Below are 57,671 nucleotides of genomic sequence, written 5' to 3' on the forward strand. Positions count from 1 at the left end.
TCTAGGTTTTAAAATAATCCTTCTGTTGGTACGTAGGAACTTTTAGTATACATCAATGAGGGCGTAAGCTTCTCATTGTAGTAACTTCTATCTGCAATAAAGTTCACATCTTTATTACGCAGATGTCCGTTATTAGGGTTCATGTATTCATCATTATTCTCTAGTGATTTTAAATCATACATTTAAATCCCTCCTTTTTTTTAGTTTTCTCAAATTTATAATTTTTTATTACTAAATTTTTTATTTTTATGTTATAATTTATATTTGATAAAATACTATTGGAGGAAACAATACATGACTAATTCAATATATATTGATAAGATACAAGGTGAAGAAAATTTATCTACTAACTTAACTCAAACCTTTCATATTTCCACTTATGGATGTCAAATGAATGAAGAAGATTCAGAAAAAATATCAGGAATGCTTAAAAGAATAGGTTATTCAAATACTGAAGTTAAAGAAGATGCCGATATAATTATATTTAACACATGTTGTGTTAGAGAAAATGCAGAAAATAAGGTTTTCGGTAACTTAGGTCAATTAAAGAAACTTAAAGAAGAAAGACCAAATCTAATTATAGCTATTTGCGGATGTATGATGCAGCAAAAAGGAATGGCTGATAAGGTTCTTAAAACTTTCCCTTTTGTAGACATAATTTTTGGTACACACAACTCTTATAAATTCCCTGAATACCTAGATAGAGTTCAAAAAGATGGGGTTCAAGTAAAGGAAATTATAAATAAAGAGGATGGCATAGTAGAGGGTCTCCCTATAGATAGAAAAAGTGATGTTAAAGCATTTGTAACTATAATGTATGGTTGTAATAACTTCTGTACTTACTGCGTAGTTCCTTATGTAAGAGGACGTGAAAGAAGTAGAAAACCAGAAGATATAGTAAAAGAAGTAGAAGAATTAATCTCTCAAGGATATAAAGAGATAACTGTACTAGGCCAAAATGTTAATTCTTACGGTAAGGATTTAAATGATGGAATGTCTTTCGCAAAACTACTTAGAACTTTAAATGAAGTTAAAGGACTTGAAAGAATAAGATTTATGAGTTCTCATCCTAAGGATTTAACTGATGATGTTATTTTAGCTATAAAAGAATGTGATAAGGTATGTGAGCAAGTACATTTACCAGTTCAAAGTGGCTCTTCAGCTATATTAAAGGCTATGAACAGACACTATACTAAAGAACAATATATCGAATTAGCTAAAAAGATAAAAGCAGAGATTCCTGAGGTTTCTATAACTACAGATATCATAGTTGGATTCCCTGGTGAAACTGATGAAGACTTTGAAGATACTTTAGAATTAGTTAAAGAAGTAGAATATGATTCTGCCTTTACATTTATATATTCAAGAAGAAATCATACTCCTGCTGATAGAATGGAAAATCAAATTCCAGAGGAAATCAAGCATGAAAGATTTAATAGATTAGTTAAAACTTTAAATGAAATAGTAGAGAGAAAAAACAAAGTATACGAAAATAAAACAGTTGAAGTTTTTGTAGAAGGTACAAGTAAAAATCAAGAATCAAGACTTACTGGAAGAACTAGAAACGGTAGACTTGTTAACTTTGAAGGTTCAAAAGATTCTATAGGAAAATTAATTAATGTAAATATAACTAAAGCTGGTTCATTCTCATTAACTGGCGAGGAATGTAAATAAAAGCTCTTATTTTAAGAGCTTTTAAACTAATTTAGGAGGGTAATTATGGCTTTAACTCCAATGATGCAACAATACTTTGAAATAAAAGAAAAGTATAAAGATTGTATCTTATTTTTTAGATTAGGCGATTTTTATGAAATGTTTTTTGAAGATGCTGAAATAGCTTCAAAAGAATTAGAACTTGTTCTAACAGGTAGAGACTGTGGTTTAGAGAACAGGGCACCTATGTGTGGTATACCTTACCATGCTGCTAACTCTTATATTGGAAGACTTATTTCTAAAGGCTACAAGGTAGCTATAGGGGAGCAGGTAGAAGATCCAGCTTTAGCTAAAGGAATAGTTAAAAGAGATGTAATAAAGGTAATAACTCCAGGAACATTTACAGATACAGCTTTTATTGATGATAGTAAAAATAACTTTATTATGTCTATATATAAATCTAAAGAAAATTTATGTGCTATATCTTCAACAGATATTTCAACTGGGGACTTCTACTGTACCAGTTTTACATATGATATTTCTTTAATTGGAGATGAAATATCTAAATATAAACCATCTGAAGTGATATTAAATGATGATTTTAGAGATCATACTGCTGAATTTGCTTTAATATATACTGGACTTATCTCTTTTAGAGACAATATGTATTTTGAGAATGACTATAGCTATCTTTATGATCAATTCAAAGATATAGAGTTTAACTTGGTTCAGGATGAAAAAAAATCTTCAATTAATTCATTAATAAAATATATTATAGATACTCAAAAAATGTCTTTGTCTAATATTAACACTATAAACTTCTATAATATACAAGATTTTATGACCATAGATGCCTCTTCAAGAAGAAACCTAGAGTTAACTGAAAATATTAAAGACAAAAATAAAAAAGATTCTCTGCTTTGGGTATTAGATAAAACTAAAACATCTATGGGTTCTAGAACATTAAGAAGATGGATAGATGAGCCTCTTATTTCTTTAGAAAAGATTAATAATAGGCTTGATGCTGTAGATGAACTTCGTAATACCTTAATAGATTTAGAAGAGCTTAGAGAAGCTCTAAAGGCCATATATGATATAGAGAGAATAATAGGTAAGGTATCTAATAAAAATGTATCAGCTAAAGATCTAATCAGCTTAAAATTATCTTTATTTAAGGTGCCAACTATTAAAAACATAATCTCTAAGTTCAATAGTTCTTTATTTAATACATATTACAATGACTTAGATGAATTAGCAGATATCAGAGATCTACTAGAAAATTCTATTTTAGAGGATCCTTCTTTATCTATAAAAGAAGGAAACATAATAAAAGACTCATATAATGAAACTATTGATAAGCTTAGAGAAGCTAAATTTAAAGGAAAAGAGTGGATTGCAGCTTTAGAAAACCAAGAAAGAGAGTTTACAGGGATTAAATCCTTAAAGGTTGGATATAATAAAGTTTTTGGATATTATATTGAAATAAGTAAAGCTAATTATTCAAATATACCTGAAGGTAGATATATAAGAAAGCAAACCCTTGCAAATGCCGAAAGATTCATAACGGATGAGTTAAAGAAAATTGAAGACGATATATTAGGTGCAGAAGAAAAACTTATCGCTTTAGAATACAATGTCTTTTGTGAAATTCGTGATGAAGTTGAAGCTGCTGTGGATAGATTAAAACTTACAGCAAAGATTATATCTGAACTAGATGTAATTTCAACGTTCTCAAAACTAGCTATGGAGAATAACTATGTTAGACCTAAGCTAAATAATTTAGGAAAAACTACTATTACAGAAGGTAGGCATCCTGTAGTTGAAAAGGTGATTGATAGAGGAGAGTTTGTATCTAATAATACCAAACTCGACATTAAAGATAATCAATTATTAATAATCACAGGTCCTAATATGGCTGGTAAATCTACATATATGAGACAGGTAGCTCTTATAACTTTAATGGCTCAAATTGGGTGTTTCATCCCTGCAACATCTGGTGATATAGGAATTTGTGATAAAATATTTACAAGAATAGGTGCTTCAGATGATTTAGCTGGAGGTAAATCTACATTTATGGTTGAGATGTGGGAAGTTTCAAATATATTAAAAAATGCAACTTCTAACTCTCTAGTCCTTCTAGATGAAGTTGGAAGGGGGACCTCAACTTATGATGGTTTAAGTATAGCATGGTCTGTTATAGAATATTTAAGTAAAGGTAAACTAAAACCTAGAACATTATTTGCAACCCACTATCATGAATTAACTCAACTAGAAGCTGAGATTAGTGGGGTTAAAAATTTCTCTGTTTCTGTTAAAGAAATAAACGATACTATTATCTTCCTTCGAAAAATCGTTCCAGGTGGAGCCGATCAATCTTATGGAATAGAGGTTGCAAAATTAGCTGGTTTACCTACTGAAGTTATAGAAAGAGCCAAAGATATACTTGAAGGTTTAGAAAAAAATCAAACCTCAAAAGCTAAAATCGAACCTAAAGAAAAACCTAAAGCTAAATCAAAAAATAATGTAGATACTTCCATGCAGATGGATTTTGAGTCCTTGGCTAAAGATGGGATGTTAAGCAAATTAGCTAACCTTGATATATTAAATATGACTCCAATGGATGCAATGAATAGTCTACACAATATTATTAAAGAAGCTAAAGAACTTTTAAAATAAAGGAGGTGTTTCTCCCTTTGAAAAGAATAAATATATTAGATTCACAAACTTCAAATAAAATAGCTGCTGGTGAAGTAGTAGAAAGACCTTTTTCTGTAGTTAAGGAATTAGTAGAAAATTCTATAGATGCTTCTAGCAAAAATATTATAGTTGAAATAGAAAATGGCGGAGAAACTCTTATAAAAGTTATAGATGATGGTGATGGTATTCACAAAGAAGACATATCAAAAGCCTTCTTACCTCACGCAACCTCTAAAATTAAAGAAGTAGAGGATATATATAATATAATTACCTTGGGCTTTAGAGGAGAGGCATTAGCATCTATTGCCTCTATATCTAAAACCATACTAAAATCTAAAACTTCCTCAGATGATATTGGAGTTGAAATATCTTTAACTGGGGGAAGTATAGATCATATTGTGGAGAGTGGAGTAAATAAAGGAACCTATATAGAGGTTAGAGATTTATTCTTTAATGTACCCGCTAGAAAAAAATTTATGAAATCTCAATCAAGAGAGAGTGCTTTAATTAATGATATATTAACTAGGATTGCTATAGCTAATCCTAGTGTAGCCTTTACTTTGATTATGAACGGGAAAAAGGCTTTTCAAACTTTCGGAAGTGAAAAAGAAGAAGATGTTCTTAGAACCATTTATGGGAAAAATATTTTAGAAAACTTAGTTTCCTTTGAAGCTTCTACAGATATAATAACGGTTCATGGTTTCGTTGGAAAAGAAGAGATTGCAAGAGGAAGCCGAAATAATCAAAGTATTTTTATTAATGGAAGATATATAAAAAATAAAACTATCACAGCTTCGATAGAAAATGCTTTTAAGTCCTTTGCTACAGTTAATAAGTTTCCTTTTTTTGTAGTATATATAGAAACTTATCCTGAATTTATTGATGTAAATATACATCCAACTAAAGCAGAGATTAAATTTAAAGATGAGAGAATTCTATACAAGGTGGTTTTTGATGCAGTTCATAATGCTTTAAAAGAAAATGTAAAAGCTTCTTTTATGAATGATGAAGTTTCAAAAGAAGAAATATATGAAAATGTACACTTTGAAGATACCTCTTCTTTCAGTGAAATTATTCCTAAAATAGTTCCAGAGGTTGCTAAGCCCGTATATCCTGAATATTCTTCGGAAACTTATACAGAGCAAAAATCAGTTGAATTACCTGTAGATCTTAAAAGTGTAAAACCAGAAATAAAAGAGATTAATGAATCCTACGAATCTAGCACTACTGTACCTATACATAAAGAGCCTAACTATATAGATACAGTACCAGAGCCTAAGCTGCCACCTTATAGGGTTATAGGGCAATATAACAAAACCTATATACTATGTGAATATAATGAAAATCTCTATATTGTAGATCAGCATGCAGCTCATGAGAAGTATCTCTTTGAAAAGTATTATGATTCTATAAAGAATAAGGAAGTAGAGATTCAGCCTCTATTAATTCCTTCTGTAATCCAGCTTACTTTAGATGATTATGTTTATTATGAAGATAATTTAAAAGTTTTTGAAGATGCTGGATTCACCTGCGAACCCTTTGGTGTAAATACCATTGCTATAAAAGAGGTTCCGTACTTTTTAGGTAAACTAGATCCTAAGGGCCTATTTTTAAGTATTCTAGATAACCTTAAAGCCTTAGGAAGCGGCACTACCTTAGAAGTAAAATATAACAAAATAGCAACATTATCTTGTAAGTCTGCTGTAAAGGCTAATAATGAGTTAACCTTAGAAGAAATGAAAGAACTTATAAACCTTATGAGATACATGAAAGATCCTTATCATTGTCCTCATGGAAGGCCAACAATAATAAAAATATCAAATTATGAACTTGAAAAAAGATTTAGGAGAGTTACCTAAAATGAATAAAACAAACAAAAAGAAATTATTAGTTATAGGTGGTCCTACAGCAGTTGGGAAGAGTGATATAGCTATTAAACTTGCAAAAGAATTAAACGGAGAGATAATTTCAGCTGACTCCATGCAAATCTATAAATACATGGATATAGGTTCAGCAAAAATATCCAAAGAAGAAATGGATGATATTCCTCACTATTTAATAGACTTTCTTGATCCTAGAGAAGAATTTTCAGTTTCAGATTTTAAAGATATGTGCCTAAAGAGTATGGAAGATATCTATTCTAGAGGGAAGTTACCTATAATAGTTGGTGGTACTGGATTATATATAAATTCTATAATTTGTGATATGACTTTTACTGAAAGTGAAAAAGATGATGAGTATAGAGAACATCTACTTAAGCTATCAGAAGAGCATGGAAATCAGTATCTTCACAATATGCTAAAAGAAGTAGACCCAATATCCTCAGAGCAGATTCACTATAATAATGTAAAGAGGGTAATTCGCGCTTTAGAAGTATATCATTTAACAGGAAAATCTTTTTCATCTTATAATCTAGGAGAAGGTATATATAACTGTGATTATGATTTACATTATTATGTTTTGAATATGGATAGAGCTACTCTTTATGAAAGAATAAATTATAGAGTAGATCTTATGATGTCAAAAGGTCTTCTTGATGAAGTTAAAACTCTAAAAAACATGGGATTAACAAGTGATACGCAGTCAATGAAAGGTATTGGATATAAAGAGCTTCTAGATCACCTTAATAACAAAACCTCTTTAGAATTTGCTATAGAATCAATTAAACAAGGAAGTAGAAACTATGCAAAAAGACAACTTACTTGGTTTCGAAAAGATCCTAGATCTATATTTATAGATAAGGATACTTTTAATGGTGATATAGATATTGTTAACAAAATAACTGGTGACATAATACAATCTTAAGAGTATAATAGAATTAATTTCTTATGGAAATATGGAGGATGAGTTTATATGAATAAGCAAAATAATAACTTGCAAGATATCTTCTTAAATGGCGCAAGAAAAAATAAAATAGCTGTAATTGTATACCTTACAAATGGCTTTCAATTAAAAGGATACGTTAAAGGTTTTGATGCATTTACTGTAATTTTAGATTGTGATGGAAAGCAGATGATGATATATAAGCATGCCATTTCAACTATAAACCCTGCAAAAATAATTTTATTTAATAACGAGAATGTATAATATATACTCTCTATGCAGTGCATAGAGAGCTTTTATTTGATGAAGTATTTAAAAAACGGAGGATATAAATGTTAGATTTAACAATAGAATATATAAAGAGCCAATATAATATAAGTGAAGAAACTATAAATCTATATAATAAAACAATAGTGGATATTCAAGATCAATTTAAAATCTATGATGAGATAAGAGAGTATAACCAAATCAAAGTCTTAAAAGCTCTTCAAGAAGAAAGAATAAGCGACTCTCATTTTACCAATTCTTCTGGTTATGGTTATGGAGACATTGGGAGAGATGCTCTAGATAAGGTATATGCACACATATTTAAGGCAGAAAGTGCTCTAGTAAGACCACACTTTGTAAATGGAACTCACGCGATAGGTACAGCCTTATTCGGTAATCTTCGTCCAAATGACACTATGCTTGCCGTAACAGGAACACCATATGATACCTTACATAATATAATAGGTCTTGATGAAACCAAAAAGATAGGTTCTTTAAAAGAATATGGAGTAAATTATAAACAAATTGACTTAACTGAATCTGGAGATTTTAATTACACTGAGATAGAAAAAATATTAAAAGAAGATTCTTCTATAAAATTAGTACACTTACAAAGAAGTACAGGTTATGGTTGGAGAAATTCTTTTAGTTTAGATGCCTTAGAAAAGGCTATAAAGTTCATTAAGAATGTAAAAAATGAAGTAATTGTTTTTGTTGATAATTGCTATGGAGAATTTATAGATACTAAAGAGCCTACAGAAATAGGTGCAGATTTAATAGCAGGTTCATTAATCAAAAATATAGGTGGCGGAATTGCTCCAACAGGAGGGTATATAGCAGGTAGAGAAGAATACGTTACTCAAGCTTCATACAGACTAACTGTTCCTGGAATAGGAGGGGAGTGCGGTTCTACTTTTGGCGTAATGAGAAGTCTATATCAAGGATTGTTTTTAGCCCCACATATAGCAATTGAAGCACTAAAAGGAGCTATTTTCTGTTCAAGAATATTCGAACTTGCTGGATTTGAAGTACTTCCTAAGTTTAATGACAAAAGAAGTGATATAATTCAAGCTATAAAATTCGGAAACAAAGAAAAGCTTATTGCTTTCTGTAAGGGAATACAAAAAGGATCTCCTATAGATTCATTTTTAGAGTGTGAGCCATGGGATATGCCAGGATATAATGACCAAGTTATAATGGCAGCTGGTGCTTTTATTCAAGGATCAAGTATAGAATTGTCTGCTGATGCACCAATAAGAGAGCCATACATTGCATACCTTCAAGGTGGTTTAACCTTTGATCACGCTAAAATAGGTGTACTTATAGCTTTATCAAAGGTATTATCAATAAATTAGATATATTTTTATAAAAAATAAAAACTGGCTTAATGCCAGTTTTTAATATGCTCTAAATAATCCAACAAGTTTACCTAATATAGCACAATTATCAACTATAATAGGATCCATAGTTTTATTTTCAGGTTGCAATCTTATATGATCTTTTTCCTTAAAAAATCTCTTTATAGTGGCTTCATTTTCTATTAATGCAACTATAATATCTCCGTTTAAAGCAGTAGTACATTGTTCAATTATAGCTAAATCACCATCATTAATTCCAGCTTCAATCATACTTTCACCAGAAACCTTAAGCATAAATAATTCTCTATCATGTTTTATATATTCAATAGGTATAGGAAATGAATCCTCTATATTTTGTGTAGCTAATATAGGAGTTCCAGCAGTAACCTTACCAACTATAGGTATGTTAAGCATTTCTCTCTTAGCTGAATTTAATTCAACAATCTCTAAAGCTCTTGGCTTAGTAGGATCCCTTTTAATAAAACCCTTTTTCTCAAGTCTCTTAAGATGACCATGAACAGTTGAGGTTGACTTTAAATCTACAGCCTCACATATTTCTCTTACAGACGGTGGGTATCCTTTGTTTTCAGTATAGGTTTTAAGAAATTTATATATTTCTGATTGTTTATCCCTTGTCATTATTAACACCTCTCTAACTGATTCCTATTATAACATACGTATTTCAAATATTCAAACCTATGTTCCCATAAGTTAATTTGATTAGTTTATGCTAATTTGATATAATCTAGTTTGTAATAAAATAAAAGGAGAATTATAATGGATAAGACTAATGTTTTTAATGATTCTGAATTTGCAGATGACGATAATTGTATATATAATTCAAATAAAATTTGTAATAATTGCGGAAAATGTTTAGAAGCTGAGGGAGTAGACATCAGGGCAATTAAAATCGAAGAAATTGCTAAAGTATCTGAAGAAACTTCAATAAAAGCTAGTGAATCCCTTAAAGAAGAAATAGATGATCAAGAAGATAGCGTAGAAGTTTTTGATGAATCAAGCTTTTTGGAAGAAGAAGAGTACGAAGATGCATGGGATCACATTGAGTATATAGATGATGTTCAAAATATTTTAGATGATGATATTGCATTAGAAGAAAACTCAGAGGAGATTTACCCAGGATTAATTAGGATAAAGAGATTTTAATAAGTCTCTTTATCCTTTATTTTTAAGAAGTTTTCTGGTTTTCTATTTAACTACTTTTCTATTTAACTATTTAACTTCTTATTAAACATAATGGTTGGTGTTAGTATAATTTTATGGACACATTTTGGTAATGCATCTAATGAATTTTTTTTAATAGAAAAACTTTTACAGAGCGGATGTTTATAACTTTGATAAAGGATTTTGTTTTACAGCTTCTCTTAAAACCTCATCATCAACATGAGTATATATCTGAGTTGTAGATATGCTATCATGACCTAAAATGCTTTGAAGGCTTCTTATATCTACATTTCCATGCTTATACATGAGAGTAGCAGCAGTGTGGCGTAATTTATGAGGAGTGTATTTTTGCTCAGTTAATCCAGCTTCTATAGTATATTTTTTTACTATTCTTTCGACGCTTCTTTTATTTATTCTCGTTCCCTTGGAACTTATAAAGAGAGCATCATTGTCATTCTCGGATATATTCTTTATTTTTTTTCTTTCTATCATATAAGAATCTAAAGCTTTAATGCATGCTTCGTTTAAATAAACTGTTCTTTCTTTATTACCTTTTCCTATAATAGTTAATATATCTCCCTTAATTTTAGATATATTTATACCACAAAGCTCTGAAACACGCACTCCGCAATTTAAAAATATAGTTATCATGCAGTAATCTCTAGCATAAAATTTATAACTTCTATCCATAGAATTCAAAAGCTTAATAGACTCATCCAAGGTTAAATAAACAGGGTGGCGTTTATTAAGTTTTGGAGATTCTAACTCCTTAGCTGGATTATTTCTAACTATTCCTTGTTTTCCTGATAAAAAATTAAAAAAAGACTTTAAAGCAGCCACTTTTCTAGCCCTAGCATAAGTTCCGTTTTCTCGTTGTTTTTCTGCAAATGAAACAAATGCATACAAATCCGAAAGTTTTATACTATTTATAAAAGCCTCATCTATAAAACTTAAATCAACCTCATTAAACTCAGTATTCTTATGAGCTTTACCTTTATATATTGCTATAAACTTAAAAAACATCATAATGTCAATTCTGTAGCCATCAATAGTATTAGGAGATTTCCCTCTAATTGTACTTAGATAATTTAGAAAATCAGCTAATAATTCAGGAATATTATCATCGTAAGCTATATTTATATCATATTTCATTAAATTTTCTCCTTTGTCGCCTTAATAATTAGTATTTTATACCTTTTTAGCCCTTTTTTCAAGCAAAATATGTCGCTAAATAAGCATTTAGCGACGTTATTCTTCCAGGAATATATTTTTAGCTTAAAATCATAGTAAATTTTTACGTTTAATCGAATTTTCAAATCAATTTCTTTAATTAAACTTGCCTTTTGTAATACACATATATTACAATGTATTTATATGTATTACAGGAGGCGTATTATGGGAGAAATAAAGGCGACAACATTTAGATTATCAGAAGAAACTATAAAATCATTTAGAGAAACAGCTGAAACACATGGAATGACACAAGAACAATGTTTAGCAAACTTATTACATGTGTTTGAACTAAAGGAAGCAAAAGAAGTTTTTAAGGATAGAAAAAAAGAAATTGAAATTTTCGAGGAATACATTTCTAGAATACAAAATTTGTATTTAACTTCTTTAGAAATCAATTTAACCGAAGAAGAAAGATTTAAAACAGAATTTAATAAAGACTTAGAGGAAAAAAGCAATATAATTATTTCACTAAATAAAGAATTAAAAAAACTAAAAGATAAAAATGAAAAATTACAAGAAGAATTTTTAGAACTCAAGGAATCCTTAAACAAAAAAGAAACTTCACTAAAAGTTTATGATGAAATGCAAGCTCAGAATAAGTTTCTTATAAATAAAATAACAAAAGATAATGAGGCTTTATCTTTTAAAATAAAAGAGCTAGAAGAAGAAAATATCAAAGCAAAAGAATATGAAATCTTAAGTAAAGATCTTCAGGAAAAGATAAATTCATCAAACAATACTATCATAGAAAAGAATCTATATATAAACTCTATAGAAAGTAAATTAGAGTTTTTACAATCCTCTTTAACCCAAGCCAAAGACGAAATTACTACTATAAAATCCACTAACAAAGAAGAAATATCTAAAATGAAAGATGAATTTCAAAGAGAAAAAAAACTTACAGCTGATGAACTTAAAGAAAGTTTAGAAAAGTATTATGATTTAAAGATTTCCACCGAATTAAAGTTCTCATTAAGCGAAAAAGATAATGAAATCGAGAAATTAAAATCAGAAATTAAAACCTTAAAAGAAAAAAATAAGGAGAAGACTAATTAACAGTCTTCTCCTCTACTTCATCTAAACATTTATTTCAGCTTTTAAATTAAGCCCTTCAGAATTGTTTTCTAATATAGGATTTATGTACTCTTCTATAAACTCTTCTACTTGACTTGGAGATCTTCCAATAAACTTATTAGGATCTATTATATCTCTAATTTCATTTTCAGTTAACCCAAAACCACCATCAGCTATTATTCTATCTATTAAATCATTATTTAACCCTTCTCCTTTTACTCTTTGAGAAGCTTCCATAGAATAACCTCTTATCTTTTCATGTAATTCCTGTCTATCTCCACCTTTTTTAACAGCTTCCATCATTATGTTTTCAGTCGCCATAAAAGGTAATTCATTATTTACATGAGCCGCTATTACCTTGTCATAAACCACCATACCTTCAGATATATTCATATATAGATTTAACACTCCATCTAAAGCTAAAAATGCTTCTGCTACTGCTATTCTTTTATTTGCAGAGTCATCTAAAGTTCTTTCAAACCATTGAGTAGCTGCAGTAACTGCTGGATTTAATGAATCTACTATTACATATCTTGCTAAAGCTCCTATTCTTTCCGATCTCATAGGATTTCTTTTATAAGCCATAGCTGATGATCCTATTTGATTTTTTTCAAAAGGCTCCTCTACTTCCTTCATGCTTTGTAAAAGTCTTAAATCATTAGAGAATTTATATGCACTTTGCGCAACTTCTGATAATGTATTTAAAACTATAGAGTCTAATTTTCTTGGGTAAGTTTGACCTGTTACTCCATAACTTTTCTCAAAACCCATTCTTTTAGCTACCATAACATCTAAAGCTTTAACCTTACTTTCATCACCTTCAAATAGAGTCATAAAGCTAGCTTGAGTTCCAGTTGTACCTTTAACTCCTCTAAGCTTCAATGTGCTTAATACATGATCTATATTTTCAACATCCATAACCAAATCCTGCATCCACAAAGTTGCTCTTTTCCCTACTGTAGTTAACTGAGCAGGTTGAAAATGTGTAAATCCTAGTGTAGGCATATTTTTATATTTTAAAGAAAATTCTTTAAGCAGCGCTAAAACACTTACAATCTTTTTCTTTATTAATAATAAAGCTTCCTTCATTATTATAACATCAGTATTATCACCTACATAACATGATGTAGCCCCTAAATGTATTATTCCTTTAGCAGAAGGACATTGCAGTCCATATGCATATACATGACTCATAACGTCATGTCTCACTTCTTTTTCTCTTTTTATAGCTTCCTCATAGTTTATATTATATATATTAGCCTTTAATTCGTTAACTTGTTCTTCAGTTATATTAAGGCCTAATTCCTTTTCACATTCAGCTAATGCAACCCAAAGTTTTCTCCATGTAGTAAACTTCATATCATCTGAGAATAAAAAACTCATCTCCTTAGATGCATATCTTGAATTTAATGGTGTACTGTATAAATCAGTTCTAGTCATAAAAACCTCCATACGAATGTATTTGTTATTTTATTAATTTTAGTTCGCATTTTATTATATCATATTTTATAAAAAATATCAGTTATATTACTATTTTTTCATGAATATAAATTAAACATATATTATATTATGGGAGATGGTTATATGTATAAAGTTAATCTATTAGACAAACTTTCTTTTTTATTTGTTATTATAGGCTCTATCAATTGGGGGTTATACGGTCTATGTAACTTCAACCTTGTTCATTATCTATTTGGATTTGCCCCATTATTAGAACGCATAATATATATTATAGTATTTGTTTCAGGATTAAATTTAGTCGCACTAGTTTTTAGAAGTAAAATGATATTAAAAAGAGAGCAATAAAAAAAGGTTCTATACGAACCTTTTTTATTATTCTTCTAAAGTTTCTATTAATTTAACAACTTCTTCTACTGCTAAAGTTTCGTCATCGCCTGAAGCTATAACTTTTACTAAAGCATCTTTAGTAACTCCTAAAGATAATACTCCAATTAAACTTTTAACGTTTGCTTTTTTTCCATTATACTCGATTTGAACATCAGACTTAAAAGATGAAGCCTTCTTTACTAATAAAGTAGCTGGTCTTGCATGTAATCCAGTAGCGTTTTTTACTAAAACTTCTTTAACTACCATCTAATTCACCTCTTTGCATTTATTTCGTTATGTTTATCAATAACTTATTTCATTATATATTGTTTTGTAGTTAATTTCAACACTATAAATTAAAATATTGCTTAATTTAAAGCCAATGTAAATGATTTTATTCTTTTTATTCCTTCCATTATGGCATCGTTTGAAGTAGCATAAGATAATCTAATGTAGTTTTCTAGTCCAAAACCTATCCCTGGAACTACTGCTACCTTCTCTTTTTCTAAGAGCATATCTGAAAAAGTCAAAGAATCTTTTATAACAACGGAATCAATAGACTTACCTATTAATTTTTTAATATCCACCATTACATAAAAAGCTCCTTGAGGATATATATAATCTAGATCATTTATATCATCTAATAATTTCACCATTAAATCTCTTCTACTATGAAAAACTTCTATCATGTCATGTAATTCATCTTGTGGACCTTCAAGCGCTTCTAATGCAGCATATTGGCCTATAGTAGACACATTTGATGTCATATGACTTTGTATACTACTCATAATCTTAATAACTTCTTTTGGCCCTGCTGCATATCCAACTCTCCACCCTGTCATTGCATAAGACTTAGACATTCCATTTATAACAATAGTTCTATTGTAAGCATCCTCACTTAAACTTCCAATACTAATATGTTTATAATCTCCATAGATTAATTTTTCATATATTTCGTCCGCTATTATAAACAAATCATGTTTTTTTGCAAATTCACTAAGCTCTATTAATTCTTCTTTAGTATATATAGTTCCTGTAGGATTATTAGGTGAATTTATAAGAATGGCTTTTGTTTTCTCTGTAACATATTTTTCTAAAATATTTATATTAAACTTATATCCATCTTCTTGTAAACACTCAACAAACACAGGCTTACCATCTGCAAGTTTTACAAGCTCCGGATAACTAACCCAATAGGGAACAGGTAATAAAACTTCATCACCTGGATTTAAAATTGATAAAAACAAATTAGCTAAACATTGCTTTGCTCCTGTAGATATGATTACCTGTGATTCATTATAAATTAAGTCATTATCTTCTTTTAATTTCTTAATTATAGCTTTTTTTAGTTCAGATATACCAGCTGCTGGCGTATATTTCGTTTTGCCTTCTTCCATAGCCTTTATAGCTGCCTTAATAATATTAGAAGGTGTATTAAAATCCGGCTCTCCAACACCAAAACTTACTACATCAACCCCACGACTTTTCATTTCTTTAGCCTTAGCAGTTATAGCCAAAGTTATTGATGGCGATAATTGCTCCCCTTTTTGCGATAATTTCATATTTTACCTCCATATCTTTTGTCTAAATGTAATAATTTATTTAAATGTATTTCATTTACCCCATATTGACCTATAAGACTTGAATTTTTATTGCTTATTGAATGACAGTCACTCCCACCAGTTATTATAAGCTTGTGTTTTTTTGCTAGATTATAAAAAGTATTTATCTTCTCCTTATTATGACTTGGATGATATATTTCTACACCACTTAAACCATGACATTTCAATCTTTTAAATAGATTATCTAATTCCATTTGTCTTGGTATATCGCCAGGATGAGCTAAAACCGCTATACCTCCTGATTTTTTTATGATATCCAAAACTTCCTTATAGTATATTTTTTCTCTTTTAACAAATCCAGCCTTTCCTTCAATCAAATAATTCTTAAAAGCTAATTTAAAATTCTCGCTGTATCCTTTTTTAACTAACAACTGAGCTATATGAGATCTTCCAAGTGTAGATATGCTATTTACACATAAATCATTTATATCTATATTTATCCCTATATCTTTTAATTTTGTTATAATACTTTCTACTCTTTTTACTCTTGAAGCCTTAAGCTTTTCTACAACATTTTTAAGAGTAGGGTTATCTACATCTATACAATAACCTAATATATGTATCTCTATATCATCTTCATACTCAGTGGAAAATTCTATACCTGGAATTATGTCTATGTCTGAATAGTGGTATTTAGTAATATATTGTGAAGACAATGTGTCATGGTCTGTTATAGAAATGTATTTTACATTTCTTTCAATTGCTATATTTATAATTTCTTCTGGCGTTAAATTGCCATCGGAATATGTAGAGTGAATATGCAAGTCAGCATACTTCATAATCTTCACCTATTTTCTATATCTTTATAATAAAAATATATCATTTTATTAGATAGATGTAAATATTCCATAATTATTAATAAAATTAAAAAAACCCCATAAAGGGGTTGTCTCTTTGTTATCTTGGTTGAATAATTAATTTTATGGCTGTTCTTTCTTCACCATCTATTATTATATCTGTGAATGCCGGAACACATACTATATCTTTTCCACTTGGCGCAACAAATCCTCTAGCAATAGCTATAGCTTTAACAGCTTGATTTATAGCACCTGCACCTACTGCTTGAATTTCTACGATATTTTTCTCCTTTATTATTGCCGCTAAAGCCCCCGCTACTGAATTTGGATTAGATTTTGTTGAAACTTTTAATACTTCCATTATTTTGACCTCCTAGATTAATAATGTACCCGCATACGTTTACATTAGAAGTTAACTATTATTTCTTTCCCTTAATATATATTCTATATGTATTTTAAAATTCCTTCTTTTATTATAAATAATTTTAAAAAAAATACATTTTGTTTTAACAAAATGTATTTTCTATCGATTATTTTGCGTATTCCACAGCACGTGTCTCTCTAATTACATTTATTTTAATTTGGCCAGGATATTCTAGCTGTTCTTCTATGTTTTTTACGATATTACGTGCCATTTCAATAGCCACAGCATCATCGACTTGATCTGGTTTAACCATAATTCTAATCTCTCTTCCAGCTTGAATGGCATATGACTTTTCTACACCTTCATATGAGTTTGCAATCTCTTCTAATTTTTCTAATCTCTTTATATAAGCTTCTAAAGTTTCTCTTCTAGCACCAGGTCTCGCTGCTGATATAGCATCTGCAGCCTGAACTAATATTGCCTCTAGAGATATCATTTCCACATCTCCATGATGAGCAGCAATAGCGTTTACTATCACTGGGGATTCATGATACTTCTTAGCTAGGTCTCCACCTATTAAAGCATGTGGTCCTTCATATTCTTGATCCACTGCTTTACCTATATCATGTAATAATCCAGCTCTTCTTGCTATATTTACATCTAAGCCTAATTCCGAAGCCATTAAACCTGCTAAATAAGCAACTTCTATGGAATGTTTTAAAACATTTTGACCATAACTTGTTCTGTATTTTAATCTACCTAACAATTTAATAATCTCAGGATGTAAACCATGTACCCCTGTTTCAAAGGTAGCTTGTTCTCCCTCTTCCTTTATATCGTTTTCGACATCTTTAGTAGCTCTTTCTACCATTTCTTCAATTCTAGCAGGATGAATTCTTCCATCTACTATCAATTTTTCTAATGCTATTCTTGCAACTTCTCTTCTTATCGGGTCGAAACTAGAAAGTATTACCGCCTCAGGAGTGTCATCAATTATTAAATCTACTCCAGTTAAGGTTTCTAAGGTTCTTATATTTCTACCTTCTCTTCCTATTATTCTACCTTTCATTTCATCATTTGGAAGCGCCACTACATGTACTGTTGTTTCAGAAACATGATCTGCTGCACATCTTTGAATAGCTGTAGTAATTATTTCTCTAGCTTTTTTATCAGCCTCTTCTTTAGCTTTCATTTCTACATCTTTTATCATCATTGCACTTTCATGTTTGATTTCTCTACTAATTTCATCAAGAAGAATTTGTTTCGCTTCTTCAGATGATAATCCAGAAACCTTTTCTAATTCATGTCTTCTTTTAACTAAAATTTCTTGAGCATTTACTTCCATTAAATCAATGTCTTGTAATCTTTTATTAATTGTTTCGTCTTTCTTTTCTAAGATTTCACCCTTTTTATCAAGAGCTTCCTCTCTTTGGATTAATCTTCTCTCTAATCTTTGTACTTCATTTCTTCTTTCTCTTGATTCCTTTTCGAAGTCAGTTCTTAATCTATGAACCTCTTCTTTAGCCTCTAAAATAGCTTCTTTTCTTAAGGAATCTACTTCTTTTTTGGAATTCTCCAAAAGATCATTTGCTTCTTTTTCTAAATTATCAATTTTATTTCTTGAAACTTTATTGATTACTATATATTGCAATCCAGCTAAACAAGCTAGAACCACTATATCTATTAAAATAAGTTTCATTTCCATACAAACACCTCCTTCGCAATCTTCAAAATATAATATATTAAATAAAAATAAGATAGCGTAAAAAGATGTCATATTAAATTCTAACTGTTGTTTAGTAATATGATAAACCAGTATTTGTTATTATTGTATAGCAATTTTTTTCTTATGTCAAGCAGTATCCTTTACTATAAAAGTTACTACATCTTTATTATTACCTATTTTTAAATAAAAATAAGCAAAAAAATAAATAAATCGCAATGCGATTTATTTATTTTCAACTTTTTTTTCTATTTTTTCAGTTTCAGGCTTTTTAACCTTTTTAACTTCAGTTAAAGGAAGACCATATTTTTCTCTAATTTTATTATCTATTTCTAATGCTAAATCTGGGTTTTCTTTTAATGATTGTTTAGCATTTTCTCGTCCTTGGCCAAGTCTTGCTTCGCCATAAGAAAACCATGCACCACTTTTTTGAATGATACCTTCTTTTACTCCTACATCTATTAAGTTACCCTCTCTAGATATACCTTCATTATACATTATATCAAATTCTGCATTTCTAAACGGTGGAGCTACTTTGTTTTTAATAACCTTAACTCTTGTTCTGTTACCAACAACATTTTCACCTTGCTTTATTGAATCAATTCTTCTAACGTCCATTCTTACTGATGCATAAAATTTAAGTGCTCTTCCTCCTGGTGTTGTTTCAGGATTTCCAAACATTATACCAACTTTTTCTCTTAATTGGTTTATAAATATAGCTACACACTTAGATTTGCTAATACTTCCCGCTAATTTTCTTAATGCTTGAGACATTAATCTTGCTTGCAATCCAACGTGGGCATCTCCCATTTCTCCTTCTATTTCCGCTCTTGGTACTAAAGCTGCTACAGAGTCTACTACTATTACATCAATAGCCCCTGAACGAACTAGAGCTTCTGCTATTTCTAGCGCTTGTTCACCAGTATCAGGTTGAGATACTATTAAGTTTTCTGTATCAACACCTAAATTCTTAGCATAGCTAGGATCCAAAGCATGTTCAGCATCTATAAACCCTACAGCTCCACCTAACTTTTGAGCTTCAGCTACAATATGTAATGCAACCGTTGTTTTACCTGAACTCTCAGGTCCGTATATTTCAATAATTCTTCCTCTTGGAACACCACCTATGCCTAAAGCAATATCTAGGTCTAAGCAACCTGTTGAAATAGAATCAACACTCATTCCATGATTTTCGCCTAATTTCATAATTGAACCTTTTCCAAATTGTTTCTCTATTTGTCCCATAGCGGCTTCTATAGCCTTAAGTTTTTCCGTATCTAAATTAGCCATTAAATCTCATCCTTTCACGAACATTTGTTCTATTTATATTATAAAATACATATTATTTAATGTCAACATATATAACATAAAAGTTCCAATTATTAGTTGGAACTTTTATTAGAATTATAGACCATATTTATTTATTTTATTCTACTTATTCGTATTAATAGTATGTTTATTTTTATTAAAATAATCAACCCCAGATAATATTGTTATTACAACTGCAATATATAACAAAACTTCAGGTAAATAAACATATAACCCATGTAATACATTATTAGCAGTAAATTTTTCTAATAATATCTGTGAATTATTTATATTTACTTTTAGTAGTAGAGCTATGATTGCTATAATCTGAATTACTGTTTTAATTTTTCCCCACCAAGATGCTGCAATAACAACACCATCACTAGCGGCAATAGTTCTTAATCCAGAAATAGCAAATTCTCTTGCGATTATTATAACAGCTGCCCAACCCGGCATTACTTGTAACTCAACAAGTGAGATTAATGCAGATGTTACTAAAAGTTTATCTGCTAAAGGATCCATAAATTTCCCAAATGTAGTTATTTGATTTCTACTTCTAGCTATATATCCATCTAGCTTATCTGTTAAAGATGCCAAAATGAATATAAATGTTGCTATAAATGTTCCATAATCAATTTTAAGTGCAATAAAAATTAAAAATATAGGAACTAAAAAAATTCTAATAATAGTTAATCTATTAGCAAGATTCATCACAAACAACCCCTAGTAAATCATATTCCAAAGCCTCAGTTATCTTAGCTTTTAAGTACTGTCCTATCTCAATGTCTTTTCCTTTTATAAGTATATTTCCATCGATATCTGGTGCTAATTCTTCACTTCTAGCCGAATAAAATTCTCCATCATATCCTTCTACAAGAATATCATAAATTCTTCCAACTTTCAATTTGTTTATTTCAGTTGAAATTTCTTGTTGTAAAATCATGAGCTCTTTTTCTCTTAAATCTTTTACCTCTTCAGAAATCTGCTCCTTCATATTAGCAGCTGGAGTATCCTCTTCTTGTGAGTATTTAAATACACCTACTTTTTCAAGTTTATACTCTTTTAAGAAACTCTTTAGTTCTTCAAAATCTTCATCAGATTCTCCTGGGAATCCAACTATCAAAGAAGTTCTTAGTGTAATGCTTGGCATAGCTTTTCTAAGTGAATCTATCTTATTTGTTATAGTTTCTTTTGTTGTCTTTCTTCCCATTAGCTTTAATATTTTATTAGAAATATGTTGAATAGGAAGATCTATATACTTACATATCTTTTCTTCAGTTGCCATTACCTCTATAAGTTCTTCCGTTATTTCTTCTGGGTAACAGTACATGATTCTTATCCATTTAAGCCCTTCAATTGTGCATAGCTTCTTCAAAAGGGTAGGTAATTTCTTTTCTCCATTATATATATCAACCCCATATCTAGTTGTATCTTGGGCCACTAATATAATTTCTTTAACGCCATTTTTAACTAATTTTTCTGCTTCTGCTATGATACTTTCTATTGATCTACTTCTAAATTTGCCTCTTATTTTAGGTATAATACAGTAAGTACAGAAATTATCACAACCTTCTGCAATCCTTAAGTATGCAGTACTTTTATCTGTAGTTATTACTCTTTCTCCTTCATTTATATTGTTATCTGAGTAATCTACGGATAATATTTTTTGTTCATTTTCAATGTAATTAGAAATATGCTCATTAATTTTTTTATAGTCATTAACTCCTAGCATTATATCTATCTCTGGCATAAGTTCACTTAATTCTTTTGAATACCTCTGAGTTAAACATCCTGTTGCAATTAACAACTTACAATTATATTTATTTTTATATTTAGCCATTTCTAAAATTGTATCAATAGATTCTTGTTTTGCTTTTTCTATAAATCCACAAGTATTTACAATTATTATATGAGCTTCTTTTGGATCATTAGTGAAATCATAATTTGTTTTCATTTGTCCCAATATAATTTCAGAATCAACCCTATTTTTGTCACAACCTAAGCTAACTAAGCCTACTTTATATTTTGTCAAAACAACTCCTCCTGTGCTTAAGTAATAAATTACAAATTTAATTTTAAATCTCTTTTTAACTTAAAACAAGTATTTTATCTAAAAATCTTCTATTTCTTCTCTAGTTATTAATACTTGTCTCGGTTTTGAGCCATCTTTTTTAGTAATAATCTCTCTTTCTTCAAGTTGCTCTATTATTCTTGCCGCTCTATTAAATCCAATTCTAAGTCTTCTTTGTATATATGAAGCTGACGCTTGACCACTCTCTACTACAACCTTTATTGCTTCATCTAGTAGCTCATCTGCATCTTCATCATTTGACGAATTACCATTAGAAGAGCTTTCACTATTTATATGTTCAATTATTTGCTCATCATAATTAGCCTCTTCCATTTCAGATTTAATTGATGATACTACTTTTTCCACCTCTTCTTCACTTATAAAAGCCCCTTGTATTCTTTGAGGTTTAGATTCTCCAACTGGATAAAATAACATATCTCCTTTTCCAAGAAGTTTTTCAGCTCCAGATGAATCAAGTATTGTCCTTGAGTCAATTTGCGATGATACAGCAAAAGAAATTCTAGATGGAATGTTTGCCTTTATTACCCCTGTTATTACATCTACAGATGGTCTTTGGGTTGCTAATACTAAATGCATACCAGCAGCTCTAGCCATTTGAGCTAATCTTGCAATATATTCTTCAACGTCATTTGGACATACCATCATTAAGTCAGCTAATTCATCTACTATTATAACTATATAAGGTAACTTTTCTTCTGTTTCACCTTTTTCCATTAGCGTATTATATGATTGAATATTTCTTACTCCAGTTTCAGCAAACAATTTATATCTTCTAGTCATTTCATTTACAGCCCAATTAAGAGCTCCAGCAGCTTTTTTAGGATCTGTAACTACAGGGATTAATAAGTGAGGTATCCCATTATAAACGCTTAATTCTACAACCTTAGGGTCAATCATTAAAAGAGATACTTCTGATGGTGAATATTTATACAATATACTCATTATCAGTGTATTTATACACACTGATTTACCTGAACCTGTTGCACCTGCTATAAGTAAATGAGGCATCTTACTCAAATCTGCCACAACACATTGTCCTGCAATATCTTTTCCTATTGCAAAGGCTACACTGCTACTACTTGACTTAAACTTTTCCTCATCTAAAACCTCTCTTAGAAATACAGCAGTTATAACTTTATTTGGAACCTCAATTCCTACCGCAGACTTTCCAGGTATAGGCGCTTCAATTCTTACCCCTGAGGCAGCTAAACTAAGTGCTATATCATCTGAGAGATTAACTATTTTTGATACTTTAACGCCAGCACTTGGCTGCAATTCATATCTTGTTACCGCAGGTCCTTTAGTAACTTGAAGAACCTTCGCTTCAACTCCAAATGAACTTAATGTTTCTTCTAACTTAGTTGCAGATGCAATAAGTTCCTTTTTATCTTCTTTATTTATATTTAAATTATTGTTTGTATTTAGGTATTCTAATTTAGGTATATTGTATTTTACATCTGCTTTACTTTCTGTTATTTTCTCTGTTATCTCTCTGTTAACTACTTCTTTTAAGTTATTGTCTAGTTTTTTACTTTCACTCTTTGACTCACTTTTGGTATCCCCCATTTGAAACACAGCTATCTCTCTAGGCTTCTCTCCCTCATCTGAGTGAATAGAGGAATTTTTCATAAAGTCTAGTATCTTAATCTTTTTATTTATTCCTTCTATATAACCATCCTGCTCAACATATGGCTCTAATTGGATATTTTCTTTCTTTTTTTCTTTAAGATTATTTTTTGAACTAACCTTATCTTTTATATCTTTACTTTTTGTTTTTAAATTTAATCCTATATCGAAAATTGATAAGTCAAATATCAGTATTAGACATATAGCATATATAAGCATATATATAATAATAGATCCTATTATTCCTAGGAGCTTGTACAAAGGATAACTAATTATTATTCCAAGTAAACCTCCATTGTTCCACGAAGGATTATCAAAAACTTTAAATATAAATTCCATTAAAGAAATATTTTTATCTTCTACACTATCTATACTTAAAGAAGATACCATTAAAATTGTGTTAATCATAAAAAATGTTACGGGATATAAGTTTTTATTAATGCTTAAGTTCCCTTTAGATTTTATTGTTAATACTCCATAATACATTATGTATAACGGAATAACATATGATCCTATTCCAATTAAAACAAATAAAATATTCTTAGATATATTTGAAAAAAGTCCTGCTAAATCTGTATAAACTCCTATCATTAAAATAAATCCAGCAGCTATCCAAAGTAGTCCTTTTATATCTGAATTGCTTTTATTTTTATTTGATGTTTTTTTACTAGATTTCCTCGCCATTTTATCACCCCTAAATTTGTATTCTACATTTTAGTCAAATATCCTCTTTAATATAAATAAACCACAGGAAACCCTATGGTTTATTTATATATTTATTCTATCATAGATTCCAACTTATCTAAAGCGGCTTTTATGCCCCCAACCTCATCTATAAGTCCTATATCAACAGCTTCTTTACCAATAAGTATAGTTCCCATATCATTTAAAAGTTCATCAGTTTCCATCATAAGTTTTTTAAGCTTTTCTTTATTAACCTTTGATGTCCTCACTATAAAGTCATTTATTCTATCCTGCATCTTATTAAAATACTTAAATGTCTGAGGTACTCCTATTACAAGCCCATTCATTCTTATAGGATGAATTATCATAGTTGCTGATGGAGATATAAAAGATACGCTCGCAGATGTTGCAAGAGGTACTCCTATAGAATGGCCTCCTCCAATAACTAAAGAAACTGTAGGTTTTGAGAGACTGTTTATCATTTCAGCAATTGCAAGACCTGCCTCTACATCTCCTCCTACTGTATTTAAAATAATCAGTATTCCCTTAACTTCTGGATTTTGTTCCATAGAAATAAGCTGAGGAATTACATGTTCATATTTAGTCGTTTTAGTATTAGGAGGCGAAACCATGTGCCCTTCTATTTGACCTATTATAGATACAATCTGAATTCTTTCGTCTGGTTTAGAAACGGAAGTATTTCCAAATTCTTTTATAGACGCAATATCATCATTTTCTTCTTTAGTTTCTTTTTTTTCATCACCGTGATTTTTATCTATAATTTTATCATCATCTTTTAACTTTTTATTATCTATTTCATAAAAATTATTCCACATAAACATACCTCCTGTACTTTTATATTTTGTACAGGAGGATATATTTTATACTAACTTAATTCAAAAGTTCTATGTAATGTATTAATTGCCTTCTGAACATTGTCAGTGTGAATTAAACACCATATTGTCATGTGAGAATCTGCAGTTTGTAAAACTTCTATGTTACTATCACTTAAAGCTTTGATTATTTTAGCCATTACTCCAGGAATACCAGTCATTCTAGAACCTACAATAGCTAAGTTACTACAGTTTTCTATAATAGTATATTTTATATTAATATCTTTAAATATCTTCTCTAATCTATTTTTCATTGAATCATCAATTGTAAATATTTTTTCCTTTGGGAAGATATTGATTAAATCTAAACTTATGTTATTATTTGCTAATATATCTAAAAGTTCTTTATAATGATTATTTCCTTGATTATCCTCACTCTTTATAGATACTTGAGTTCTTCCACTTAGATGAGTTATACCTGTTATAATTCTTGTGTTTTGTATATCTCCAACATTATTAATTAATGTTCCCTTACAGTCACTCATAGTATTTTTAATTATAAGAGGAATATTGCCTCTCATTGCAGCTTCAACAGCCTTTGGATGTATAACCTTAGCCCCTTGTTCAGCAAGTTGGAAAACTTCATTATAGCTTATAATATCTATTAATGCGGCCTCTTCTACTATTCTTGGGTCAGCTGTCATTATACCATCAACATCTGTATATATTTCAATAGCTTCAGCCTTTAGTGCTGCACCTATTAATGCAGCAGAGGTATCACTTCCCCCTCTTCCTAATGTAGTTAAAAATCCATCCTGAGTCACTCCTTGGAATCCAGTAACAATTGGAACCTTTCCTTGAGATAATATATCCATTAGGATTTTAGTACTTACATTTAAAGATTTTGCATCAGAGAAGTTATCATCAGTTAGTATGCCTGCTTGTCCTCCTGTTAAAGGAACTGCAGCTATATTATTTTCGTAAAAAACATTACTCATTACAACCGAACTAATTATTTCCCCACAACACATTAATAAATCAGCTGCTTGTTTGTTTTCATCCTTAAAATCACTGCTTAAAAGTGATAATAGTGTATCAGTTGCATAAGCTTCCCCTTTTCTTCCCATAGCAGAAACTACTACTACAGGACTATATCCTTCGCTTATTGCATTTTTAACTTTATCAACTACAGACTTTCTTCTCTCTGGAGTCGAAACTGACGTTCCTCCAAACTTTTGTACTATAATTTTCAAAATACCACTCCCCCTGTTATTTAAAGCCTTGCTCTTTTAATGTTTTCCTCTTCTACATCTAGTATAATAGTTTTTGCCCCAATTTTTTTTACATAATCCCATGGTATTTCTAAATATTCATTTCCACCAAAAAAAGTGAATTTAGAGTTACTTAGATTGACAATTAGAAACTTTAGTCTTCCTTCGCCATCCACTATTATGTCATTATTAGAAAGATAGTTATACTTCTCTCCATCATTTACGTTAATTATCTCAAAGTTTTCAATTTCACTTAATGTTTTAATTGTATTATCATTCATGTTAATCCCTCCTCAAAAATTAATATTCATTAAGAAGGGATTTTATAACTAAAATATTAAGAGGATTTTTATTTATTAAAAGATACAACATTATTTTGACATAAACTGCTAAGAGTTTCAAGTGAAACATTTCTACCTACAAATGCCCCATTTATAATGCCATCATTAAAACAAATTTCTTGAACTTCTTTAATAGAGTTTTTGTTTATAGCATCTATTTTCTTTATCAAATCATCAGGCGTAACTATCTTATTTTTATACAAAACAGATTTACCATTGTTGAACATTCTAGAAGAAGTACTCTCTAGACCAAGAATATAACTTGCTTTTATTTTTTCTTTATTTATGTCTATTTCCACTTGGGTAAATTCTCTACCTCTAAAATCATATAGTTCTTCTTTTATTACATTAATGGCTTTTTCAGCATATGATGGACTTAATCCAGTATATATATTTAAAGTACCTGTATTTTGATATGTAAGAAGATACGAATATATTGAGTAACATAATCCTAACTCTTCCCTAACCTTTTGGAAAAGTATAGAAGATGCCCCACCACCTAATATATTATTTAGTAATAAAAGGCTATATCCTCTTTCATCTCCCTGCTTAATTCCTGTAAGTCCAAAATTTATATGTAGTTGTTCTATATTCTTTTCAGTATACAGAAAACTTCTCTTAATCTCTGGCGTATTATATTCAAATGCTTCTTTATTAGATGCACTCCAATCGCCAAAATATTTTTCTATAAGTTGTTTCAAATTAATTTCATCAAAGTTTCCACATATTGATATAACGGTATTACTTGGAGTATACATTTCTTCAATATAACTTTTTATCTTGCTTGAATCAAAACTTCTTACAGTTTCTGGAGTTCCTAAAATAGGATAAGCTAAAGAGTCCTTATAAAAGGCTGAAACAGCATGAAGATCTCCTAAGACATCTTCTGGAGAATCTTCACTCATATAAATCTCCTCAACTACAACACTTTGCTCTTTTTTTATTTCCTCATCATCAAATTTAGAATTCAATATCATATCCGAAAGTACATCTATAGATAACTCTAAGTGCGTATTTAATGCCTTAATATAGTAACATGTCGATTCCTTACTAGTATATGCATTAATTTGACCACCTACATTTTCTATTTCTTCTACAATACTTTTAGCTGATCTTTTGTCTGTTCCCTTGAAGAGCATATGTTCTATGAAATGAGAAATCCCATTTAAATCTTCCGTCTCATTTCTAGAACCATTTTTAACTATAACCCCAACACTTATGGAGTTTACATGTTCTATTTGTTCAGTTACAATCCTTAGACCATTCTCTAGTGTATATAAATTGTACATAATAACCTCCATATTAAAAAATAAAAAGGCAATTTATGCCCTTCTATTCTTCATCTTTTTTCTCTGTATTCACTATTGCATCTTTTCTTGAAAGATTTATTCTTCCTTGAGCGTCTATTTCTGTTACTTTAACAAGAATTTCATCTCCTACCGATACTATATCTTCAACCTTGTTAACTCTATTCACATCTAATTTTGATATATGAACTAAACCTTCTTTACTTGGAAGTATTTCTACGAATGCTCCAAAATTAGCTATTTTAGTAACTTTACCTAAATAAACTTCTCCAGCTTTAACTTCTTTAGTTAATCCCTCGATTATTTTTAAAGCCTCTTTTACTCCTGTTGAATCAGATGAAGAAATAAATATCTTTCCATCTTCCTTTATATCTATCTTAACACCAGTATCAGCTATTATTTTATTAATAACTTTTCCGCCAGCTCCGATAACATCTCTTATCTTTTCTGGATCTATAGACATAGTTGAAGTTTTAGGAGCGTATAATGAAACCTCTTCTCTATGCTCTGGTATACATTCTTTTATCTTATCTAAAATTTCCATTCTTGCTTTTCTTGCATTTGTTATAGCTGTTCTTATTACATAATCAGAAAGACCTGCAATTTTTGTATCTACTTGAATTGAAGTTATTCCAACTTCAGTTCCTGCAACTTTAAAGTCCATGTCTCCAAAGAAATCTTCTATACCTTGAATATCTGTGATTACACCTTCTTCAGTTAAATCTTCTGAAGTTATTAATCCCATAGCTATTCCTGCAGCAGGTCTCTTTAGTGGAACTCCTGCATCAAGTAAAGCTAAAGTAGATGCACATACTGAAGCTTGAGATGTAGATCCATTCGAACTTAATACTTCTGATACTAATCTAATAGTATAAGGAAAATCTTCTTGAGAAGGTATTAATGGTTCTAAAGCTCTTTCTGCTAATGCTCCATGTCCTATTTCTCTTCTTCCTGGTCCTCTTAGTGGTCTAACTTCTCCTACACTGTAAGATGGAAAGTTATAATGATGCATATATGTTTTAGAAACAGATTCTCCGATTCCATCTAATATTTGAACATCTCCTATAGCTCCTAAAGTTGCTACAGTCATTACTTGAGTAAGTCCTCTTGTAAATAGACCCGTTCCATGAGTTCTAGGTAAAATATCAACTTCACAAGATATCTTTCTTAATTGGTCAAATGCTCTTCCATCTGGTCTTTTCTTTTCTTTAAGTAGCATTTCTCTAACTACTTCTTTTTGAATTCTATACACTACATCGTTAACATCACTCATGTTGTCTGGATATATTTCTTTAAACTCTTCTGAAATTTTTGCTTTAACATCATTCATTGATAAGTTTCTCTCATCTTTATCAATAATATGCATAGCTTCATTAATTATGTCAAATGAAAAATCTCTTACATTCTTTTCTATCTCTTCATCTACATGATATAAATTGGGAACTTTTTTTTCTTTTCCAAACATTTTCATAGCTTCTTCTTGAAAAGCAACTATTTTCTTACACTCTTCAAATCCAAATGATATAGCGTTAATCATTGTTTCTTCTGGAATTTCATTTCCACCAGCTTCAATCATCATTACTCTTTCCTTAGTAGCACATATAGTTAGCTCCATATCAGAAATTTCTCTTTCTTTTGAAGTTGGATTTACTATAAAGTTATTATCTATCAATCCTATTTGTACAGCTGCAACAGGTGTATCAAATGGAATGCTTGATAAACATAAAGCTGTAGATGCTGCATTTATAGCTAGGATTTCTGGAAGATTGTCGTTTTCCACAGAAACTACTGTACAAACTACTTGAACATCATTTCTATATCCTTTAGGGAATAATGGTCTTAATGGTCTATCAACAGCTCTACCATTTAAAATAGCATTTTCTGAAGGTCTTCCCTCTCTTTTTATAAATCCACCTGGTATTTTCCCTACTGCATATAATCTTTCTTCATACTCTACACTTAGTGGGAAAAAATCAATCCCTTCTCTTGGTTTTTCAGATGCATTAACATTTGTTAATATAACTGTATCTCCATAGCTCATAAATATAGCGCAATCTGATAACATTCCAACTTTACCAGACTCAACCTTCATATTTCTTCCAGCTACAGTAGTTTGATGAAAATTATTCATAAACTAACCTCCTTTTGGTTAATATAAATTCTACATATTTTTACAAATTTTGCCTCATTAAAATAATAGAGCGGATAAACCGCTCTAAATTATCTTCTTAAACCTAAGTTCTCTATTATAGCTCTATATCTTTCAATATCTATTCCAGATAGATAGTTTAATAGTCCTCTTCTTTGACCAACCATCATTAGAAGTCCTCTTCTTGAATGGTGATCCTTTTTATGAGTTCTTAAATGATCTGTTAAAGAGTTTATTCTTTCTGTTAATAAAGCTATTTGCACTTCTGGAGATCCAGTATCTCCTTCATGTCTTGCATACTTTCCTATAATTTCTGCCTTTTTAATTTTATCCATGTAAAACACCTCCGTAATTTATCCCCTACTACCAAGAAAAAAGTCGGCTACTCTTAACACTTAGAAGTAGGTTCCTAAAGGGTATTATAGCAAAATCATCTTTTTTTGTAAATGTATTTTTAAAAAGATATTTTTATTTCCTCATTTAACGCAAAATTTCTATCGTCTTTTAGTTGATTTATTAACTCTTCCATAGAATTAAATTTTTCTTCATCTCTAATTCTTTTAATGAAATATACTTTCATTTGTAAATCATATATTTCTTCACTAAAATCCAATATATACGTTTCAACAGTAAGTTTTTTATCTCCACTTACCGTTGGATTATATCCAACTGAAGTTATACCCTTATATATTTCATTATTAACCAAAACATTTGTATAATATACACCTGTTTTAGGTAATACATAATTACTATTATACTCTAAATTTGCTGTAGGGAATCCTAGCTGTCTCCCTAACTTCTTACCATGTATGACTTTGCCTTCTAAAAAATATTCTCTTGATAGCATCTTATTAGCTTCCTCTAAATCTCCATTGGATATTTCTTCTCTTATTCTTGAAGAACTAACTACTTCTTCCCCATAAGAATAAGCATCCAACACATAAACTTTATAGCCATAAACAGCTTCAAGACTTTTTAAAAGCTTAATATCACCTTTATTTTTATATCCAAATTTATGATTAAATCCAACGATTATTCCTTTAGCTTTATACTTTTTACTCAAAAGCTCTACGAAATCTTCTGGCTGCATTTTCATAACATTCTCATTAAAATCTATTAGACAACAGATATCTATCCCTAACTTTTCTAATACTGATAATTTTTCATCTTTATTCATTAGTAATTTAGGGGCAGATTCTGGCCTTATAAAACTTAAAGGATGATTTTTAAAAGAAAAAACCATACTTTTCCCATTAAACTTATCAGCTAGCTCAATAGCTTTATTTATTAATGTTAAATGTCCAATATGTAGACCATCAAAGCTTCCAAGTGCTATATATGTGTCTTCAGAAATAATTCCTTCGTACTTCTCATCTATTACAACCATTCATATACCTCTTGATTTTATTACATTAGATTTTTTTCCAGTTTAAAACCATAAGAATCCATTTTACCTATACCTATAAACGTTTCTTCACTGGTATATACTCTAAAAAGCTTATCCTCTTCAACTCTTGCTTTACAAAATCTTTTATCTGAAACTTTAACCCCGTTTAAAAGTAACTTTTCATATCCATTTTCTATAATAATTTTATCATAGAAATCTAATGTTTTATCCATAGTCATTAAGTTATCTTCTACAATAACTTTTTCCAAATCATCGTAATTTATAGCATCATCTATTGAAAACGGACTAGATAAAGTCCTTTTTAATTCAGTCATGAAAGCCCCAACTTCAAGTTCTTTACCTATATCATAACACAAGCTTCTAATATAAGTTCCTTTGGAGCACACGACATCCATCGATATTTTAGGAAGTGATATTTGTATATTTTCTATACTGTAAATAGTAACTGGTCTTTTTTTTCTTTCGACCTCTATTCCTTTTCTTGCTAACTCATATAATCTTTTACCATTTTGTTTTAGTGCTGAATACATTGGAGGTTCTTGCATTATAGGTCCTTTAAAAGATTCTATAACTTCAAGTACTCTATGTTCGTCAATTCCAATAACTGGTTTTTCATCAATTACTTTACCTTCACTGTCGTAAGTATCCGTAATTTTTCCAAGCTCAAAAGATACACTATAACCTTTTTTACCTTCCATTATATAATCAATTATTTTGGTAGCTTTTCCAATACAAATAGGCAAAACTCCTGTCGCCAAAGGATCTAAAGTACCAGTATGACCAACCTTTTTTACTCCAACAATCTTTCTTACCCTAGAGACAACTTGAAAAGATGTTATCCCTTTAGGTTTATTTACAATAATTACACCATTCATTATATCAACTCTTTTTCTATTGCGCTAAGAAGTAATTCTTTAGCTTCATCTATTGATTTCTCCTTGAAAAATACACCTGAGGCCTTAGAATGTCCGCCTCCTCCAAAAAGTCCTGCAATATTTCTAACATCGAAATTATTTTTACTTCTTAAACTTACTTTAATCCCGTTAGAAGCTTCCTTAAGTAATACAGCAACTTCTACTCCTTTAACTTGTAATCCAAAATTAACGACATCTGCTACCTCTTCAGGAGGTATACCTATAGCATCACATATACGATTTGTTATTTCTAAAACCGATACTTTACCATTAAAATATGTTCTTATGTTTTTTATAACCTCACCTAATAGAATCAAACTCTCTATAGGCTTATTATCAAAAAGTTCTGAATGTACTACTGAATTATTTATACCTAAGGATATTAATTCCCCAGCTATCTCATGGGTTCTCTTAGTTACATTCGAATGCCTAAATGATCCTGTGTCAGTAACAATAGACGTATATAGACATGTAGCCATGTCCTTATTAACGATAACATTCATAGCCTTAAGAAGTGAATAAACTATCTCTGCTGTAGCTGAAGCGTTAGTATCAACATAATTAATTTGTGCATATTTATCATTTGATAAGTGATGGTCTATATTTACTGTAGTTCCTTTATAATTACCTAGCTCTGCCGATACTCTTTCAAGATTGCCACAATCTAAAATAATCACTAAATCTGTGTCATCTTTAGGTTCATAGACTTCGTTATCTATTTCGGAGGAACAAGGGAGAAAACCCAAGTCCTCTGAAATAACATCTTTTGAAAGTATATAAGAAATTTTACCTAGCTTCCTAATACCTTGTAGTAAAGCAAGTGCACTTCCTACCGCATCACCATCAGGAGATACATGGTAAGTAATCCCTATTATAGAAGATTCATTAATTTTCTTTATTATATCTTCCATGATTATTTCTCCTTAGTCTTTTCAATTAGAGAATCTATATACATTCCTCTAGAAATTGATTTATCCTCTTCGAATATGATTTCTGGAGTATATCTTAAGTTTATTCTATGACCTAATTCTCTTCTTACAAAACCACTAGCACTTTTTAAAGCGTCTAATGTTGCTGCTTTTTCTTCTTCATTATTTGTAAAAATTGAAACGAAAATCTTAGCATATCTTAAATCTTTAGTTACATTTACATCAGTAACAGATACCATTGCTGAAAGTCTAGGATCCTTTATTTCATATTGAATCAGAGAAGAAACTACCTTCTTTACTTCTTCATTAATTCTGCCACCTCTATAATTAGCCATAAAATCACCTCTTTACAGTTCTTTTCTCTTTATAGCTTCCATAGTATAAGCTTCTACTATATCGCCTTCTTTTATATCATTAAATCTTTCAATTGTTATTCCACATTCGTATCCAGCATTAACTTCTTTAACATCATCTTTAAATCTCTTTAATGAGCCTAATGTTGATTCAAAAATAACAATGCCTTCTCTTATTACTCTTACATCTGAATTTCTAACAAGCTTTCCATCTAAAACATAAGATCCTGCGATAGTTCCAACGTTAGAAATTTTATAAGTTTGCCTAATTTCCGCTTTTCCAAGTATAACTTCTTTATATTCTGGATCAAGCATTCCTATCATAGCAGATTTTATATCTTCAATTGCATCATATATAATTCTATATGTCTTCATATCAACATTTTCTTTTTCTGCTGTAATAGTTGCATTAGAATCTGGTCTAACATTAAATCCTATAAGTAATGCATTTGATGCAGCTGCTAAAATAACATCACTTTCAGTAATGGCTCCAGCGCCTCCATGTATAACTCTAACTTTCACATCATCTGTTGATAATTTCTCTAATGAAGATCTTATTGCTTCAACAGAACCTTGAACGTCAGCTTTAACAACAACAGATAATTCTTTGATTTTTCCTTCTTTGATTTGAGAGTATAAATCTTCTAAAGATACTCTGTGACTTGAATTAAGTTGATCAGTTCTATCTTTATCTTTTCTTGATTCAGCCATTGTTCTAGCAGTTTTTTCATCTTTAACTACGTTGAATCTATCTCCTGCTGATGGAACTTCTGAAAGACCTAATATCTCTACTGGTATAGATGGTCCTGCTGATTTTATCTTTTTACCCTTATCATCAAACATTGCTCTAATTCTACCATAAGTTGACCCTACTATTATAGAATCACCTACGTGTAAAGTACCATTTTGAACAAGAAGACTTGCAACAGCTCCTCTTCCTTTATCTAATTTAGCTTCAATTACAGTTCCTTTAGCTCTTCTATCAGAATTTGCTTTTAATTCTTGTATTTCAGCTGTAAGAAGAACCATTTCTAGAAGAGAATCTAAATTTTCTTGTGTTTTAGCAGATACAGGTACACATATAGTATCCCCACCCCAGTCTTCAGATACTAATCCATATTCTGTCAATTCTTGTTTTACTCTCTCTATGTTAGCACCAGGTCTATCTATTTTATTAATCGCTACAATCATTGGAACTTCTGCTGCCTTACAGTGATTTATAGCTTCTCTAGTTTGAGGCATTATTCCATCATCAGCTGCAACAACCAATATAACTATATCTGTAATTTGAGCACCTCTTGCACGCATAGCAGTAAATGCTTCATGTCCTGGAGTATCTAGAAAAGTAATTTTTTCATCATTTACCTTTACAGTATAAGCTCCAATATGTTGAGTTATTCCACCAGCTTCTTTTTCTGTAACGCTAGATTTTCTTATAGCATCTAAAAGAGAAGTCTTACCGTGGTCAACATGACCCATTACCGTTATGATTGGTGGTCTCTTAGAAAGATTTTCTTCCTTATCAATATCTTCTTCTATTTTCTCTAAAGTTAAATCATCAGCTTTTCTCTCTAAAATTATTTCAAATTTCTCTGCAACCTTTTGAGCTGTTTCAAAATCTATCTCTTGATTTAATCCAGCCATAACACCTTCGAACATTAATGTTCTAATTACTTCTGTGCTTGGTTTCTTAAATTTATCAGCTAAATCCTTAACTGTGATGCTGTCACCAATTTCTATAACTTCTTCTATTGATCCATCATTTAGTTCTTCATCACTTTTCTTATTTCTGTTCTTTTTCTTTTTCTTAGCTTGATTATTAACTTCTTCAGCAATTCTTTCTTCATATTCATCTACTATAGTTTTTTTCTCTTCATCACTTACTACAGTAGTTGACCCTGCTAAAAGTTCCTTAATTAATGCAGCATCTTCATCTTCAATTACACTCATATGATTTTTTACTTCAACAGCGAATTCTTCGGCTAGTAAGGTTATCAAATCTTTACTTGAAATACCTAGCTCTTTCGCTAATTCATACACTCTAATTTTAGACATGTATTCACCCCCGAATATTATTAAATTTTATTACTTTTATTTTCTTTATAGTTAATCAATAATTTATCAGCCATATTTTTATCAGTAATTCCAATCACATTTATCTCAACTCTTCCTATTGCCATTCCTAAATCTTCTTTTGAAAATTCATCGATAAATGGTATGTTTTCTTTTATGCAATAAGTAGAAAATAATTTGTAGGATCTTTCTGATAAATCATTTGAAAATATAAATAGATGTATTTTCTTTTTCCCTAAGGAATCTTCACATTTATTATATCCTTCAATAACTTTACCGGCTCTTTTCACCAATCCTAAAAATTGAAAAAATTTATTAATCATTTGAAATCACTTCTTTCAATTTTTCATAGATTTCAGCATTTATTTCACTTTCTAAGTTCTTATTTAAGCGCTTTGCTTTATATGACTTCTCTAAACATTCAACATTTTTGCAAATATATGCGCCTCTTCCTGACTTCTTGCCAGTTAAATCAACAGATATCTCTCCTGTAGGAGATTTTACTATTCTTATTAACTCTTTTTTAGGTTTCATCTCCATACATCCATTACACATTCTCATTGGAATCCTTTTGACTTTCATTAATAACACCTCTCTATTCTTTTATCTGAGATTTGCTTTTAATGTCTATTTTCCAGTTAGTTAACTTTGCTGCTAATCTAACATTTTGACCTTCTTTACCTATAGCTAAAGAAAGCTGAGAATCGTCAACAACTACTTTTGCTGATTTAACTTCTTCATCTATTGTTACATCAAGTACTTTTGCTGGACTTAATGCATTTGCAATAAATTCTTCTGGAAGCTTACTCCATTTAATTATATCAATTTTCTCATTTTTAAGTTCATTTACAATGTTTTGTACTCTTTGACCTTTTGGACCAACACATGCACCCATAGGATCAACATCATCTTCATTTGAATGAACTGCTATTTTAGTTCTTGAACTAGCTTCTCTTGATATTGATTTAATCTCTACTATTCCAGTATATATTTCTGGAACTTCTAATTCAAATAATCTTCTTACTAAACCAGGGTGAGTTCTTGAAACCAAAACTTGAGGACCCTTAGATCCATTTTTAACTTCAACTATATATAATTTTAGCATTTCATTAAAATTATACTCTTCTCCTGGCATTTGTTCATTTGGACCTAAAATTGCTTCTAATTTGCCTAAATCAACAAAGACATTGCCTCTGTCTTTCCTTATTACAGTTCCTGTAATAATATCAAATTCTTTTTCTTTAAACTCATTATAAACAATTTTTCTTTCAGCTTCTTTTATTCTTTGAAGCACAACTTGTTTTGCTTGCATAGCAGCTATTCTTCCAAAATTTCTTGGAGTTACTTCTATTTCAACAATATCACCAAGTTCATATCTTGGATCAATTTCTTTTGCATCTGGCAGCTCTATTTCAGTTAAAGCATCATAAACGTCTTCAACAACTTCTCTTTGTGAGTAAACATGTAGCTCTCCAGTTTCTGTATTTATACTTACTCTAACATTTTGAGCCCCTCTGTCACTTCCAAAAGAATAGTTCTTTTTATAAGCGTTAATCAAAGCATCTTCTATAGTTGCAAATAGTAACTCTTCACTTATTCCCTTATCTCTAATGATTTCTTTTAATGCACTAATGAATTCCTCATTCATTGATATACCCTCCTTAATCTATATCTCCCCTTCAATATTTATGGACTTGATTTTATCTTTTGGAATTATAATACTATTATTATCCCTTAAAATAACAATTTCATCCTCTTTTATTTCGGATAACGTCCCTTTAATAACTTTTTCACCATTAACAGCCTTTAAAAGTCTTGCAACTACTTTAGAACCTATACTTTTAATCATATGTTCATTAGTAAATAGCTGTCTATCAATGCCTGGTGAAGATACTTCTAGATAATATTGACCTTCTATAGGATCTGATTCATCCATTAAATTGCTTACTAATCTACTGATCTTTTCACAATCACTTAAGGATATACCATTATCTGAATCAATATATACCCTTAAATAATACTCATTATTTTCTTTTACATATTCAACATGATAGAACTCATATCCTTGTTCATCTACCAAAGGTTTTATAAGTTCTTTAAGCTTATCTTCCAATTCAATCTTTTTCATCTTTTAACCTCCTTTACTAGCCTTACCGTTTAGTATAGCCAATAGTTAGCTTATTAATATAAGCTATATAAAAACGCAACATTTATAGTTGCGTTTTACAAATAGAAAGAGCGGACAAATTGTCCACTCCCTTCTACGCTTCTATTTAAATAAACTTTCTATTTTTATAATAACATAGTAATAATTGGATTACAACCTTTATTTGAAATTATCTTTTTCTATCCAAATAATGAAATTTGGTTTGTTTCACCAAGACCCTCTAGACATCCATGAATCGTTAAAGTTTCTATAACTGTTTTTGATATTTTAGCTCTTATTCTTAAATCTTCTTTTGATATAAATTCTCCATCTTTTCTTACCTCTACTATACTTTTTGCTGCATTATCTCCAACACCTTGAAGAGAATTAATAGGTGGTCTTATCATACCATTTTCTATTTTAAATTTTACAGAATCTGATTCGTAGAGATCAACTTTTAAGAACTTAAATCCCCTCTTAATCATTTCAAAAGCTATTTCTAATATAGTCATTAATCCTTTATCTTTTTGGGTTACATTATTACCCATCTGATATATCTCTTGTAGCTTATTTTTAATAGCACCCTCACCTTTACATATAAGTTCAGCATCAAAATCATCTGCTCTAACTGTAAAGTAAGTTGCATAGTAAGCTAAAGGATAATAAACCTTAAAATATGCTATTCTTACTGCCATCATAACATAAGCAACAGCATGCCCTTTTGGGAACATGTATTTTATCTTTTTACAGGATTCTATGTACCATTCCGGAACACTATTCTCCTTCATTATCTGTTCATACTCCTCGGATACACCTTTTCCTTTTCTCACTTTTTCCATTATATTAAATGCCGTCTTAGGAGGAACCCCTTTGTAAATTAAGTAAACCATAATGTCATCTCTTGTAGAAATACATTCACTTAATGTAGTATATCCTTCTTTAATGTAATACTGAGCATTATTAAGCCATACATCAGTACCATGTGATAGTCCCGATATTCTAACTAAATCTGCAAAAGTTTTTGGCTTAGTATCCAAAAGCATTTGTCGAACAAATTTAGTTCCAAACTCAGGAAGTCCATAGGTTCCCACCTCACATTCAAGCTCTTCTTTTGTTATCCCAAGTGCATCAGGACTTGTAAATAAACTTAATACTTTTTCATCATGAAGAGGAATTGTTTTGGGATCTATACCTGTTAAGTCTTGAAGCATTCTTAAAACTGTTGGATCGTCGTGACCTAATATATCTAATTTTAATAGTCTACCACTTATTGAATGATAATCAAAGTGCGTTGTAACTACATCAGAATCACGATCATCTGCTGGATGTTGTATTGGACAAAAATTATGAATATCATTATCTCTAGGTACAACCATTATACCGCCTGGATGCTGGCCTGTAGTTCGTTTTATACCTGTACATCCTAGTGTCAATCTCTCTATTTCCGCCGATGATGCTATTATATTTCTTTCATCTAAATATTTTCTAACATATCCATATGCAGTTTTTTCTGCTACAGTTCCAATAGTTCCTGCTTTAAATACAAACCCCTTTCCGAATAAAACCTCAGTATATTTGTGAATTACACCTTGGTTATCTCCAGAAAAGTTTAAATCTATATCTGGTTCTTTATCTCCCTCAAAACCTAAGAAGGTTTCAAATGGAATGTCATGACCATCTTTTTTATATAAGGTTCCGCAATCAGGACAATTTTTGTCAGGTAAATCAGCTCCAGAACTTATAGATCCATCTAAAAAGAATTGCGATTTTTTGCAATTTGGACATACATAATGGGGTGGTAGCCCATTAACTTCTGTAATATCAGACATAGTTGCTACAAATGAAGAACCAACAGATCCTCTTGAACCAACTAAATATCCATCAGAAATTGATTTGGCAACTAATTTTTGAGCAATTAAATAAAGCACTGCATATCCATTTGATATAATTGAATTAAGTTCTTTATCCAATCTCTTTTGAACTACTTCTGGTAAATTATCTCCATAAATACTATGAACCTTATTTAAAGTCATATTTTTAATATCGTCCTCTGCCCCATCAATTTTAGGTGGATAGGTTTCATCTGGTATTGGCTTACAGCCTTCTATTTGATTTGCTATAAAATTAGTATTTTTAATAACAACCTCATAAGCCTTATCTTCACCTAAATAATCAAATTCCTTTAACATCTCATCAGTTGTTCTTAGATACAATGGTGGCTGACTATCAGCATCACTAAAGCCTTGTCCCGCTAATATTATTTTTCTATAAACTTCATCTTCTGGATCCATAAAATGCACATCACAAGTAGCTACAGTAACTTTTCCTAGTTTTTGTCCAAGATCATATATATTTCTATTTATTGTTTTTAATTCTTCTCTATCTTTTACATTTCCCTTTTCAATTAAAAACATATTATTGTCTATAGGTTGTATTTCTAGATAATCATAAAAACTTGCAATTTCTTCTATTTCATTTTGAGATTTACCATCTAAAATAGCTCTATATACTTGACCAGCCTCACATGCAGACCCAATTATTAACCCTTCTCTAAACTCAGATACAAGTGTTTTTGGTAATCTAGGTTTTCTATAGAAATTATCTAAATGTGCTTTACTAACTAGTTGATATAAATTTTTAATCCCCACTTGATTTTTAGCAAGTATTATTACATGGTACATAGGCAGCTTACCAATATCAACATTATTTAAAAACTCTTCATTTAGCTTATCTAGGTTATCTATATTAAAATCTTCTACTAATTTCTCAAAACATTTTAATAAAATCTCAGCTGTTGCCTTTGCATCATCTACTGCTCTGTGATGATTTTCTAAAGAAATACCTAAATGTTTTGCTATTATATTAAGTTTCACTCTTTTTAAGTCTGGATATAAAAATCGCGCTAAAGGAACAGTATCTAAAATACTAAAAGAAAATTCTAGTGATAAATTGTTACAATTGGTTTTAATAAAAGAGCAGTCAAATCCTGCATTATGAGCAACCAAAACTGAACCTTTACAAAAAGCTAAAAATTCTGGCAACACTTTATCAATAGTAGGTGCATCCATCACCATACTATCTTCTATTGACGTTAGTTCAGTAATATTAAAGGGAATTGTTCTCTCTGGATTAACAAAACTTGAAAATCTATCTATTACTTTACCATCACATACTTTAACTGCCCCTATTTCTATTATTTTATCATTTTTAGGTGAAAACCCTGTTGTCTCTATATCAAAAACAACGTAAGTATCTTTAATACTTTGATTTTTAGAATTTAGAACTATAGGAACCCCATTGTCAACTAAATATCCCTCTAGTCCATATATAACTTTTATTCCATGTTTTTTAGCAGCATCCATAGCTTCAGGATAGGCCTGAACTACACCATGATCAGTTATTGCAATTGCTGGATGACCCCACTTAGCTGCCCTTTCTATAAGTTTTGAAGGTGATGTGACAGCGTCCATTGTACTCATTGTAGTATGACAATGAAGCTCAACTCTTTTTTCAGAAGCTAAATCCTGTTTTACAATTTTCTGCATCTTTACTATATCTCTAACACTAAAGGTTATTTCTCTTGAGTAATTATCGTATCTTGCCTCTCCCCTAATCTTGCAGTATAATCCTTTTTTAACATTCTCCAAAACTCTCTCTTGAACTTTAGAATTTAAGAAGGCTTTTACAACAATAGAGGATGTATTATCTGTAATAAAGAAGGTTAGAAGTATCTTTCCGCTTTTAGTTTCTCTTGTTTCTAATTTAAATATCTCTCCTGTTAAAGCTACTATCCCTAATTCCTCATTTACACTCTTTATAGGAATAGATTCTTCTACAATAGCTCTTCCCATAATTATATTTTCATTATCTATTTTTACATCTTTATTACTATAATCTTTCTTCTGTACTTCTGCTGACTTTACTGGCATTTTGGGTCTTTCAACCTGGACATTGCTTTTTATTTCTTTTATTATTTTTTCTGTCTCTTGCTTTTTATAGACTTTATATTCTTCACTTATCTTTATGTCAATTTCACTATCAAACTTTAAACTAACTACTGCTTTAAATCCAAATATAGAATTAATATATTTTCTTAATAAGTCTTGCATCTTCTGTTTTTTTGCAAAATTTATTAGTATCTCTGAGCCATAAGAAATTATTAAAGAGTTATCTATAACTTCTTTTTCTCCGGACAATAAAATATTTTTAGTTAATGGATGCTTTTTAATTATTTCTTCAATCAATTCGTTCCAGTGCTTATCTACAATCTCTTTTAATCTTATATTGGATATATCTATAATACATAAAATATCTATGTCAACATTCAAATTCAACTTTTTTGTAATTATCTCTCTAACACTTAATTCTTCCTTACTACTTAAGGCTTCTTTACTTCTTAAGATAACCTTTAATTTATTACTTTTTTTCATATATTGAAAACCTGAAATTCTAAGAGCTTTTTCCTCAATATCTTCAAGTTTATAAATTTCTTTATTTATTGACTCTATAAATTCCTTACCCAAGGAAAATTCCTCCTAGCATAATTAAAAATAATTTTGAATACCAAAAGCAAAAGAAGAAATCCAGCGTGCTGAATTTCAACTATACTTTTTCTATTTTAACTTGTTATCTAAAGTTTATCAATTTCTTTCATTAATTCTTGAACTAAATCTTCCTCTTTAACTTTTTTTAATATTTCACCCTTTTTGAAGATTATACCTTCACCTTTTCCTCCTGCAATTCCTATATCAGCTTCCCTAGCTTCTCCTGGGCCGTTAACAACACACCCCATAATAGCTACCTTTATATCTTTTTTGCAGCTTGAAAGTTTATCTTCAATCTCTTTAGCTATTCCTATAAGATCAATCTGAGTTCTTCCGCATGTTGGACAAGAAACAAATTCTATACCACCTTTTTTAATTCCTAAAGCTTTTAGAATTTCATTCCCAACTTTAATTTCCTCAACAGGATCACCAGTTAAAGATACTCTTATTGTGTCTCCAATCCCCTCAGCAAGTAAAGTTCCTATTCCAACAGAAGACTTTATTGTTCCTCTCCAAGGAGTTCCAGACTCTGTAACTCCTAAATGAAGAGGATAATCTGACTTTTCACTCATAAGTCTATAACTATTTATCATAGTTTGAACATCAGAAGATTTTATAGATATAACAATATTTCTAAAATTCATCTTTTCTAATATATCTGCACTTTTTAAAGCACTTTCAACTAATGCTTCAGGACATGGCTTTCCATACTTAGCTAGAAGCTCTTTTTCTAATGATCCTGAGTTAACACCTATTCTTATAGGTATGTTTTTATCATTACATGCTTCAGCAACCATTTTTACTCGTTCAATTGAACCAATATTGCCTGGATTAATCCTTAAGGCTGAAACTCCATTTTTTATAGATTCTAAAGCTAGTTTATAATCAAAATGAATATCTGCAACTAGAGGAATACTTATTTGTTTGGCAATTTCTCCTATAGCTTTTGCCGCCTCCATATCTGGAACTGCACATCTTATAATATCACAACCAGCAATTTCTAAGTTTCTTATTTGATTTACTGTACTTTTAACATCTCTAGTATCTGTATTGGTCATAGATTGGACTGTTATTCTACTATCTCCACCTATAAATGTTTTATTACCAATCTTAATCTTTCTTGTTTCTTTTCTAAACATATTCTACACCTCTAAAATTGAACTGGAAAAAGTATATCCTTAATTGTTACTAAAATCATTATTCCTAATAAAAGAGTTAATGCCACACTATTAACGTAATTTAATATTCTATCAGGTATTTTTTTGCCTGTAATTAATTCTATTAATATAAAGAATGCCCAACCACCATCTAATGCTGGGAAAGGTAATAAGTTAAATACAGCTAAATTTACTGAAATAAATGCAGTAAAATATAGAAGACTCCAAATACCTGCTTTAGCAGCTTCTCCACTCATTCTTACTATTGTTACAGGTCCGCCAATATCTGTTTTCAGATTAGCTTTACCTGAAAATAACATCTTAAATCCTAAAAATGTCTGCTTAACTAATGAAACTGTTTGATTTGCACCATATTTAATTGATTGAGTAAATGAAGGATTATCAACTCTGCCAAAGTAGAATCCGATTTGATAGTTTCCTTCCTCGGTCAACTTAGGTGTTATATTAAAGTTTCTTGTTTCGTTATTACGATTAATCTCAACATCCAATGGGTTTCCTTTAGCTAATGCTACAGCTACAGATACATCTTCAGCTGTTAGTATTTTCATATCATTTATTTTAGTGAACTTATCTCCAGCTTTAAGACCAACCTCTTTTGCTGGGGAATTATCAACTATATCCTTAACCTCTGGAGTACTAAAACCTAAATTCATACCCATGGTAATAAAAATAACTATTGCTAAAAGATAATTCATAACAACACCAGCTACTATAATACTTATCCTTCTTAGTGGGGATTTGCTTGTAAGGCTTCTTTTATCATTAACCTCTTCTTCCTCCCCAAGCATAGCAACTCTTCCACCTAGAGGGAGAATCCTTAAACAATAATCTGTCTCACCAACTTTAACACCTATAACCCTAGGTCCAAAACCTATAGAAAACTCCTCAACTTTTACCCCATTTACCTTTGCCATTATAAAGTGACCTAATTCATGAACAATTATTAGCACAGAAAATGCTAATATAGCTGCTACTATATACATCTATTTCCTCCTTCTAACTATATTTCTCATAAATATAGCTTCTAACTAATTTGTCAGTAGATAAAATACCCTCTATAGTTAAATATTCATCTACATAAAATCTATTCATACACTCTTCTATTATTTCTGGAATTTCTAGAAACTTTACTTTTTCTTCTAAAAATAATTCAACTAAAACTTCATTAGCTCCATTTAAAATTGTAGGCATTATGCCACCAATTTTCCCTGCATTAAAAGCTAGTTTAAGGCATTTAAATGTTTCAAAATCAGGTTTTTCAAAACTTAAATTAGCTAAATTCCAAAAATCTAACTCTTTACATATATTACTTTCCCTATTAGGATAGTTTAATGCATACTGTATAGGTAATTTCATATCTGTAGAACTTATTTGAGCAATTACGCTTGCATCTTTAAATTCCACCATAGAATGTACTAAACTTTGAGGATGAACAACAACTTGTATCTTTTCAAACGGTACATTAAATAGCCAATGAGCTTCTATAACCTCTAACCCCTTATTCATTAACGTAGCAGAATCTATAGATATCTTTCTTCCCATACTCCAGTTAGGGTGTTTTAAAGCCTCCCTAAAAGTTACATCTTCTAGTTCTTTAGAAACTTTACCTCTAAAAGGACCCCCAGATGCTGTAAGAAGAATTTTGTTAATATCTTCATACTTTTCTCCATTTAGACATTGGAATATAGCCCCATGCTCTGAATCTACAGGCAATATTTTCACACCATATTTTTTTGCTTCCTCCATAACAATAGCTCCCGCTACAACTAAAGTTTCTTTATTTGCTAGAGCTATATCCTTACCAGCTCGTATAGCTTCTAATGTAGGTTCAAGACCTATCATACCAACTACAGATGTCAAAACGACATCAATTTCACTTAAAGATGCTATTTTTTTAAGTCCATCTATTCCCTTTAAGAGTATAACTTCTTTATTGTTATCTTTAATATAATTTTCGAATTTATTGTAAGCATCATCTTCTTCTAATACAATATATTTAGGTTTAAATTCCTCTAATATTTCTATCATTTTTTCAAAGTTTTTAAATGCAGATGCAGCTACAAGCTCCATAGTTTCTTTATGAAATCTAATTACGTCTAAAGCTTGCGTTCCTACGGACCCAGTAACCCCTAATATCGATATTTTTTTCATATTTTGCCTCCTATATTTGCCTTTCTAAAAAGTCAATCATATTCTTATTATATCAAAAATGTTCCAATTTAAAAGAAAAATAAAAAAGCTTGCAGTTAAAACACTGCAAACTTAAACTACAATCTTATTATAAATGTTAAATAATAAAATACAACTGTTGCTGAAAAAAGTATGGAGTCGAATCTATCTAAAATCCCTCCATGACCTGGAATTAAATTAGAATAATCCTTAATTCCTACATATCTTTTAACTGAAGATGCTACTAAGTCTCCAAATTGAGAGAAAACTCCACAAAATGCTCCTATAAGAAAGTAGTGATATATAGCAATGCCAGGTACATAGCTACTTATAAAATATCCAAATATCCCACAAAATATAGTAGCTCCTAAAAGTCCGCCTACTGATCCCTCAATGGTTTTTTTAGGGCTGACTTTAGGATTAAGTTTATGTTTTCCTAAGTATCTTCCAGCATAATAAGCAGTAGTATCACACATCCATGAACCTATAAATATGAGCCAAACTAAATATTTACCTCCATAACTTTGATTTACAAGGTATATGAAAGAAAATAGTACACAAACGTACATAAAACCTAAAAGAGTTAAGGCCACATCTATAAAGGTTATTTCTAAGTTTATTACTGGTATACACAATAATATAAAAGCAGCTAAGATAAGCATATACATTAAAATCAAAAAATCATTATTAAACATATAATATGCTACTAAAAGTACATATCCTGCTATGCTTATAGGTTTATAATTTTTGGATTTAAGTGCTTTATAAAATTCATGTAGTCCCATTATAGATAACAAAAGTATTAGGTATTTTAAATAATCCCCCCCTAGATAAACAAATATTACACAAGGTGCAATTATTAACGCTCCTAAATACCTATTATTCGATTTCATAAGGATACCTCCACTATTTGATTCCCCCATATCTTCTATCTCGGTTCTGATAATCAAAAATAGCTCTATGTAAATCTTCCTCTGTAAAATCTGGCCAATTTATGTTAGAATACCAGAACTCAGAATATGCACATTGCCACAATAGAAAATTACTTAGCCTTTGTTCTCCAGAGGGTCTTATTACTAAATCTGGATCAGGCATTTTTTTAGTATAAAGATAATTTGAAAAAAGATTTTCATCTAAAGAATATTTAGATATTTTTTTATCTTCTATGTCTTCAATTATATCCTTAACAGCTGAAATAATTTCATCTCTACCGCCATAGTTAAGTGCAAGATTCATTACAACACCAGAATTATTTTTGGTTTTTTCATAAGCTGAAACCAATTCATCCCTACATGGCTTTGGTAACTTAGTTATGTCCCCAATATGATTTATTACCACTCCATTACTATTTAATTCTTCGAACTCATTTTTCAAATACTCTACAAGCAGGTTCATAAGTGCACCAACTTCATCCTTAGGTCTCTTCCAATTCTCTGTTGAGAATGCATATAAAGTTAGGTATTTTACTCCAATTTTATCACATTCTTTTATTATTTTTCTTATGGTTTCAACCCCTGCTCTATGTCCAAAAGTTCTAGGCAAACCTTTAGCCTTTGCCCATCTACCGTTACCATCCATTATAATTGCAATATGCTTAGGAATTCTATTATAATTTATATTTACATCATTAGGTTTATTATCTTTTTTACCTTTTAGCCACTTAAACATTTACTATTCCTCCATAATGAATATGGTAAAAAAACCTGCTAGAAAGCAGGCTTTATATTGACATTATCTCTTTCTCTTTGTCCGCTATAATCTTATCTATTTCTTTAACATAGCTATCTGTTACCTTTTGGATATCATCTTCTGCTTTTTTGAATTCATCTTCTGATATATCTCCATCTTTCTTTAAAGACTTAAATTTATCATTCCCATCTCTTCTTATTGATCTTATAGCTACCTTAGAATCTTCTCCAGCCTTCTTAACATTCTTAACTAGATTTCTTCTAGTTTCTTCAGTTAATTCAGGAACTAATAATCTTATTACAGAACCATCATTAGATGGATTTATTCCCAAATCTGATTTTAATATAGCTTTTTCTATATCTTTTAGTAAAGTTTTTTCCCAAGGTGTTATCATAAGAAGTCTTGGTTCTGGAGCAGAAACACTAGCCACCTGACTTAATGGACACATACTTCCGTAATAGTCAACTTCAATTCTGTCTAACATAGTTGGATTAGCTCTTCCAGCCTTCATTGTTGAAAGATCAGATTTTAATACCTTAATAGATTTACTCATTTTTTCTTCAGCAGACTTAATAACATCTTTTATCATAAAGAGAACCTCCTTTATTATTTACAAACCATAGTTCCTATTTCTTCACCCATTATAGCCTTTTTAATGTTTCCAGGCTCATCTAAAGCAAATACTAAAATAGGAATATTATTATCCATACATAATGAAGTTGCAGTCGAATCCATAACTTGAAGACCCTGCTCTAAAACTTGTATGTAAGATAGAGAATCATATTTCTTAGCATCTGAATATTTATGCGGATCTTTATCATAAACCCCATCAACCTTCTTAGCTAATAGTATAACTTCCGCTTCTATTTCAGCAGCTCTTAATGCAGCTGTTGTATCAGTAGAAAAATATGGATTTCCAGTACCTGCAGCAAAAATAACTACTCTACCTTTTTCTAAATGTCTCATAGCTCTTCTTCTAATAAAAGGTTCAGCCACTTCCTTCATTTCTATAGCAGTTTGAACTCTTGTCATAACCCCTAAACCTTCTAAGGAATCTTGTAATGCTAAAGCATTTATGCATGTTGCTAACATACCCATATAATCCGCTGTAGTTCTGTCCATATCAGATCCATCTCTGCCTCTCCATATGTTTCCGCCACCAACAACAGCGCCTACTTCAACACCCATTTCTACTAATTCTTTTATTTCCATAGCTATTCTTTGTGCAACATTAAAATCTATACCAAATCCATTAGCTCCTGCTAAAGCTTCACCTGATAATTTTAACATTACCCTTTTAAATTTACATTTAGACATTAGTTAACCTCCATATCTTTCAAGTTATTTTTAAAAAAAGAGAACACTTTGTGTTCTCTTTTAAATTATTTTGCACCGATTTGTCTTGCAACTTCTTCAGCAAAGTTTTCTTCTTTCTTTTCTATACCTTCTCCTCTTTCAAACCTTACAAATTTGTTTATTGTAATTGGAGAACCTACTTCTTTAGATTTTTCTTGAAGATGTTTAGTTATTGACTTATCTCCATCTTTAACCCAAGCTTGCTCTAAAAGACACACTTCTTTATAATATTTTTGAATTCTTCCCATAACCATTTTTTCAACTATATTTTCTGGTTTGCCTTCGTTTAAAGCTTGAACTCTATATATTTCTTTTTCTTTATCTAAAGCTTCGTTATCAACATCATCTTTGCTTAAGAATGATGGATTTGCAGCTGCAACTTGCATACAAACATCTTTAGCAACTTCAGCAAGAACTGGAGAAGCTGTATCACATGCTAATTCAACTACAACTCCTATTCTTCCGCCACCATGTATGTAGCTTTGAACTACTCCATTTTCAACTGCAAATTTTTCAAATCTTCTTACTGTCATATTTTCGCCTAATTTAGCTATTAAAGCTGTTAACGCTTCTTGAACAGTTTGAGTTTCATTGAATTTTTCAGCAACAAAGTTTTCTATATCTTTAGCTGTGCTAGTTGAAGCCATTTCTGCTAATTTTCCAGCAAAACCTACAAATTCTTCATTAGCTGCAACGAAATCCGTTTCACAATTTAATTCAACTATACCAGCAACTTTTTGATCTTCTGATATATAAGTTTTAACTACACCTTCTGCTGCAACTCTGTCAGCTTTTTTAGCTGCTGCTGCCAATCCTTTTTCTCTTAATACTTCTATAGCCTTTTCCATATCTCCGTTAGTTTCAGTTAAGGCTTTTTTGCAGTCCATCATCCCTGCACCAGTTTTCTCTCTTAATTCTTTAACTGATTGAGCAGTAATCATTATTATTCCTCCTTAATATCATTAAGGTAAAAGGTAAATGGAATATATCCACCTACCCTTTACTAAAATTATTCAGTTACTTGTTCACCTTGTCTTGATTCAATTATTGCATCTGAAAGTCTAGCAGTTATTAATTTAACTGCTCTTATAGCATCATCATTACCAGGAATTACATAGTCAACTTCATCTGGATCACAGTTTGTGTCAACAATAGCTACAACTGGAATACCAAGAATTTTAGCTTCAGATATAGCATTTTTTTCTTTTCTTGGGTCTACAACAAACATAGCACCTACGTTGCTAACATTTAAGTTTCTTATTCCGCCTAAATTTTTAACTAATTTTTCTTTTTCATTCTTTAGGTTTGTAACTTCTTTTTTAGGAAGAACTTCGAATATTCCCTCTTCTTCCATTTTTTCTAATTCTGTTAATCTTGCTATTCTAGTTTTGATTGTGTTGAAGTTAGTTAGCATTCCACCTAACCATCTATTGTTAACGAAGTGCATGTTTGATCTAACAGCTTCTTCTTGTATAGCTTCTTGAGCTTGTTTCTTAGTACCAACGAAAAGAATATCTTTTCCTTCTTCAGAAACGCTTTTAACAAACTGATAAGCTTCTTCAACCTTTTTAACTGTTTTTTGAAGATCTATTATATATATTCCATTTCTTTCTGTGAATATATATGGAGCCATCTTAGGGTTCCATCTTCTTGTTTGATGTCCGAAATGAACACCTGCTTCTAATAATTGTTTCATAGAAATTACTGACATTTTGTTACCTCCTTATGGTTAAGCCCTCCATTATCTTCATCCATTGTAGATCTTCCTTTTATAAAGGCACCACTCTACAAATAAGATAATGTGTGTATTTCTTACCTCTGATAGTATATCACAGTGTTTTTTATCATTCAATATACTTTTTTAATTATTTACATATTTTTTAATAAAATAATCATAATTTTACTTTTGAAACATAAAAAGAAGGCCAAAAGCCTTCTTTCATCTATTTTATCTTCTTTAATTCGTCTAATAGCTTGTCATTTAAAATTTTAATATGGGTTCCCTTCATACCTAAAGACCTTGACTCTATTACCCCTGCACTTTCAAATTTTCTTAATGCATTTACTATAACAGATCTTGTTATGCCAACCTTGTCCGCAATTTTCGATGCAACTAGAAGTCCTTCACTACCTTTTAATTCATCAAAGATGTGTTCTACAGCTTCTAATTCTGAATAAGAAAGGGTACCAATTGCAAGTTGAACTACAGCTTTTTTTCTTGCCTCTGCTTCTAATTCAACTTGCTTACCTCTTAACATTTCAATTCCTACAATAGTAGCAGAATATTCTGCTAAAACTAAGTCATCATCAGTAAATGGCTTACCAAATCTAGCTAGTAATAAAGTTCCTAATCTTTCTCTATTGCCTATTATAGGCACTATAGTAGATATTTTGTTATCCATATCGCATTTAATTTCACCTTCAAAAACGCAAGCTCCTCTATTATAAAGATTTGAAAGTGATTCTTGTACATTTAGTAGTTTATTGTTGTATTCTTCTGGAAATTTTTTATCCTCAAGAACCTTCTTTTTCATTATTTCGCATTCAAATCCACTAGCGAATGTATGTCCTAACATTTTTCCTCTTCTGCTAACAATATAAACATTGCATTCTAAAACGTCACTTAATAACTCACATATGTCTTCAAATGCTACTGGTTCAGTACCTGATTTTTGTAAAATCTTATTAAGTTTTCTTGTCTTAGAAAGTAGTGTAGACATAAAACTCCTCCTCATGTATCCATATTCATTATCCATAATTCATTTAACTATAAAATATTCTAAAATTTTTGAATTTTTAAAATTTTTGAAATTTTTAAAAAAGTTCTACATCAATTAATATATCATAGGATTTTTTTATTTTCAACACTCTTTTTCTATTTTCGACAAATCATTCTTTTTCTTCACTCTTTACAGGAACTTTATTTTTACATTCTCCATTAGTACATTCCAAGTATTTACCTTTAGCTTTTGAGAATCTATATACCATAAATGAACCACATTTATCGCACTTCTCTTTAGCTGGTTCATGCCAACTTACAAAATCGCATTCTGGGTAGTTAGAACAGCCATAGAATTTATTACCTTTTTTACTTCTTTTAAGTAATACCTTCCCCCCACATTTAGGGCAAGGTGCATCAACTTCATGTACTATAGGTTTTGTATTTTGGCACTCCGGATAACCAGGACAAGCTAAAAAGTCACCAAATCTACCATGCTTAATAACCATCATTCTTCCACATTTATCACATGGTACATCAGACACCTTATCTTCTAAAACTATTTTAGACATTTCACTTTCAGCTTTCTCAAGGGATGTCTTTAATGGAGTAAAAAACTCGCCAACAATCTTAGTCCAGTTTTCTGTTCCCTCTTCTACAGAATCTAGCTTAAGTTCCATTTCAGCTGTAAAATCTGTATCAACTATTTCTTTAAAATATTCAGACATTATATTATTAACAATAAAACCCAATTCCGTAGGCACTAATTGTTTTTTATCTCTTACAACATAGTTTCTACTACTAGTTAAGGTTGATATAGTTGGAACATAGGTACTTGGTCTTCCTATACCCTTTTCCTCTAGTAATTTAACAAAAGATGCTTCAGTATATCTACTAGGCGGCTGAGTAAAATGCTGTTTTGGAGTTAATGAATCTTCCGCTAAAACTTCATCCTTCTCTAACTCTGGAAGTAATACATCTTGATTTTCTTCTTCTGTACTATACTCATATATCTTCATAAATCCTTCAAACTTAACTATTGAGCCTGTTGCTCTTAATTTATAATCACCATTAGTTATAGTTATGGTATTAGTATTTAATAAACAAGAACTCATTTGGCTTGCTACAAATCTCTTCCATATTAAACTATAAAGTTTATAGGCATCATTTGTAAGATTTTCTTTCGCTATTTCAGGAGTAATTTCTATATATGTTGGTCTTATAGCTTCATGAGCATCTTGGATATTTTTTTTACCTTTATACACTCTAGGTTTATCTGGAGTATATTTTTCTCCGTAAGCTCCTTTTATAAAATCTAAAGCTTTTTCCTGAGCTTCACTTGATATTCTAACAGAATCTGTTCTCATATAGGTAATTAAACCTATAGTTCCATGACCCTTTATCTCAACGCCTTCATAAAGCTGCTGAGCTATCATCATAGTTTTCTTTGTCATATAGTTTAATTTTTTATTGGCATCTTGCTGCAAAGTGGAAGTTGTAAAAGGCGGTAGTGGATTTTTTTGTTTATCTGCTTTTTTAACATCCTTTACAACATAATTTCCAGATTTTAAATCTTTAATTACCTTATCAGCTTCATCTTCAGTATTTATTTCTAATTTTTTATTCTTATATTGAACAAGATTTACAGGAAACTTCTTTTTATCTTTTATTAATTTACATTCTACTGTCCAATATTCTTTAGGTACAAATGCCTTTATCTCTTCTTCTCTATCACAAATTAATTTTAGTGCAGCAGACTGAACCCTTCCTGCACTTAAACCCCATTTAATATTCTTCCAAAGTATAGGGCTTATTTCATATCCCACAAGTCTATCTAAAATTCTTCTTGCTTGCTGAGCATCTACTAAATTTTGATTTATTTCTCTTGATTTCTTTATTGAGCCTTTAACAGCTTCTTTTGTTATCTCATTAAACTCAATTCTACATTTTTCAGTAGTAGGTATCTTTAATATGTGAGCTAAATGCCAAGAAATAGCTTCACCTTCCCTATCAGGGTCAGTTGCCAAATATACTTTATCACTTTTTTTGGCTAACTTCTTTAATTTATCTAAAAGATCACCTTTACCTCTTATTGTTATATACTTAGGAGAAAATTCATTATCTACATCAACTCCTAATTGACTCTTTGGTAAGTCACGTAAATGTCCCATTGATGCTTCAACGATATAATTTTTTCCCAAATACTTTCCTATGGTTTTGGCTTTAGCTGGCGACTCAACTATTACTAAATTTTGTCCCATTTCTCACTCCTAAATTAGGAGTCTTCACCCCCTTATAAATCAACTAATCCTTGCATAATAGTTTCCTGATAAACTAATAATTTCATTTTCAAGTTGCAATTCAAATAATATACCATAAATTAGAGAAATGTCAATATTACATCTTCTAATTAAATCATTAATATGTATTGGATTCACTCCTATTTCTTTTAGTACTACCCCTTTTTCACCTGAAAAATTCTTACTTGAAGGATCTTTTGATGTTATATTTAGCTCCTTTAATACATCTTGCACTTCATATAATGGATTAGCTCCATCTATTATTAGTCTATTTGAACCTCTAGCCTGAGGGTTTATAGGGTTTCCTGGAGATACAAATATTGTTTTGCCAAGATCTAAAGCGTATCCAGTAGTTATTAAGCTTCCACTTCTTTCAGCCGCTTCTGTAACAATTAATATTTCACATAAGGCAGCAATTATTCTATTTCTTCTTGGAAAATTATAAGAAGCTGGTTTCTCATACGGTAAAAACTCTGATATAATTACTCCATTTTTTATAATATCATTATATAATTTGTAGTTTGATTTTGGATAGACTACATTTATACCACATCCAAGCACTGCACATGTAACACCATTACCTCTTAAAGCCCCTCTATGTGCTGCTGTATCTATTCCATACGCTCCCCCGCTTATTACCATGACTCCATTTTCAACTAACTCTTTTGATATATGTTCTGTTAACTGAGTTCCTTGCAAAGTGGCCTTTCTTGAACCAACTATAGATACTTTCTTATGAGACTTAATTTTAGAGATATCCCCTTTATAAAAAAGTACATATGGAGGCTCATAAACATGATATAATTCATCCATATAATCTTCATCTCTATAAAATACAGCACCAATATTATTATTGTGCATAATATCTAATAGTTTTTCAACTTCTTCATCATTGACTCTTTTTATTCTGTCAGAATAATCTTCTTTTATATAATTTGATTTAGATATTTTATAAAGATTATAAATTTCCTCTTCATTATTATATCTGTCTTTTAAAAATCTTTTACAACTCTCAGGCACATTTGAGATAGCCATCCAGATTTTATAAAACATTTCTTCTCTTTTCATATTTATATCACCTCACCATCTATAAATTTTCTATAACTTAATGCCTCATATATATGACTAGCTTTTAATGCTTCTTCTCCATTTAAATCTGCTATAGTTCTTGATATTTTAAGTATTTTATAATATCCCCTCATTGATAAATTAAATTTATCATATATTGACTCTAATTTATCTAAAGCCTCAGTATCAACGTTAAAAAGTCTCATTATATCCTTACTTTTTACATTAGCATTATGTTTAACTTTTTCATTTTGGTATCTTATAGTTTGTATCTCTGTAGCTGATTTTATATTTTTTATTATCTTTTTACTTAAAGCCTTCTGATTTTTAATATTTCTCTTACTTATATCAACTCGAGGAACATAAGTAAATATGTCTATTCTATCTAGTATTGGTTTAGATAATTTACTTAAATATCTCTTTTTTTCTAAATCAGAACACATGCAATCCTTACTAAAGCTTAAGTTCCAACCACAGGGACATGGATTAAAGGCAGTTATTAACATAAAATTAGCTGGAAGTTTAACATTGTTATTTAGTCTACTTATCTGAACTTCTCTATTTTCAAGAGGTTCTCTCAGTTGGTTTATGCACTCTTTATTAAACTGCAAAAATTCATCTAAAAATAAGACACCATTATGAGCTAATGTTACTTCTCCAACTTTCCCTATACCTCCACCTATAAGGGTTGCTGAAGTGCAGGAATGGTGAGGATTTCTAAATGGTCTTCTCACATTTTTAAACATCTCTTCTGATAGATCTGTTGTACTATATATTTTGAATATTTCAGCCGCCTCTTCATAGGACATTTCTGGTAGAATATTAGCTATTTTATTAGCTATTAAGGTTTTTCCTGCTCCTGGAGGTCCATAAAAAGATATATTATGAAAACCTGCTGCGGCAATTTCTGCTGCCCTAAGCACACTTTCCTGACCTATTATCTCACTTAAATCTTCTGAAGAGACTTTATTAATTTTGAAGGGTATTTTTTCAGAAGGAAGCTGATCTTTGTAAGTTAAATAATTTATTACACCTTTTAATTCATCAAAATCAAATATATCTCCCTTGTAGAAGAAACTGCTTTGATAAGAGTTTTCTCTTGGAATAATAAATTTATTAAATCCGCCATCTATTCCTGCCTCTAATATAGGAAATAATCCCTTTATCTCTTTTATGTCACCACTTAAGCTAAGTTCCCCTGCTATTATATACTCTTCAACCTGCTCTGCTTCAATTTGTCCACTTGAAATAAGTATGCCTATGCTCATAGGTAAGTCTAATAAAGAACCTATCTTCTTTAAGTTAGCAGGTGCTAGGTTTATTACTATTCTTCCTAGTGGAAACTTAAACCCCGAATTAACAATAGCTGCCCTAATTCTTTCTTTAGATTCTTTTATAGATTGATCCGCTAAACCTACTATGGTAAAAGAAGGCAAGCCTTTGAATATTTCTACCTCTACCTTTATAACAAAACCATTTAAATTATTTATTGTGGCACTATTTATAATTACCGCCATAAAACCACCTCTAAACTTTAATACTAATATTTTTCTACATTATTAACTTAAAAATATTTTTTTAGTCAATAATTTTAAAGGAGGTATAAAATTATGATAAATAAAAAATCTTTAGGAAATTACGGTGAGGATTTAGCTTGTGAATTTCTCATTAAGAAAGGCTATATAATATTAGAAAGAAATTTCAACTGTAGACTGGGAGAATTAGATATAATTTGTATGTATAGAGGACTTCTTGTTTTTATAGAGGTAAAATGTAGATATTCATTAAATTATGGTGTTGGAATTGAATCCATAAATTCTACAAAAGTTAAAAGAATTATATCATCCTCAAAGTTCTATATTCACCTTAAAAGTTTATACGACCTAAATGTTCGTTACGATATTATAAATATAGACTTAAATCTAGAAGAAAATAAAAAAAACATCCAACATTATGAGGATGCTTTTAGACTTTAATTAAGTATTTAATATATTTCTCAGGAAACTCATTCTGTGTATGTCACAAGGACCATGGGTTTTAATTGCTTCAACATGTTTAGGTGTCCCATAACCTGCATTTTCATCAAAATTGTATACAGGATATTTTTTATGGTATTCTTCCATAAGATTATCTCTATACACTTTAGCAATTATTGATGCACAAGCTATTGACGCACTTTTTGTATCCCCTTTTATAACCGCTTGATTTTTTATCTTTATTCCCTTAATCGGATATCCATCTGATAATATTAATTTTGGCTTTATTTTAAGATTATCACAAGCGTCTATGAATATCTTATTGTTGCAGACACCAATTCCTATATTATCTATCTGTTGATTTGTACATAAAGCTATTGAATAGGCAAGGGCTTTTTCCTTTATTTTTTCAGATAACTCTACTCTCTTTTCATGTGAAAGCTGCTTAGAATCTTTTATTTCTAATAACAAATTTTCAGTAGAGGCGTTTAAATCTAAAATCACAGCACAAGATACTATGGGACCTGCTAAAGGACCCCTTCCTACCTCGTCAACTCCTGCAACATACTTATAATCTCCAAACCCTTTATCAAAAGAATACATTCCTTGTACTCTTTT

The 57,671-nt window shown here is 30.3% G+C and carries 53 protein-coding genes (1 of these 53 cut by a window edge); 10 read left to right on the forward strand and 43 right to left on the reverse strand.

The window, feature by feature from the left end:
* Window positions 1-8: 8 nt before the first annotated feature.
* On the reverse strand, window positions 9-182 hold the full coding sequence (locus tag B3N22_RS08555) for a hypothetical protein (RefSeq protein WP_181603805.1): 174 nt from the start codon (window positions 180-182) through the stop codon (window positions 9-11).
* Between the two features lie 112 nt (window positions 183-294).
* On the opposite strand from B3N22_RS08555, the gene miaB reads away from it, so the two are divergent.
* The 6 genes from miaB (at window position 295) to B3N22_RS08585 (ending at window position 8,795) form a co-directional block, all read left to right on the forward strand.
* A complete protein-coding gene (gene miaB, locus B3N22_RS08560) occupies window positions 295-1,674 on the forward strand; it encodes a tRNA (N6-isopentenyl adenosine(37)-C2)-methylthiotransferase MiaB (RefSeq protein WP_286906304.1) in 1,380 nt (459 codons plus the stop codon).
* A gap of 45 nt (window positions 1,675-1,719) precedes the next feature.
* Window positions 1,720-4,329 carry a DNA mismatch repair protein MutS gene (mutS, locus tag B3N22_RS08565; RefSeq protein ID WP_286906307.1) on the forward strand — a complete coding sequence of 870 codons (2,610 nt, stop codon included), beginning with the start codon at window positions 1,720-1,722 and terminating at the stop codon, window positions 4,327-4,329.
* Window positions 4,330-4,346: 17 nt separating this feature from the next.
* Entirely contained in the window at window positions 4,347-6,209 is a 1,863-nt protein-coding gene (gene mutL / locus B3N22_RS08570; protein WP_286906309.1) for a DNA mismatch repair endonuclease MutL, read from the forward strand.
* Window position 6,210: 1 nt separating this feature from the next.
* Window positions 6,211-7,155 carry a tRNA (adenosine(37)-N6)-dimethylallyltransferase MiaA gene (gene miaA / locus B3N22_RS08575; protein WP_286906311.1) on the forward strand — a complete coding sequence of 315 codons (945 nt, stop codon included), beginning with the start codon at window positions 6,211-6,213 and terminating at the stop codon, window positions 7,153-7,155.
* Between the two features lie 48 nt (window positions 7,156-7,203).
* A complete protein-coding gene (gene hfq / locus B3N22_RS08580) occupies window positions 7,204-7,437 on the forward strand; it encodes an RNA chaperone Hfq (protein ID WP_021802076.1) in 234 nt (77 codons plus the stop codon).
* Between the two features lie 68 nt (window positions 7,438-7,505).
* Entirely contained in the window at window positions 7,506-8,795 is a 1,290-nt protein-coding gene (locus B3N22_RS08585) for a methionine gamma-lyase family protein (protein ID WP_286906314.1), read from the forward strand.
* A gap of 42 nt (window positions 8,796-8,837) precedes the next feature.
* Here B3N22_RS08585 and lexA read toward each other — a convergent pair whose 3' ends face one another.
* Window positions 8,838-9,437, reverse strand: coding sequence for a transcriptional repressor LexA (lexA, locus tag B3N22_RS08590; protein ID WP_286906316.1), 600 nt, complete (start codon window positions 9,435-9,437; stop codon window positions 8,838-8,840).
* A gap of 138 nt (window positions 9,438-9,575) precedes the next feature.
* Here lexA and B3N22_RS08595 point away from each other — a divergent pair, with 138 nt between their 5' ends.
* Window positions 9,576-9,962: a hypothetical protein gene (locus tag B3N22_RS08595; protein ID WP_286906318.1), complete on the forward strand. Its 387-nt coding sequence runs from the start codon at window positions 9,576-9,578 to the stop codon at window positions 9,960-9,962.
* 180 nt (window positions 9,963-10,142) lie between these two features.
* Here the strand turns inward: B3N22_RS08595 and B3N22_RS08600 are convergent, their stop codons facing one another.
* The gene (locus tag B3N22_RS08600) at window positions 10,143-11,132 is read right to left on the reverse strand and encodes a tyrosine recombinase XerC (RefSeq protein WP_286906320.1); all 990 of its coding nucleotides are present in this window, start codon (window positions 11,130-11,132) and stop codon (window positions 10,143-10,145) included.
* Between the two features lie 243 nt (window positions 11,133-11,375).
* Between B3N22_RS08600 and B3N22_RS08605 the strand changes: the two genes are divergently transcribed.
* Window positions 11,376-12,269 (forward strand): coiled-coil domain-containing protein, encoded by an 894-nt coding sequence (locus tag B3N22_RS08605; protein WP_286906322.1) that lies wholly within the window; start codon window positions 11,376-11,378, stop codon window positions 12,267-12,269.
* Between the two features lie 21 nt (window positions 12,270-12,290).
* Here the strand turns inward: B3N22_RS08605 and purB are convergent, their stop codons facing one another.
* Window positions 12,291-13,727 (reverse strand): adenylosuccinate lyase, encoded by a 1,437-nt coding sequence (gene purB, locus B3N22_RS08610; protein WP_286906324.1) that lies wholly within the window; start codon window positions 13,725-13,727, stop codon window positions 12,291-12,293.
* A 144-nt stretch (window positions 13,728-13,871) separates the two neighbouring features.
* On the opposite strand from purB, the gene B3N22_RS08615 reads away from it, so the two are divergent.
* A complete protein-coding gene (locus B3N22_RS08615) occupies window positions 13,872-14,093 on the forward strand; it encodes a DUF378 domain-containing protein (protein ID WP_021802083.1) in 222 nt (73 codons plus the stop codon).
* Window positions 14,094-14,120: 27 nt separating this feature from the next.
* On the opposite strand, the gene B3N22_RS08620 is transcribed toward B3N22_RS08615, so the two are convergent.
* The 38 genes from B3N22_RS08620 to B3N22_RS08805 all read right to left on the reverse strand — a co-directional run bounded on the left by B3N22_RS08620 (window position 14,121) and on the right by B3N22_RS08805 (window position 56,594).
* Complete coding sequence (locus B3N22_RS08620) at window positions 14,121-14,381, reverse strand: HPr family phosphocarrier protein (protein WP_021802084.1); 261 nt, start codon at window positions 14,379-14,381, stop codon at window positions 14,121-14,123.
* A gap of 101 nt (window positions 14,382-14,482) precedes the next feature.
* Complete coding sequence (locus B3N22_RS08625) at window positions 14,483-15,676, reverse strand: pyridoxal phosphate-dependent aminotransferase (RefSeq protein ID WP_286906326.1); 1,194 nt, start codon at window positions 15,674-15,676, stop codon at window positions 14,483-14,485.
* Window positions 15,673-16,515 (reverse strand): PHP domain-containing protein, encoded by an 843-nt coding sequence (locus tag B3N22_RS08630; protein WP_286906328.1) that lies wholly within the window; start codon window positions 16,513-16,515, stop codon window positions 15,673-15,675. The genes B3N22_RS08625 and B3N22_RS08630 overlap by 4 nt, the downstream gene beginning before the upstream one ends.
* Before the next feature lie 118 nt (window positions 16,516-16,633).
* A complete protein-coding gene (locus tag B3N22_RS08635; protein WP_021802087.1) occupies window positions 16,634-16,894 on the reverse strand; it encodes a stage V sporulation protein S in 261 nt (86 codons plus the stop codon).
* Window positions 16,895-17,063: 169 nt separating this feature from the next.
* The gene (rny, locus tag B3N22_RS08640) at window positions 17,064-18,596 is read right to left on the reverse strand and encodes a ribonuclease Y (protein ID WP_238904593.1); all 1,533 of its coding nucleotides are present in this window, start codon (window positions 18,594-18,596) and stop codon (window positions 17,064-17,066) included.
* A 249-nt stretch (window positions 18,597-18,845) separates the two neighbouring features.
* Entirely contained in the window at window positions 18,846-19,910 is a 1,065-nt protein-coding gene (gene recA / locus B3N22_RS08645; RefSeq protein ID WP_073016010.1) for a recombinase RecA, read from the reverse strand.
* Between the two features lie 141 nt (window positions 19,911-20,051).
* Window positions 20,052-20,639, reverse strand: coding sequence for a CDP-diacylglycerol--glycerol-3-phosphate 3-phosphatidyltransferase (gene pgsA / locus B3N22_RS08650; RefSeq protein ID WP_286906331.1), 588 nt, complete (start codon window positions 20,637-20,639; stop codon window positions 20,052-20,054).
* Complete coding sequence (rimO, locus tag B3N22_RS08655; protein ID WP_286906333.1) at window positions 20,626-21,960, reverse strand: 30S ribosomal protein S12 methylthiotransferase RimO; 1,335 nt, start codon at window positions 21,958-21,960, stop codon at window positions 20,626-20,628. The genes pgsA and rimO overlap by 14 nt, the downstream gene beginning before the upstream one ends.
* Before the next feature lie 78 nt (window positions 21,961-22,038).
* The gene (locus B3N22_RS08660; RefSeq protein ID WP_238904510.1) at window positions 22,039-24,330 is read right to left on the reverse strand and encodes a DNA translocase FtsK; all 2,292 of its coding nucleotides are present in this window, start codon (window positions 24,328-24,330) and stop codon (window positions 22,039-22,041) included.
* A gap of 92 nt (window positions 24,331-24,422) precedes the next feature.
* Window positions 24,423-25,166, reverse strand: a complete 744-nt coding sequence (locus B3N22_RS08665; RefSeq protein WP_238904508.1) for a ClpP family protease — start codon at window positions 25,164-25,166, stop codon at window positions 24,423-24,425.
* Window positions 25,167-25,216: 50 nt separating this feature from the next.
* Window positions 25,217-26,416: an aspartate kinase gene (gene dapG / locus B3N22_RS08670; RefSeq protein ID WP_073015998.1), complete on the reverse strand. Its 1,200-nt coding sequence runs from the start codon at window positions 26,414-26,416 to the stop codon at window positions 25,217-25,219.
* Between the two features lie 20 nt (window positions 26,417-26,436).
* Window positions 26,437-26,715 (reverse strand): YlmC/YmxH family sporulation protein, encoded by a 279-nt coding sequence (locus B3N22_RS08675; protein WP_073015996.1) that lies wholly within the window; start codon window positions 26,713-26,715, stop codon window positions 26,437-26,439.
* A 68-nt stretch (window positions 26,716-26,783) separates the two neighbouring features.
* Window positions 26,784-28,064, reverse strand: coding sequence for a M16 family metallopeptidase (locus B3N22_RS08680; protein WP_238904506.1), 1,281 nt, complete (start codon window positions 28,062-28,064; stop codon window positions 26,784-26,786).
* A 43-nt stretch (window positions 28,065-28,107) separates the two neighbouring features.
* Entirely contained in the window at window positions 28,108-30,213 is a 2,106-nt protein-coding gene (locus tag B3N22_RS08685) for a polyribonucleotide nucleotidyltransferase (protein ID WP_073015992.1), read from the reverse strand.
* An 89-nt stretch (window positions 30,214-30,302) separates the two neighbouring features.
* Window positions 30,303-30,566, reverse strand: coding sequence for a 30S ribosomal protein S15 (rpsO, locus tag B3N22_RS08690; protein ID WP_021802097.1), 264 nt, complete (start codon window positions 30,564-30,566; stop codon window positions 30,303-30,305).
* Between the two features lie 119 nt (window positions 30,567-30,685).
* Window positions 30,686-31,618 (reverse strand): bifunctional riboflavin kinase/FAD synthetase, encoded by a 933-nt coding sequence (locus tag B3N22_RS08695; RefSeq protein ID WP_286906342.1) that lies wholly within the window; start codon window positions 31,616-31,618, stop codon window positions 30,686-30,688.
* 20 nt (window positions 31,619-31,638) lie between these two features.
* The gene (truB, locus tag B3N22_RS08700) at window positions 31,639-32,514 is read right to left on the reverse strand and encodes a tRNA pseudouridine(55) synthase TruB (RefSeq protein ID WP_073015988.1); all 876 of its coding nucleotides are present in this window, start codon (window positions 32,512-32,514) and stop codon (window positions 31,639-31,641) included.
* A complete protein-coding gene (locus tag B3N22_RS08705) occupies window positions 32,514-33,470 on the reverse strand; it encodes a DHH family phosphoesterase (protein ID WP_286906434.1) in 957 nt (318 codons plus the stop codon). The genes truB and B3N22_RS08705 overlap by 1 nt, the downstream gene beginning before the upstream one ends.
* Window positions 33,467-33,817 (reverse strand): 30S ribosome-binding factor RbfA, encoded by a 351-nt coding sequence (gene rbfA / locus B3N22_RS08710; RefSeq protein ID WP_021802101.1) that lies wholly within the window; start codon window positions 33,815-33,817, stop codon window positions 33,467-33,469. The genes B3N22_RS08705 and rbfA overlap by 4 nt, the downstream gene beginning before the upstream one ends.
* 12 nt (window positions 33,818-33,829) lie before the next feature.
* Window positions 33,830-35,890, reverse strand: coding sequence for a translation initiation factor IF-2 (gene infB, locus B3N22_RS08715; RefSeq protein ID WP_286906345.1), 2,061 nt, complete (start codon window positions 35,888-35,890; stop codon window positions 33,830-33,832).
* A 20-nt stretch (window positions 35,891-35,910) separates the two neighbouring features.
* A complete protein-coding gene (locus B3N22_RS08720) occupies window positions 35,911-36,228 on the reverse strand; it encodes a ribosomal L7Ae/L30e/S12e/Gadd45 family protein (protein ID WP_286906436.1) in 318 nt (105 codons plus the stop codon).
* On the reverse strand, window positions 36,224-36,490 hold the full coding sequence (gene rnpM, locus B3N22_RS08725; protein WP_286906347.1) for an RNase P modulator RnpM: 267 nt from the start codon (window positions 36,488-36,490) through the stop codon (window positions 36,224-36,226). The genes B3N22_RS08720 and rnpM overlap by 5 nt, the downstream gene beginning before the upstream one ends.
* 13 nt (window positions 36,491-36,503) lie before the next feature.
* Window positions 36,504-37,556 (reverse strand): transcription termination factor NusA, encoded by a 1,053-nt coding sequence (gene nusA / locus B3N22_RS08730; protein ID WP_073015984.1) that lies wholly within the window; start codon window positions 37,554-37,556, stop codon window positions 36,504-36,506.
* Window positions 37,557-37,574: 18 nt separating this feature from the next.
* Entirely contained in the window at window positions 37,575-38,036 is a 462-nt protein-coding gene (gene rimP, locus B3N22_RS08735; protein ID WP_073015983.1) for a ribosome maturation factor RimP, read from the reverse strand.
* Window positions 38,037-38,254: 218 nt separating this feature from the next.
* A complete protein-coding gene (locus tag B3N22_RS08740) occupies window positions 38,255-42,577 on the reverse strand; it encodes a PolC-type DNA polymerase III (protein ID WP_286906349.1) in 4,323 nt (1,440 codons plus the stop codon).
* 107 nt (window positions 42,578-42,684) lie between these two features.
* On the reverse strand, window positions 42,685-43,737 hold the full coding sequence (gene ispG / locus B3N22_RS08745) for a flavodoxin-dependent (E)-4-hydroxy-3-methylbut-2-enyl-diphosphate synthase (RefSeq protein ID WP_286906350.1): 1,053 nt from the start codon (window positions 43,735-43,737) through the stop codon (window positions 42,685-42,687).
* Between the two features lie 11 nt (window positions 43,738-43,748).
* Window positions 43,749-44,759: an RIP metalloprotease RseP gene (gene rseP, locus B3N22_RS08750; protein WP_286906353.1), complete on the reverse strand. Its 1,011-nt coding sequence runs from the start codon at window positions 44,757-44,759 to the stop codon at window positions 43,749-43,751.
* Between the two features lie 13 nt (window positions 44,760-44,772).
* Complete coding sequence (locus B3N22_RS08755) at window positions 44,773-45,927, reverse strand: 1-deoxy-D-xylulose-5-phosphate reductoisomerase (protein WP_286906355.1); 1,155 nt, start codon at window positions 45,925-45,927, stop codon at window positions 44,773-44,775.
* Between the two features lie 116 nt (window positions 45,928-46,043).
* Window positions 46,044-46,838 carry a phosphatidate cytidylyltransferase gene (locus B3N22_RS08760; protein ID WP_286906357.1) on the reverse strand — a complete coding sequence of 265 codons (795 nt, stop codon included), beginning with the start codon at window positions 46,836-46,838 and terminating at the stop codon, window positions 46,044-46,046.
* A gap of 13 nt (window positions 46,839-46,851) precedes the next feature.
* Window positions 46,852-47,613, reverse strand: a complete 762-nt coding sequence (locus tag B3N22_RS08765) for an isoprenyl transferase (RefSeq protein ID WP_286906359.1) — start codon at window positions 47,611-47,613, stop codon at window positions 46,852-46,854.
* 52 nt (window positions 47,614-47,665) lie between these two features.
* Entirely contained in the window at window positions 47,666-48,223 is a 558-nt protein-coding gene (frr, locus tag B3N22_RS08770) for a ribosome recycling factor (protein ID WP_073015976.1), read from the reverse strand.
* 17 nt (window positions 48,224-48,240) lie between these two features.
* Window positions 48,241-48,951 (reverse strand): UMP kinase, encoded by a 711-nt coding sequence (gene pyrH, locus B3N22_RS08775; RefSeq protein ID WP_073015975.1) that lies wholly within the window; start codon window positions 48,949-48,951, stop codon window positions 48,241-48,243.
* A gap of 65 nt (window positions 48,952-49,016) precedes the next feature.
* Window positions 49,017-49,931, reverse strand: coding sequence for a translation elongation factor Ts (gene tsf, locus B3N22_RS08780; RefSeq protein WP_073015974.1), 915 nt, complete (start codon window positions 49,929-49,931; stop codon window positions 49,017-49,019).
* A gap of 68 nt (window positions 49,932-49,999) precedes the next feature.
* Entirely contained in the window at window positions 50,000-50,701 is a 702-nt protein-coding gene (gene rpsB / locus B3N22_RS08785) for a 30S ribosomal protein S2 (protein WP_073015973.1), read from the reverse strand.
* Window positions 50,702-50,933: 232 nt separating this feature from the next.
* Window positions 50,934-51,710 carry a GTP-sensing pleiotropic transcriptional regulator CodY gene (gene codY / locus B3N22_RS08790; RefSeq protein WP_286906364.1) on the reverse strand — a complete coding sequence of 259 codons (777 nt, stop codon included), beginning with the start codon at window positions 51,708-51,710 and terminating at the stop codon, window positions 50,934-50,936.
* Window positions 51,711-51,879: 169 nt separating this feature from the next.
* The gene (topA, locus tag B3N22_RS08795; RefSeq protein WP_286906366.1) at window positions 51,880-53,970 is read right to left on the reverse strand and encodes a type I DNA topoisomerase; all 2,091 of its coding nucleotides are present in this window, start codon (window positions 53,968-53,970) and stop codon (window positions 51,880-51,882) included.
* 39 nt (window positions 53,971-54,009) lie between these two features.
* A complete protein-coding gene (gene dprA / locus B3N22_RS08800) occupies window positions 54,010-55,077 on the reverse strand; it encodes a DNA-processing protein DprA (RefSeq protein WP_286906368.1) in 1,068 nt (355 codons plus the stop codon).
* Between the two features lie 2 nt (window positions 55,078-55,079).
* Window positions 55,080-56,594 carry a YifB family Mg chelatase-like AAA ATPase gene (locus B3N22_RS08805; protein WP_286906370.1) on the reverse strand — a complete coding sequence of 505 codons (1,515 nt, stop codon included), beginning with the start codon at window positions 56,592-56,594 and terminating at the stop codon, window positions 55,080-55,082.
* Between the two features lie 93 nt (window positions 56,595-56,687).
* Here B3N22_RS08805 and B3N22_RS08810 point away from each other — a divergent pair, with 93 nt between their 5' ends.
* Window positions 56,688-57,053, forward strand: a complete 366-nt coding sequence (locus B3N22_RS08810; RefSeq protein WP_073015969.1) for a YraN family protein — start codon at window positions 56,688-56,690, stop codon at window positions 57,051-57,053.
* Here B3N22_RS08810 and B3N22_RS08815 read toward each other — a convergent pair whose 3' ends face one another.
* Window positions 57,054-57,671, reverse strand: the 3' portion of a protein-coding gene (locus tag B3N22_RS08815) for a ribonuclease HII (protein WP_286906374.1). Its footprint extends 201 nt past the window's final position; 618 of the gene's 819 nt are visible here — the last part of the coding sequence; its start codon lies beyond the right edge, outside the window; its stop codon occupies window positions 57,054-57,056.

Source organism: Clostridium sp. UBA1652, from assembly GCF_002320975.1.
Taxonomy (GTDB): Bacteria; Bacillota; Clostridia; order Clostridiales; family Clostridiaceae; genus Clostridium_T; species Clostridium_T intestinale.

What these genes read in the sequence shown, in the direction of transcription:
- miaA (WP_286906311.1), top strand. Translation starts at nt 6,211, where the DNA reads ATGAATAAAACAAACAAAAAGAAATTATTAGTTATAGGTGGTCCTACA.
- rseP (WP_286906353.1), bottom strand. Translation starts at nt 44,759, where the DNA reads ATGTATATAGTAGCAGCTATATTAGCATTTTCTGTGCTAATAATTGTT.
- mutS (WP_286906307.1), top strand. Translation starts at nt 1,720, where the DNA reads ATGGCTTTAACTCCAATGATGCAACAATACTTTGAAATAAAAGAAAAG.
- lexA (WP_286906316.1), bottom strand. Translation starts at nt 9,437, where the DNA reads ATGACAAGGGATAAACAATCAGAAATATATAAATTTCTTAAAACCTAT.
- rnpM (WP_286906347.1), bottom strand. Translation starts at nt 36,490, where the DNA reads ATGAAAGTCAAAAGGATTCCAATGAGAATGTGTAATGGATGTATGGAG.
- truB (WP_073015988.1), bottom strand. Translation starts at nt 32,514, where the DNA reads ATGAATGGTGTAATTATTGTAAATAAACCTAAAGGGATAACATCTTTT.
- hfq (WP_021802076.1), top strand. Translation starts at nt 7,204, where the DNA reads ATGAATAAGCAAAATAATAACTTGCAAGATATCTTCTTAAATGGCGCA.
- pyrH (WP_073015975.1), bottom strand. Translation starts at nt 48,951, where the DNA reads ATGTCTAAATGTAAATTTAAAAGGGTAATGTTAAAATTATCAGGTGAA.
- B3N22_RS08630 (WP_286906328.1), bottom strand. Translation starts at nt 16,515, where the DNA reads ATGAAGTATGCTGACTTGCATATTCACTCTACATATTCCGATGGCAAT.
- rpsB (WP_073015973.1), bottom strand. Translation starts at nt 50,701, where the DNA reads ATGTCAGTAATTTCTATGAAACAATTATTAGAAGCAGGTGTTCATTTC.
- B3N22_RS08685 (WP_073015992.1), bottom strand. Translation starts at nt 30,213, where the DNA reads ATGAATAATTTTCATCAAACTACTGTAGCTGGAAGAAATATGAAGGTT.
- B3N22_RS08620 (WP_021802084.1), bottom strand. Translation starts at nt 14,381, where the DNA reads ATGGTAGTTAAAGAAGTTTTAGTAAAAAACGCTACTGGATTACATGCA.
- rpsO (WP_021802097.1), bottom strand. Translation starts at nt 30,566, where the DNA reads ATGGATAAAATTAAAAAGGCAGAAATTATAGGAAAGTATGCAAGACAT.
- rbfA (WP_021802101.1), bottom strand. Translation starts at nt 33,817, where the DNA reads ATGGCTAATTATAGAGGTGGCAGAATTAATGAAGAAGTAAAGAAGGTA.
- B3N22_RS08600 (WP_286906320.1), bottom strand. Translation starts at nt 11,132, where the DNA reads ATGAAATATGATATAAATATAGCTTACGATGATAATATTCCTGAATTA.
- B3N22_RS08755 (WP_286906355.1), bottom strand. Translation starts at nt 45,927, where the DNA reads ATGAAAAAAATATCGATATTAGGGGTTACTGGGTCCGTAGGAACGCAA.
- B3N22_RS08555 (WP_181603805.1), bottom strand. Translation starts at nt 182, where the DNA reads ATGTATGATTTAAAATCACTAGAGAATAATGATGAATACATGAACCCT.
- B3N22_RS08805 (WP_286906370.1), bottom strand. Translation starts at nt 56,594, where the DNA reads ATGGCGGTAATTATAAATAGTGCCACAATAAATAATTTAAATGGTTTT.
- rimP (WP_073015983.1), bottom strand. Translation starts at nt 38,036, where the DNA reads ATGAAAAAGATTGAATTGGAAGATAAGCTTAAAGAACTTATAAAACCT.
- tsf (WP_073015974.1), bottom strand. Translation starts at nt 49,931, where the DNA reads ATGATTACTGCTCAATCAGTTAAAGAATTAAGAGAGAAAACTGGTGCA.
- B3N22_RS08605 (WP_286906322.1), top strand. Translation starts at nt 11,376, where the DNA reads ATGGGAGAAATAAAGGCGACAACATTTAGATTATCAGAAGAAACTATA.
- B3N22_RS08695 (WP_286906342.1), bottom strand. Translation starts at nt 31,618, where the DNA reads ATGGTTGTAATAGATGAGAAGTACGAAGGAATTATTTCTGAAGACACA.
- B3N22_RS08680 (WP_238904506.1), bottom strand. Translation starts at nt 28,064, where the DNA reads ATGTACAATTTATATACACTAGAGAATGGTCTAAGGATTGTAACTGAA.
- B3N22_RS08760 (WP_286906357.1), bottom strand. Translation starts at nt 46,838, where the DNA reads ATGAAATCGAATAATAGGTATTTAGGAGCGTTAATAATTGCACCTTGT.
- recA (WP_073016010.1), bottom strand. Translation starts at nt 19,910, where the DNA reads ATGGCTAATTTAGATACGGAAAAACTTAAGGCTATAGAAGCCGCTATG.
- B3N22_RS08810 (WP_073015969.1), top strand. Translation starts at nt 56,688, where the DNA reads ATGATAAATAAAAAATCTTTAGGAAATTACGGTGAGGATTTAGCTTGT.
- ispG (WP_286906350.1), bottom strand. Translation starts at nt 43,737, where the DNA reads ATGTTTAGAAAAGAAACAAGAAAGATTAAGATTGGTAATAAAACATTT.
- B3N22_RS08615 (WP_021802083.1), top strand. Translation starts at nt 13,872, where the DNA reads ATGTATAAAGTTAATCTATTAGACAAACTTTCTTTTTTATTTGTTATT.
- topA (WP_286906366.1), bottom strand. Translation starts at nt 53,970, where the DNA reads ATGGGACAAAATTTAGTAATAGTTGAGTCGCCAGCTAAAGCCAAAACC.
- purB (WP_286906324.1), bottom strand. Translation starts at nt 13,727, where the DNA reads ATGACTAGAACTGATTTATACAGTACACCATTAAATTCAAGATATGCA.
- frr (WP_073015976.1), bottom strand. Translation starts at nt 48,223, where the DNA reads ATGATAAAAGATGTTATTAAGTCTGCTGAAGAAAAAATGAGTAAATCT.
- codY (WP_286906364.1), bottom strand. Translation starts at nt 51,710, where the DNA reads ATGTCTACACTACTTTCTAAGACAAGAAAACTTAATAAGATTTTACAA.
- B3N22_RS08635 (WP_021802087.1), bottom strand. Translation starts at nt 16,894, where the DNA reads ATGGAAGTATTAAAAGTTTCAACAAAATCTAATCCAAATTCAGTAGCG.
- B3N22_RS08675 (WP_073015996.1), bottom strand. Translation starts at nt 26,715, where the DNA reads ATGAATGATAATACAATTAAAACATTAAGTGAAATTGAAAACTTTGAG.
- B3N22_RS08665 (WP_238904508.1), bottom strand. Translation starts at nt 25,166, where the DNA reads ATGTGGAATAATTTTTATGAAATAGATAATAAAAAGTTAAAAGATGAT.
- infB (WP_286906345.1), bottom strand. Translation starts at nt 35,890, where the DNA reads ATGTCTAAAATTAGAGTGTATGAATTAGCGAAAGAGCTAGGTATTTCA.
- B3N22_RS08595 (WP_286906318.1), top strand. Translation starts at nt 9,576, where the DNA reads ATGGATAAGACTAATGTTTTTAATGATTCTGAATTTGCAGATGACGAT.
- rny (WP_238904593.1), bottom strand. Translation starts at nt 18,596, where the DNA reads ATGAAACTTATTTTAATAGATATAGTGGTTCTAGCTTGTTTAGCTGGA.
- B3N22_RS08585 (WP_286906314.1), top strand. Translation starts at nt 7,506, where the DNA reads ATGTTAGATTTAACAATAGAATATATAAAGAGCCAATATAATATAAGT.
- pgsA (WP_286906331.1), bottom strand. Translation starts at nt 20,639, where the DNA reads ATGAATCTTGCTAATAGATTAACTATTATTAGAATTTTTTTAGTTCCT.
- dprA (WP_286906368.1), bottom strand. Translation starts at nt 55,077, where the DNA reads ATGAAAAGAGAAGAAATGTTTTATAAAATCTGGATGGCTATCTCAAAT.
- B3N22_RS08660 (WP_238904510.1), bottom strand. Translation starts at nt 24,330, where the DNA reads ATGGCGAGGAAATCTAGTAAAAAAACATCAAATAAAAATAAAAGCAAT.
- nusA (WP_073015984.1), bottom strand. Translation starts at nt 37,556, where the DNA reads ATGAATGAGGAATTCATTAGTGCATTAAAAGAAATCATTAGAGATAAG.
- miaB (WP_286906304.1), top strand. Translation starts at nt 295, where the DNA reads ATGACTAATTCAATATATATTGATAAGATACAAGGTGAAGAAAATTTA.
- B3N22_RS08765 (WP_286906359.1), bottom strand. Translation starts at nt 47,613, where the DNA reads ATGTTTAAGTGGCTAAAAGGTAAAAAAGATAATAAACCTAATGATGTA.
- B3N22_RS08625 (WP_286906326.1), bottom strand. Translation starts at nt 15,676, where the DNA reads ATGAAATTATCGCAAAAAGGGGAGCAATTATCGCCATCAATAACTTTG.